The organism is Ferroplasma sp. Type II (assembly GCF_000496155.1).
The window spans coordinates 1-57671 of record NZ_KI542717.1 but is presented as its reverse complement, the minus strand read 5'-3'; the positions used below and the strand labels follow the sequence as shown (position 1 = coordinate 57671).

General features: G+C 36.9%; 58 protein-coding genes, 3 tRNA genes and 3 pseudogenes (1 of these 64 running past the window's edge). 35 read left to right on the top strand and 29 right to left on the bottom strand.

Translation table 11 applies throughout. The features are described from left to right. A protein-coding gene (locus tag AMDU4_RS06335) for a thioredoxin domain-containing protein (RefSeq protein ID WP_021787153.1) crosses the window boundary here: on the top strand, positions 1-1850 show its 3' portion. 67 nt of this gene lie to the left of the window's left edge; 1850 of the gene's 1917 nt are visible here — the last part of the coding sequence; the start codon falls outside the window, past its left edge; its stop codon occupies positions 1848-1850. Positions 1851-1951: 101 nt separating this feature from the next. Here the strand turns inward: AMDU4_RS06335 and AMDU4_RS06330 are convergent. From AMDU4_RS06330 to AMDU4_RS06310, 5 genes are all read right to left on the bottom strand, one after another. Beyond that, positions 1952-2040: transfer RNA gene (locus AMDU4_RS06330), tRNA-Met, on the bottom strand. An 11-nt stretch (positions 2041-2051) separates the two neighbouring features. After that, the gene (locus AMDU4_RS06325) at positions 2052-2684 is read right to left on the bottom strand and encodes a 30S ribosomal protein S3ae (RefSeq protein WP_021787152.1); all 633 of its coding nucleotides are present in this window, start codon (positions 2682-2684) and stop codon (positions 2052-2054) included. Positions 2685-2863: 179 nt separating this feature from the next. Then, the gene (locus tag AMDU4_RS06320) at positions 2864-4111 is read right to left on the bottom strand and encodes an arginine deiminase family protein (protein ID WP_290704386.1); all 1248 of its coding nucleotides are present in this window, start codon (positions 4109-4111) and stop codon (positions 2864-2866) included. A gap of 32 nt (positions 4112-4143) precedes the next feature. Then, the gene (locus AMDU4_RS06315) at positions 4144-5136 is read right to left on the bottom strand and encodes a 60S ribosomal export protein NMD3 (protein ID WP_021787150.1); all 993 of its coding nucleotides are present in this window, start codon (positions 5134-5136) and stop codon (positions 4144-4146) included. A 298-nt stretch (positions 5137-5434) separates the two neighbouring features. Further along, a complete protein-coding gene (locus tag AMDU4_RS06310; protein WP_021787149.1) occupies positions 5435-6289 on the bottom strand; it encodes a cation diffusion facilitator family transporter in 855 nt (284 codons plus the stop codon). A 46-nt stretch (positions 6290-6335) separates the two neighbouring features. On the opposite strand from AMDU4_RS06310, the gene AMDU4_RS06305 reads away from it, so the two are divergent. Then, positions 6336-6512 carry a hypothetical protein gene (locus AMDU4_RS06305; RefSeq protein WP_290704383.1) on the top strand — a complete coding sequence of 59 codons (177 nt, stop codon included), beginning with the start codon at positions 6336-6338 and terminating at the stop codon, positions 6510-6512. Positions 6513-6750: 238 nt separating this feature from the next. Here AMDU4_RS06305 and AMDU4_RS06300 read toward each other — a convergent pair. Then, a tRNA-Gly gene (locus AMDU4_RS06300) sits at positions 6751-6823 on the bottom strand. A gap of 31 nt (positions 6824-6854) precedes the next feature. Next, positions 6855-7346, bottom strand: coding sequence for a DUF2250 domain-containing protein (locus AMDU4_RS06295; protein ID WP_021787147.1), 492 nt, complete (start codon positions 7344-7346; stop codon positions 6855-6857). Between the two features lie 128 nt (positions 7347-7474). Between AMDU4_RS06295 and AMDU4_RS06290 the strand changes: the two are divergent. From AMDU4_RS06290 to AMDU4_RS06275, 3 genes and pseudogenes are all read left to right on the top strand, one after another. After that, a pseudogene (locus tag AMDU4_RS06290) lies at positions 7475-8724 on the top strand (Glu/Leu/Phe/Val dehydrogenase). Between the two features lie 60 nt (positions 8725-8784). Then, positions 8785-8958 (top strand): DNA polymerase sliding clamp, encoded by a 174-nt coding sequence (locus AMDU4_RS06280; RefSeq protein ID WP_021787144.1) that lies wholly within the window; start codon positions 8785-8787, stop codon positions 8956-8958. Continuing rightward, positions 8948-9526 carry a DNA polymerase sliding clamp gene (locus AMDU4_RS06275; protein WP_021787143.1) on the top strand — a complete coding sequence of 193 codons (579 nt, stop codon included), beginning with the start codon at positions 8948-8950 and terminating at the stop codon, positions 9524-9526. The genes AMDU4_RS06280 and AMDU4_RS06275 overlap by 11 nt, the downstream gene beginning before the upstream one ends. A gap of 2 nt (positions 9527-9528) precedes the next feature. On the opposite strand, the gene AMDU4_RS06270 is transcribed toward AMDU4_RS06275, so the two are convergent. The 5 genes and pseudogenes from AMDU4_RS06270 to AMDU4_RS06250 all read right to left on the bottom strand — a co-directional run bounded on the left by AMDU4_RS06270 (position 9529) and on the right by AMDU4_RS06250 (position 12341). Next, positions 9529-9603, bottom strand: a tRNA-Arg gene (locus AMDU4_RS06270). 97 nt (positions 9604-9700) lie between these two features. Further along, entirely contained in the window at positions 9701-10117 is a 417-nt protein-coding gene (gene ribH / locus AMDU4_RS06265; RefSeq protein WP_021787142.1) for a 6,7-dimethyl-8-ribityllumazine synthase, read from the bottom strand. A gap of 10 nt (positions 10118-10127) precedes the next feature. Further along, positions 10128-10620 (bottom strand): annotated as a pseudogene (gene ribC / locus AMDU4_RS06260) (riboflavin synthase). Next, positions 10617-11294: a 3,4-dihydroxy-2-butanone-4-phosphate synthase gene (ribB, locus tag AMDU4_RS06255; protein WP_021787140.1), complete on the bottom strand. Its 678-nt coding sequence runs from the start codon at positions 11292-11294 to the stop codon at positions 10617-10619. Before ribB ends, ribC begins: the two are co-directional and overlap by 4 nt. A 39-nt stretch (positions 11295-11333) precedes the next feature. Then, a complete protein-coding gene (locus AMDU4_RS06250; RefSeq protein WP_021787139.1) occupies positions 11334-12341 on the bottom strand; it encodes an amidohydrolase family protein in 1008 nt (335 codons plus the stop codon). A 178-nt stretch (positions 12342-12519) separates the two neighbouring features. Here AMDU4_RS06250 and AMDU4_RS06245 point away from each other — a divergent pair, with 178 nt between their 5' ends. From AMDU4_RS06245 to AMDU4_RS06225, 5 genes and pseudogenes are all read left to right on the top strand, one after another. Beyond that, a complete protein-coding gene (locus tag AMDU4_RS06245) occupies positions 12520-13092 on the top strand; it encodes a dihydrofolate reductase family protein (RefSeq protein ID WP_021787138.1) in 573 nt (190 codons plus the stop codon). Positions 13093-13097: 5 nt separating this feature from the next. Continuing rightward, positions 13098-14324, top strand: a complete 1227-nt coding sequence (locus AMDU4_RS06240) for an adenosylhomocysteinase (protein ID WP_021787137.1) — start codon at positions 13098-13100, stop codon at positions 14322-14324. 29 nt (positions 14325-14353) lie between these two features. Continuing rightward, positions 14354-15177, top strand: a pseudogene (locus AMDU4_RS06235) (fumarylacetoacetate hydrolase family protein). After that, positions 15158-15718 carry a 2'-5' RNA ligase family protein gene (locus AMDU4_RS06230; RefSeq protein WP_290704380.1) on the top strand — a complete coding sequence of 187 codons (561 nt, stop codon included), beginning with the start codon at positions 15158-15160 and terminating at the stop codon, positions 15716-15718. The pseudogene AMDU4_RS06235 and the gene AMDU4_RS06230 overlap by 20 nt, the downstream one beginning before the upstream one ends. Before the next feature lie 22 nt (positions 15719-15740). Then, positions 15741-16949 carry a 2,3-bisphosphoglycerate-independent phosphoglycerate mutase gene (locus AMDU4_RS06225; RefSeq protein WP_290704378.1) on the top strand — a complete coding sequence of 403 codons (1209 nt, stop codon included), beginning with the start codon at positions 15741-15743 and terminating at the stop codon, positions 16947-16949. Positions 16950-16954: 5 nt separating this feature from the next. Here AMDU4_RS06225 and rnz read toward each other — a convergent pair whose 3' ends face one another. Beyond that, positions 16955-17887 (bottom strand): ribonuclease Z, encoded by a 933-nt coding sequence (rnz, locus tag AMDU4_RS06220; protein WP_290704376.1) that lies wholly within the window; start codon positions 17885-17887, stop codon positions 16955-16957. A 67-nt stretch (positions 17888-17954) separates the two neighbouring features. On the opposite strand from rnz, the gene AMDU4_RS06215 reads away from it, so the two are divergent. Next, positions 17955-18242, top strand: a complete 288-nt coding sequence (locus AMDU4_RS06215) for a YunC family protein (RefSeq protein WP_021787131.1) — start codon at positions 17955-17957, stop codon at positions 18240-18242. Between the two features lie 59 nt (positions 18243-18301). Beyond that, positions 18302-18775 (top strand): hypothetical protein, encoded by a 474-nt coding sequence (locus tag AMDU4_RS06210; protein ID WP_021787130.1) that lies wholly within the window; start codon positions 18302-18304, stop codon positions 18773-18775. 20 nt (positions 18776-18795) lie between these two features. Here AMDU4_RS06210 and AMDU4_RS06205 read toward each other — a convergent pair whose 3' ends face one another. The 4 genes from AMDU4_RS06205 to ppcA form a co-directional block, all read right to left on the bottom strand. Beyond that, positions 18796-19341, bottom strand: a complete 546-nt coding sequence (locus AMDU4_RS06205) for a hypothetical protein (RefSeq protein WP_021787129.1) — start codon at positions 19339-19341, stop codon at positions 18796-18798. Positions 19342-20379: 1038 nt separating this feature from the next. Then, positions 20380-21045 carry a hypothetical protein gene (locus AMDU4_RS06200; RefSeq protein WP_021787127.1) on the bottom strand — a complete coding sequence of 222 codons (666 nt, stop codon included), beginning with the start codon at positions 21043-21045 and terminating at the stop codon, positions 20380-20382. A 368-nt stretch (positions 21046-21413) separates the two neighbouring features. Next, a complete protein-coding gene (locus AMDU4_RS06195) occupies positions 21414-21839 on the bottom strand; it encodes an NUDIX hydrolase (RefSeq protein WP_021787125.1) in 426 nt (141 codons plus the stop codon). A gap of 93 nt (positions 21840-21932) precedes the next feature. Beyond that, positions 21933-23459, bottom strand: coding sequence for a phosphoenolpyruvate carboxylase (ppcA, locus tag AMDU4_RS06190; RefSeq protein ID WP_290704374.1), 1527 nt, complete (start codon positions 23457-23459; stop codon positions 21933-21935). A gap of 360 nt (positions 23460-23819) precedes the next feature. Between ppcA and gcvPA the strand changes: the two genes are divergently transcribed. The 7 genes from gcvPA to AMDU4_RS06155 all read left to right on the top strand — a co-directional run bounded on the left by gcvPA (position 23820) and on the right by AMDU4_RS06155 (position 30383). Then, positions 23820-25109: an aminomethyl-transferring glycine dehydrogenase subunit GcvPA gene (gene gcvPA, locus AMDU4_RS06185; RefSeq protein ID WP_290704372.1), complete on the top strand. Its 1290-nt coding sequence runs from the start codon at positions 23820-23822 to the stop codon at positions 25107-25109. Position 25110: 1 nt separating this feature from the next. Continuing rightward, positions 25111-26544 (top strand): aminomethyl-transferring glycine dehydrogenase subunit GcvPB, encoded by a 1434-nt coding sequence (gene gcvPB, locus AMDU4_RS06180; RefSeq protein ID WP_021787122.1) that lies wholly within the window; start codon positions 25111-25113, stop codon positions 26542-26544. A gap of 315 nt (positions 26545-26859) precedes the next feature. Further along, positions 26860-27909, top strand: a complete 1050-nt coding sequence (locus AMDU4_RS06175; protein ID WP_021787121.1) for a hypothetical protein — start codon at positions 26860-26862, stop codon at positions 27907-27909. A gap of 8 nt (positions 27910-27917) precedes the next feature. Next, positions 27918-28805 carry a hypothetical protein gene (locus tag AMDU4_RS06170; protein ID WP_021787120.1) on the top strand — a complete coding sequence of 296 codons (888 nt, stop codon included), beginning with the start codon at positions 27918-27920 and terminating at the stop codon, positions 28803-28805. A gap of 43 nt (positions 28806-28848) precedes the next feature. Next, positions 28849-29457 carry a hypothetical protein gene (locus tag AMDU4_RS06165; protein ID WP_021787119.1) on the top strand — a complete coding sequence of 203 codons (609 nt, stop codon included), beginning with the start codon at positions 28849-28851 and terminating at the stop codon, positions 29455-29457. A 91-nt stretch (positions 29458-29548) separates the two neighbouring features. Next, entirely contained in the window at positions 29549-29881 is a 333-nt protein-coding gene (locus AMDU4_RS06160; protein WP_290704370.1) for an NfeD family protein, read from the top strand. Positions 29882-30083: 202 nt separating this feature from the next. Next, a complete protein-coding gene (locus AMDU4_RS06155) occupies positions 30084-30383 on the top strand; it encodes a DUF2175 family protein (protein WP_021787117.1) in 300 nt (99 codons plus the stop codon). 6 nt (positions 30384-30389) lie between these two features. Here AMDU4_RS06155 and AMDU4_RS06150 read toward each other — a convergent pair whose 3' ends face one another. From AMDU4_RS06150 to AMDU4_RS06130, 5 genes are read right to left on the bottom strand one after another with little or no spacing between them, the layout of a single operon-like run. Further along, the gene (locus tag AMDU4_RS06150; RefSeq protein ID WP_021787116.1) at positions 30390-30545 is read right to left on the bottom strand and encodes a 30S ribosomal protein S27ae; all 156 of its coding nucleotides are present in this window, start codon (positions 30543-30545) and stop codon (positions 30390-30392) included. After that, positions 30545-30862, bottom strand: coding sequence for a 30S ribosomal protein S24e (locus tag AMDU4_RS06145; protein ID WP_021787115.1), 318 nt, complete (start codon positions 30860-30862; stop codon positions 30545-30547). The genes AMDU4_RS06150 and AMDU4_RS06145 overlap by 1 nt, the downstream gene beginning before the upstream one ends. Next, positions 30852-31358 carry a GTP-dependent dephospho-CoA kinase family protein gene (locus AMDU4_RS06140; RefSeq protein WP_021787114.1) on the bottom strand — a complete coding sequence of 169 codons (507 nt, stop codon included), beginning with the start codon at positions 31356-31358 and terminating at the stop codon, positions 30852-30854. The genes AMDU4_RS06145 and AMDU4_RS06140 overlap by 11 nt, the downstream gene beginning before the upstream one ends. Then, positions 31336-31527, bottom strand: a complete 192-nt coding sequence (gene spt4 / locus AMDU4_RS06135; protein WP_021787113.1) for a transcription elongation factor subunit Spt4 — start codon at positions 31525-31527, stop codon at positions 31336-31338. The genes AMDU4_RS06140 and spt4 overlap by 23 nt, the downstream gene beginning before the upstream one ends. Positions 31528-31536: 9 nt before the next feature. Beyond that, on the bottom strand, positions 31537-32112 hold the full coding sequence (locus AMDU4_RS06130) for a DNA-directed RNA polymerase (RefSeq protein ID WP_021787112.1): 576 nt from the start codon (positions 32110-32112) through the stop codon (positions 31537-31539). A gap of 104 nt (positions 32113-32216) precedes the next feature. On the opposite strand from AMDU4_RS06130, the gene asnS reads away from it, so the two are divergent. The 4 genes from asnS to AMDU4_RS06110 all read left to right on the top strand — a co-directional run bounded on the left by asnS (position 32217) and on the right by AMDU4_RS06110 (position 36650). Beyond that, positions 32217-33506, top strand: coding sequence for an asparagine--tRNA ligase (gene asnS / locus AMDU4_RS06125; protein WP_021787111.1), 1290 nt, complete (start codon positions 32217-32219; stop codon positions 33504-33506). Continuing rightward, the gene (gene hemE / locus AMDU4_RS06120) at positions 33503-34510 is read left to right on the top strand and encodes a uroporphyrinogen decarboxylase (RefSeq protein WP_021787110.1); all 1008 of its coding nucleotides are present in this window, start codon (positions 33503-33505) and stop codon (positions 34508-34510) included. The genes asnS and hemE overlap by 4 nt, the downstream gene beginning before the upstream one ends. A 296-nt stretch (positions 34511-34806) precedes the next feature. After that, a complete protein-coding gene (locus AMDU4_RS06115) occupies positions 34807-35688 on the top strand; it encodes a ferrochelatase (protein WP_021787109.1) in 882 nt (293 codons plus the stop codon). A 62-nt stretch (positions 35689-35750) separates the two neighbouring features. Then, complete coding sequence (locus AMDU4_RS06110; RefSeq protein ID WP_021787108.1) at positions 35751-36650, top strand: EF-Tu/IF-2/RF-3 family GTPase; 900 nt, start codon at positions 35751-35753, stop codon at positions 36648-36650. Here the strand turns inward: AMDU4_RS06110 and purD are convergent. The 3 genes from purD to AMDU4_RS06095 all read right to left on the bottom strand — a co-directional run bounded on the left by purD (position 36640) and on the right by AMDU4_RS06095 (position 40238). Then, positions 36640-37917, bottom strand: a complete 1278-nt coding sequence (gene purD, locus AMDU4_RS06105) for a phosphoribosylamine--glycine ligase (RefSeq protein ID WP_021787107.1) — start codon at positions 37915-37917, stop codon at positions 36640-36642. The two genes, AMDU4_RS06110 and purD, sit on opposite strands and share 11 nt — an antisense overlap. Then, a complete protein-coding gene (locus AMDU4_RS06100; RefSeq protein ID WP_021787106.1) occupies positions 37914-38393 on the bottom strand; it encodes an SMC-Scp complex subunit ScpB in 480 nt (159 codons plus the stop codon). Before AMDU4_RS06100 ends, purD begins: the two co-directional genes overlap by 4 nt. A 477-nt stretch (positions 38394-38870) precedes the next feature. Next, positions 38871-40238, bottom strand: coding sequence for an APC family permease (locus AMDU4_RS06095; RefSeq protein WP_021787105.1), 1368 nt, complete (start codon positions 40236-40238; stop codon positions 38871-38873). Positions 40239-40376: 138 nt separating this feature from the next. Between AMDU4_RS06095 and AMDU4_RS06090 the strand changes: the two genes are divergently transcribed. The 8 genes from AMDU4_RS06090 to AMDU4_RS06055 all read left to right on the top strand — a co-directional run bounded on the left by AMDU4_RS06090 (position 40377) and on the right by AMDU4_RS06055 (position 51216). Next, on the top strand, positions 40377-40730 hold the full coding sequence (locus AMDU4_RS06090; protein WP_021787104.1) for a hypothetical protein: 354 nt from the start codon (positions 40377-40379) through the stop codon (positions 40728-40730). A gap of 115 nt (positions 40731-40845) precedes the next feature. Further along, on the top strand, positions 40846-41409 hold the full coding sequence (locus AMDU4_RS06085) for a DUF981 family protein (RefSeq protein WP_021787103.1): 564 nt from the start codon (positions 40846-40848) through the stop codon (positions 41407-41409). A 148-nt stretch (positions 41410-41557) separates the two neighbouring features. Next, positions 41558-41917 carry a Trm112 family protein gene (locus tag AMDU4_RS06080; RefSeq protein ID WP_021787101.1) on the top strand — a complete coding sequence of 120 codons (360 nt, stop codon included), beginning with the start codon at positions 41558-41560 and terminating at the stop codon, positions 41915-41917. Positions 41918-42013: 96 nt separating this feature from the next. After that, on the top strand, positions 42014-42700 hold the full coding sequence (locus AMDU4_RS06075; RefSeq protein WP_021787100.1) for a class I SAM-dependent methyltransferase: 687 nt from the start codon (positions 42014-42016) through the stop codon (positions 42698-42700). A gap of 132 nt (positions 42701-42832) precedes the next feature. Further along, positions 42833-44500, top strand: a complete 1668-nt coding sequence (locus AMDU4_RS06070; RefSeq protein WP_021787099.1) for a TIGR04190 family B12-binding domain/radical SAM domain protein — start codon at positions 42833-42835, stop codon at positions 44498-44500. Between the two features lie 134 nt (positions 44501-44634). Further along, positions 44635-46587: a formate dehydrogenase subunit alpha gene (gene fdhF / locus AMDU4_RS06065; protein ID WP_290704368.1), complete on the top strand. Its 1953-nt coding sequence runs from the start codon at positions 44635-44637 to the stop codon at positions 46585-46587. A 451-nt stretch (positions 46588-47038) separates the two neighbouring features. Then, positions 47039-50608 carry a hypothetical protein gene (locus AMDU4_RS06060; RefSeq protein ID WP_290704366.1) on the top strand — a complete coding sequence of 1190 codons (3570 nt, stop codon included), beginning with the start codon at positions 47039-47041 and terminating at the stop codon, positions 50606-50608. Then, entirely contained in the window at positions 50605-51216 is a 612-nt protein-coding gene (locus AMDU4_RS06055; RefSeq protein WP_290704364.1) for a peptidase, read from the top strand. Before AMDU4_RS06060 ends, AMDU4_RS06055 begins: the two co-directional genes overlap by 4 nt. Here AMDU4_RS06055 and AMDU4_RS06050 read toward each other — a convergent pair. Beyond that, a complete protein-coding gene (locus tag AMDU4_RS06050; protein WP_021787095.1) occupies positions 51213-51455 on the bottom strand; it encodes a hypothetical protein in 243 nt (80 codons plus the stop codon). The two genes, AMDU4_RS06055 and AMDU4_RS06050, sit on opposite strands and share 4 nt — an antisense overlap. Before the next feature lie 385 nt (positions 51456-51840). On the opposite strand from AMDU4_RS06050, the gene AMDU4_RS06045 reads away from it, so the two are divergent. From AMDU4_RS06045 to glmM, 4 genes are read left to right on the top strand one after another with little or no spacing between them, the layout of a single operon-like run. Then, the gene (locus AMDU4_RS06045) at positions 51841-52017 is read left to right on the top strand and encodes a zinc finger domain-containing protein (protein WP_290704363.1); all 177 of its coding nucleotides are present in this window, start codon (positions 51841-51843) and stop codon (positions 52015-52017) included. Next, positions 51944-52288, top strand: coding sequence for an elongation factor 1-beta (locus AMDU4_RS06040; protein ID WP_290704362.1), 345 nt, complete (start codon positions 51944-51946; stop codon positions 52286-52288). The genes AMDU4_RS06045 and AMDU4_RS06040 overlap by 74 nt, the downstream gene beginning before the upstream one ends. A 55-nt stretch (positions 52289-52343) precedes the next feature. Next, positions 52344-53372, top strand: coding sequence for a glycosyltransferase family 2 protein (locus tag AMDU4_RS06035; RefSeq protein ID WP_021787092.1), 1029 nt, complete (start codon positions 52344-52346; stop codon positions 53370-53372). A gap of 19 nt (positions 53373-53391) precedes the next feature. Then, positions 53392-54732, top strand: coding sequence for a phosphoglucosamine mutase (gene glmM, locus AMDU4_RS06030; protein ID WP_021787091.1), 1341 nt, complete (start codon positions 53392-53394; stop codon positions 54730-54732). Here glmM and AMDU4_RS06025 read toward each other — a convergent pair. The 3 genes from AMDU4_RS06025 to AMDU4_RS06015 all read right to left on the bottom strand — a co-directional run. Continuing rightward, a complete protein-coding gene (locus tag AMDU4_RS06025) occupies positions 54727-55332 on the bottom strand; it encodes a CDP-alcohol phosphatidyltransferase family protein (RefSeq protein ID WP_021787090.1) in 606 nt (201 codons plus the stop codon). The two genes, glmM and AMDU4_RS06025, sit on opposite strands and share 6 nt — an antisense overlap. A gap of 23 nt (positions 55333-55355) precedes the next feature. Beyond that, positions 55356-56573 carry a glycosyltransferase family 2 protein gene (locus AMDU4_RS06020; protein ID WP_021787089.1) on the bottom strand — a complete coding sequence of 406 codons (1218 nt, stop codon included), beginning with the start codon at positions 56571-56573 and terminating at the stop codon, positions 55356-55358. 294 nt (positions 56574-56867) lie between these two features. After that, the coding region (locus AMDU4_RS06015; protein WP_021787088.1) for a hypothetical protein at positions 56868-57671 on the bottom strand (804 nt) is incomplete at its 5' end.

Here is a 57671-nt window from a genome sequence, read left to right as displayed (position 1 = left end):
ATCCCTGGTCAGATGAGGCATTTGATCTTGCAAAGAAAGAGAATAAACCGGTTTTCCTGAGCATTGGTTATTCTAGCTGCCACTGGTGCCATGTTATGGAACAGGAAAGCTTCATGGATCCTGCTGTGGCAGAAAAGATGAACAGCACATTTGTATGTATTAAGGTAGACAGGGAAGAGCGGCCTGACATAGACAGCCTTTATATGACTTTAAGCCAGGTAATGACAGGTACGGGCGGATGGCCACTTAATGTAATACTGACACCGGATAGAAAACCTATTTTTGCATTCACCTATATACCACGGGTTTCAAGAAATAATATGATAGGCATAACTGACCTGTGCGACAATATTTCGTACCTCTGGAAAAATAAAAGAGAAGAAATGGAAAAAAACGGAGATGAGGCAATATCACGATTAAATAACGTGGAAAACAAAGCGGCAAAAACTACTTCCCTGGATTATAAAAATATTATAGAATCAACATATGAGTCCCTTAAAAAAAATTATGACAGCGAATACGGTGGATTTGGCAGTGCACCAAAATTTCCCTCATTTCAGCATATTATCTTCCTGTTAAATTACTATAAAAAATATACCTCAAAGGATGCGTTGGGAATGGCAGAATATTCGCTCCATATGATGTATATGGGTGGCATGTACGATCACGTTGGAGGGGGGTTCCACCGGTATTCTACCGACCCTTTCTTCAGAATACCTCATTTCGAAAAAATGGCATATGATCAGGCAATGGCAATAATGGCATATTCTTATGCCTATGATATCACTGGAGATACTTTCTATAAGAATGTAGTATATGAGATATACAAATTTCTGAAGGACGAAATGCTTTCAGGTGGATTTTATACGGCTGTTGATGCTGACTCTGAGAATGAGGAGGGGAAATTCTATACATGGGCATATTCAGAACTGGTAGAATCTGTAGGCAAAAAATTTGTTTCTGATTTCAATATAAATCCAGAGGGTAATTTCTACGATAACAATTCCAGGCAGTCTGGCAGGAATATACTCTACATGGATAGGAGGATTCAGGGTGATCCAACTTCCATGTACAGAAAAGAGCTTGAAACGTTGAAAAAAATCCGTGATAAGAGGACAAAGCCATTGATAGACGATAAGATACTGGCCGATGTAAACGGACTCTTGATAAAGGCCATTTCAATAGCATCCATGATTTTCAGTGATAATAATATGTTGCAAACTGCAGAAAATTCAGCAGATTTTATTATGAATTATATGTACACCAGTGCCAGGCTCATGCATTCATTCAGGAAAGGAAAGTCTTCAATTGAAGGCATATTTGATGATTATTCATTCATGGTTTCCGGCCTCCTATCCCTTTATGAGGCATCATTAAACGAAATATATCTTGATTATGCCAGGGAACTTCATAAACTCCTTATGGAAAAGTTTTATGATGAAACAAATGGTGGATTTTATAGCAACAGGGGAGACCTCCTGGTAAGGCTCAAGGAATCATATGACAATGCCATACCATCCGGTTTTTCCTTTGAAGTAGGAAATCTAGTGGTTTTCAATTATATTGATAACAAATATGCAGAAGAGCTTGAAAAATCAATCAAGGGAATAGCAAAGGACATTCAGGTGCAGCCTATTTTCTTTTCTTATACTGTCTCATACTTTTTCAATCTGCTTGAATTCTATAAAATAAGCACAGATTCAGGTGAAATACTGGATTACCTGCAACACCACTATCCCAGTGACTATTTCTTTATCAAATCCGGGAATAATGAAATCTCAGTGTGTGATACCAGTAAATGTTTTCTTATAAGAAACCTGCAAGAACTAAAAAATTTAATAGGGCATTGAGGCTATTATAAAAATAATGCTTTTCTGTCTTTAAAATTGCAGTATATTTAAATGATTATTTCCGGCAGTGTTAATGTTGGATAAATTAACCTTTAATATCATGCCGGGGTCGGGGATTGAACCCGAGGCCTTCGGATATCTCAGTTTTTCACTTATGAGTCCGACGCTCTACCAACTGAGCCACCCCGGCTTATAAAAATATCAGTTTGGAAGAGCCTCGACTGGCTCCTGTTCCATATTAGTAGGCATTTCATCACGCTTTCCAATTTCCGTCTTCCTTACCTCTATCTTTCTGATAGGATAAACATCCTTTATGGAATTTACAAGATCTCCATAGACATCGTCTCCTATTATGTAATTTGCAAATGCCCCAAGATCCATTTCTTTTGCTTTGTTAACAATGTAATCAACTACTGTGGCGCGTACCTCAGACCTTTTTGTGCCAGTAAGTTTCTGATCGGCTACCAGCACTAATTTAACCGCTATATTGTACAGGTCATTTGTTTTTACATCTGTGACTATATCCATTCTCTCTCTTCTTCTCCTGACCATTCTTCTTATGGTATCGTCACTGACTTCATGGCCAATAAATTTTGTAGTGCATCTTTTTCCCTCGCAATTATCTACCTGGAATAAAACCATTGAACTGGCCTTCTTAAAATTGCCTGTAAATGTAGATACAGGAACAGCTATAGTCCTGTTGATCATATATTTAGGGTCTGCACTTGGGCTTAACCCTATCTCCTTCTCACCGAAATATGACGGTGCAACAATTGTGTACCATGACTTCTCCTTCCATTTATCCTTTGTAGTTGATCTTCTTCTATCTGCCATTAAATCCCTCTTATTAATTGAGCTTAACTTAGTAGTGAAATACTTTATTGCTTATAAATTTATAATGTTTTCGAAATATCGAATTAATACCATCTCTCTGCCAAATAAAATCTATACTGGCTAAGGCTTTAATCTTCCTGATTTAAGGCAATTAACTGACAGGGGCAAAAATATGAAAATCATGTTCTACTGATAGCAGAAGTCATGCAGTGTGCTCCCCCATAGCCACCTGTTATTTCACTCAAATCAATTTTTATCACATCTATCCCGCTTCTCAGCATTGCATCACTTTCAGGGAACATTTTTCCTTTTCTCATTTCCATATCTTTCAGTATTTTATGGCGTGTGCCAGCATCGAAAACATCCTCTGCAAGAAGTTTGTGTATCACTTTAGAAGAATCTATAGCTATTATTTTCCCATCTGATAGTGTCAGGAAATTTGATGAATAAGAAAGTTGCTCACTTATTCCAAGATCTATGAATTCATAGCCCTCGCCCTTCATAAAATTATACAGTGTTGTGCTTGACTCCAGGGAATAATCTCCATTAGAATTTCTTGCATATATCCTTGACGTTGCAGATTTTGCCAGAACTACCGATGTAATTGCTATGCCCTTTGCCGGGATATTGAAATAGGTGTCCAGATGCATATTGACCATTATGTCATGGCCATCCATAAAATCATATAATGGATTAGAAACAATTACTATCCGTGGAAAATCAAAAACCCCGGAGTTAATGGCTTCCATTGCCCCTGTTTCATCCGTTCTGTTACCTGTGCCTATAAGGCAAAAGTCACCGGCCGGCATAAAATCACCTCCCTCAAAGAATCCCCTTATTATTTTCTTGGTTTTAATCCCGAGGATTTCCTGGAATACAAAGGATGTTATATCTGTCTCTTTTCTGCGCTGCTGCATTTTCATGTTGCCTATGAGCACACCGGAGGATATGGCCTGCTGATCCCTCATAAAATAGAGATTAGCCAGTGGAAGATTGGAATATACCCTTGGGTACTGTATTCCGGCCACATACTCTTTAAGATCTATTGAGGGCTCCATTATTAATGCCTGGAATAATGACAGAGAATCCACATATCTTATATTCTTAACCATATCATTTTTAGCAATTTCCACCGAGTCCTTTGTGCCGTAAAAACTTACCAGTGACATTATTTTCTCTTCCAGTTTTTTCCTGAACGACCTTTTGTTTTCAGCCTCATCAACAATTAAATTTTCCAGAAGATCAACATGCACACCATTTTCTTTCAGTACATTTTCCAGTGATTGATGTTCTTTACTTGCGATAGAATAGTTAAAGGGGCGCTCAAAAAGGAATGGTTTTGGAGCCAGCATTGCATAAGTTATTTCCGTGCCTGGTCTATGCATTATAACTTTGCTTAACCTCCCCCATTCTGATTTTATTTCCATATGAGCATATTGCAAAAGCTTTAAAATGTTTTTCACAGTGGATAGAAAACCCCATCATACCTGTAGAGATTTACCTCCTTTTCATGAAATGGTTTTCGGTATGTTATAATGTCAAAGGTTTTAGAATTCATAAGTTGTGTTTCTTCATCTGTACTTGATAAAACGATAAACTTTGTAACCTCCGGTTCTTTTATCACTATCCTGAAAGTTCCACGGAAAAATTCCTTAGAGCTTATGGTAATAGTGCCGCCTTTCTGGATATCCAGAAGCTCCATAGTATTTGGCCTGATGTTTTTGATCATATAATATTTCTTGTAATAAATTACTGACCCCTTGACAAGGTCAAGAATTCTGATGAGATGCGTGTATCTAAAAAGATCCTTGCTATCCTTTCTCCCTGCAAGTGATTTTGTAATTTTCATATTGCAAAAATAGTCCAGTTCCATAAGTTTGTCAATCTTGACTGCGTCCTCTTTCTTGCCAAGGTATATATCGAGCCCCTCCTTTAGTGTATCAATTCTGGAGATGAAAGAGTTAGGGTCATTCTTATTCATGTTTTTCATAAATTTTACTATTGTTTCTTTTACATCTTCGAGAATTTTTCCGTATTCAGTAGTGAACGTCCTTAACTGTATAACCGCTTCATAATAGGAACCCGTAACTTTGTTGCAAACAGGGCAGCTTTCTTTGTTTATCTTAAGATTAATTGCTATTTCTTTATTCACTTCACCGAGATTTCTGTCATCTACCGCAACCTCCATAAATATCTGGTTTTCATCTATTTTATAAGATCTTACACTGGAAATTTTGTCGGATTTATCCAGAATTATGTGAGAAACAGCATTTTTGACTATAAATTTTTCAGTGTCGTCATAATGCCATTTCTTGTTGAGTCTCACTGCACCGCATTTGGGGCATATGGTAAAATCCATGTTCTCTGATTTAAGGTGAATTTTGTCTGATAGGCAACTTTCACAGAGGCCAAACTTAAACGCCTCATTTTTCCCACATAGAATACATTTCATATTATTTAATATTACAACAGCTTATTTAACCTTCTGACATTCCCTCCTTACCTAAAGCATTGAAGGTTTTCACCTTTGCTTCGCCATCATTCCTCACGGCCTGGATGGGTCGCAAGAATCCATTACCAAGTCCTAATGCCGGTTACAGAGCTCCAGTTCCCTGTATCGCTGTCGACATACAATTAGAATATGCCATCATCTCTATTATTGTCTAACCGGAACACAGGGGAGCTCCCATCTTTTACAGAAAATTTATTGAAGAAATCCCCATCATGCCACTTTTCGAACTTATAAAACTCTAATGTTTCAATTCTGGAGAAGGTTCAAACTGCAGCGTGAGGTGATTGACTCCGTATTCTTTCAGGTAATCATCAATTTCCCTCCTCACAGGTTCCAGCTCCAGTAAACTGCTGTTATTGGCTGCATAGACATGGACGGTAGCCATCCTGTAATGCCTGCAGACATCCCAGATATGGAGGTGGTGAACCATTGGAAACCTTTGTTTAAGAGAAGACTCAATCTCAACAGTGTTTATGTCTGTGCCTTCCATGAGTAGGCGAATATTTCCCGTGATCAATCCCCAGTTCATGATAATGGATACTACAATTATCACAATGACGAACATGAAAAGAACAAATCCAGAGGGATATAATATAAGGATCAGAGAGCCGACAAGTGCAAGGGCAGTGGTAAATATATCCTGAAGGGTGTGGATGCCCATGGTCTTTGTTGTGAGATTTTCATCACCGTGGAGGAGCAGGGCAATTATTGGCAGAAGAAGCAGCGACAGTGCGGAGCTATAGACGGTGTACAGGGGCGAATGTATCCTTGAACTGTAAATCTCAGGTATAGAGATGATTGCTGTATAAAGCAGCAGTAAAATAAATGTCATAATAAGTAGCACACTGAAAATGCTCTCGAGCCTGTGAAAACCATAAGTAAACTTCCCAGTGGGCGGTAGCTGGACAATGCTGTATGAGGCCAGTGCAATTGTCATCCCCGCAGCATCCACTATTCGATCGGAGACGAGAGCCATTGATAAGGCATTCCTGCTGGAAATGAAACTTAGAAGGAATGCAAGAAAGAGGATCCAGTAAAGGGCATTTGCAATAGCTACACGTCCTCTCCTCCCGGCCGGGTTTCCCTTTTCCATATAACAACATTATAACATCAATAAAAATATTTGTTGAGAAATGAACATGGGAAAAAATGGCATTGTTTTAAAAAATTTTTATGAACTGGGTAAGTTAAGCAATGTATTTTCGCCAGAACTATATTCCAGATCCTTTATCTTTGACTCAGACAACAGAGTTATTGTTAAGAGTTACCCAACAGCAGACGGTTCAGATAAGACTGGAAAAAATCATGAATTCTGAAACAACTCCGACAATTGCAAGGGGAAGGAAGTTCCTAAAAACTCTTCCCTACTGCTGCAGAAGCACCACTTATAAATTCCCTGACATTTGCTGGACACACATAGAGAAAGTAGATGAAAATCAATTGTAGCTCATGCCCCTGTCCATATAAAACAATTTTTCTGGATATTATGAATTCCGGCAAAAAACTTTCACTGGATTTTCTATAATATTTACCAGCATTAAACCTTTATTACAATGCGATTGCCGGGATTTGGACCCGGGTTAGTGGCTTGGGAAGCCACTGTGATACCAGGCTACACCACAATCGCTTCTTTGGGTATTATTTTACAATATATAAATTTATAATATTCTTATTTGCCTTCTCCTGGCCAGATCAAGGACAGCAAAACCCATGTCAGTTGGTTCATAATTCTTGTCCATAAGCCCCATCTCATATAGCTTTTTGCATCTATCCGGGCAATCTTTCCTTATCCGTTTCAATGAAAGCAATTTTAGGCAATCTATTTCAATGTGTTTTATGTATTCTCTTTCTGTCATATCCTTGAGTATGTAATGGCCTTTATTTGTTATTTCATAATATGTGTGGTGCTTATGAACTTCATTAGTCTTCTTCAGCTTTGCCTGTGTTCTTTTGACTGAGGAACCACTATATTTTTCTATTAATCCCATGGAATAAAGCCTTTCTATATATATTTGGACATTTCCTTGAGGTATGCTGGTATAAATTTTTATATTTTTTGCGTAATCAAGTTTTGCCAGTTGAAAATGTTCTAGAACCATAAGCATTTCATGGTTCATTGCCAGCATTTTTTTTATTTCTTCACATTCCATATATCATTTCCAATGTTATTAAAATATAAAAATTTAATTTACTGCAGGATACGTGTTATCAATGGTCACTATATTGGTGTTAAAGCAAACCTTAAATTACCCGTTAGTGATTTCAAATTGGTGTTTATATGGAAAATTTAGATCCGTTTGATATTGCTCTCGAGCAGCTCAATAAGGCTGCAAAAGTTATGAAACTTGATAAGGCCAGTATAGAGCTTTTGAGCTCTCCTAAAGAGATCCTTCAGGTAAGCATACCTGTAAAGATGGATAATGGCGAAACACAGGTTTTTACAGGATTCAGGGTACATTACAATAATGCAAGAGGACCCATGAAGGGCGGAATAAGATATTATATTAAGGAAAATCTTTCGGAGGTAAAAGCCCTTTCTGCATGGATGACATGGAAAACAGCCCTTCTGGGTCTTCCTTTCGGTGGTGCAAAAGGCGGAATAATATGCGATCCGAAAAAAATGAGCAAGAGAGAACTTGAAAGATTAAGCAGGGGCTATATAGATGCAATAGCTAATTTCATAGGCCCTGAAATAGATGTTCCCGCTCCAGATGTTTACACCACACCACAGATAATGGGATGGATGATGGATGAATATGAGAAAATAGTAAGGCATTCAGCTCCTGGCGTTATTACAGGAAAACCATTGACAATTGGCGGATCCCTGGGAAGGGGCGATGCAACTGCCAAGGGAGGAATGTATGTATTAATGGAGGGTGCAAAATATAAGGGTGTCGATCTTTCCAAGGCAAAATTCGCAGTTCAGGGATTCGGAAATGCCGGTCAATTTGCAGTTAAATTTGTAAAAGAGATGTTTGGCGGAAAGGTTGTAGCAGTTTCCGATTCAAGTGGAGGAATCTACAAGGAAAGTGGAATAGATTACAATGAACTCCTTGCACACAAGGAAAAAACTGGGACAGTAGAAAATTTCCCTGGCTCAAAAAACATAACAAACGAGGAACTTCTTGAGTCGGATATTGATGTGCTTATACCTTCAGCAATAGAAGACCAGCTTACTGGCGAGAACGCATCTAAGGTAAAGGCAAAGATAGTACTTGAACTGGCAAACGGGCCATCAACCCCAGAGGCAGATGAGTATTCTATAAAAACAATGTACTGCTTCTGCCTGATTTCCTTTCAAATGCAGGAGGTGTAACAGTATCATACTTTGAATGGGTTCAGAACATAACCGGCGATTACTGGACAGAAGATACAGTTTACAATAAACTGAATCAGAAAATGACATTTGCCACCAAGGATGTCCTGGCAACTCATGAAAAATATAATACAGACCCAAGAACAGCGGCATATATAATAGCAATACAGAGAGTACTGGACGCAATGAAGGCCAGAGGACTCTTAAATTAATTTTTATTTTTGTTTTTCCAAAAAGAATATTTATAATATACCAATCCATGTCATGATTATATGACAAGAATGAACATTTCTGTAAAGAATCTTAAAGACGTAGTTGACATGCTGAGTACTGTTGTCACAGAAGCCAAATTCAAAATAAGCCAGCAGGGCATATCTGTAAATGCTGTAGATCCGGCTCACGTAGCCATGGTTTCTCTGGAAATTCCCAAAGGGTGTGCTTTCTGAATATGATATTGACAATGAGGAAGAGTTGTCCATGGATCTGGAAAAAGTAAAGGGGATTCTGAAACTTGCTTCTGGAAACGATTCCTTTATAATTACAAAGGATAAGGAAAAATTAAGATTCGAGATAGGCAACATTATCAAAAGCATTTCATTACTGGACAACAACCAGATAACTACACCCAGAGTTCCCCAGATTGTTGCAGAAGATTACATTGTGCTTAACAAAGGAGATCTTGAAAAGGGTTTAAGGGCAGCAGAGGATGTATCAGACGCCATAAGGCTTACTATGAACCCCGACAGTTTTTCGGCCAAATCAATGTCAGATGCAGATGAAAGCGAAATGATACTCCCAAAGGATATGCTTAAGGAAATTCAGTGCAAGGAGTCAATAAAATCATCATATCCGCTTGAATACCTGCTTAAGTTTATGAAATCTGTATCCCCAAACGAGGAAATAAAACTTTCATTCAAAAGTGATTATCCACTTACCATAGAATTCAATCTGGGAACAGAATCGCCAGAGAGAATAAAAGGAAGATTTCTGCTTGCACCAAGAATGGAATCATAAGGCGGGCACGAGGGGATTTGGACCCCTGATTTACAGCTTAGGAGGCTGTTGCCCTATCCATGCTAGGCCACGTGCCCATTTCATAGGTAATTAAACAAAGGCATTTAATTTTTTTTAATTATTATGTAAAAATAAATATTTACAGGAAGAATTTTACTGGGAAAATTATTTTATTCAAAGGGATCTTAAACTTTTAACCATTTTAACGCAGCTTTCAACAGCATCCTTTGCCATTTCTATTCTTGCCTCTGCCTGAAGCCTGGATTCTCCTGATCCCGATATTCCAAGAGCCACCGGTTTTTCGTATTCAAGGGACAAATCTGTTATTTTTCTGGCAGCATTGTCCATAATGACTTTATGGTGGTCTGTTTCTCCCTTAATCACCGCTCCCAGTGTGACAACCCCGTCAATGTCATCCATCTTCAGCAATTTCTTTATTGCCAGAGGCATATCAAAGGTTCCTGGCACCCTGAAAACCTTATGTACATCCACAGAGAGAAAATTCGCATATTCTGTTGCTCTCTGCAGCATCATCATTGTTATGTCATAGTTAAATTCCGATACAACTATTCCTATTCTAATTTTTTCCATATTTTATCACCTAATGTCTATGTGAATAGCCATTGCTATCCATTGCCGGGCCTTTGTCATCAAATCCCTGCCTTAACCCTGTCCCAGCATTTGCAGTTAATTTTTCCCGGATCAAAAAGCAGGTTATATGTATTTATGGCATGTTCCCTTGCTCTCCTGTCTGAAAGCCATGCCAGTTCTTTGTCATCCTTTGCCTCATCCTCATGAACAAAGACCTCTATAATATGCCTTTTTTCCTCTAGCTGAACTTCCATTATTCCTGTTGAGGCAATCTGTGCAGACATCTTATCCACCGGCATTCCCCCTGGCATGCCCAGTGCCATTATTATATCACATTCGCCATCTTCAAAAAGAATTTTACAGGCAACCGGTATATCCTTTATGCCGGGCACGGTGTAACGAACTACTGTAAAGCCTGTGCCCATACTGTAAAGTTCATCAATAGCAGATGAAGCCATGTCATATCTGGCAAACGTGGTATCAACTATGCCTATCTTTTTCAGTAGTAACCACCCCACTGATTAAGTATTTCTTTCCCGGTAACGAATCCATATCCATGTTCACTGGCATATTTCTCTGTTTTTTCTCTGCTCATTGACTTACCGTTATCATCCAGCATTTCCACTATAGTGGCACTTGGAATGAGATCTGCCTGATCCATTAAGTATGTACTGAGCTCGGTATGCCCTTTCCTTTTTGAAAAATACCCTTTAGTTGCTATCAGGAGGTGTATATGCCCCGGTGTTCTGAATTTATGCCCAAAGTCCTGTGAAGTTAACCCCTTCTTCCTGATATTTCCTACAAATTCAGCAAATTCCCTTACTGTTGCCGCACGGTCCTTATCAGAAATCCCTGTGAATGTGTTCCTTGAATTTATTGTAATAGAAAAAGTGCTGTTTTTGTCGTATTTCATATCTGTAGCATCCAGTACTGATTTATCCATGTCCAGGCATTTTCTATAGAGGTCTTCTATATAGGGAATGTTCAGCATATCTGCGTCTTCCTCTTTGATTGTTGTACAGATCAGCCCTCCACCATCTTTCCTCATAATTCGTATGAAATCCTTTGTAATGTACTCTGATGGAATAACTATATCTGTTTCTCCCTCTCTGTCGTCGGCATCAAAGATGAGAACAGGTTTTCCATTTTTTAATAAATCTATTGCCTCCGAATACATAGAGGCAGTATCACCGCAGATTATTTAATAGTTTGGTATTTACTCATATTTGGTTATATTAATCGGGTTAAAATAATGTTTCTTTGTAACTATCTGATATTCGTTTAAAAGTACATTTTTGAAAAATATGTATTTTTCATTATATGTCATTCCACTTTTTTCCATAAATTTCCTTGGGTTATCAATAGCGAACCTGAGTATTTCACTGGGGCTTATATAGGTATTAAATCTCTGATATCTGTAAAGAAAATCCATTTCGGCAAATAAATCGGGTTCCGTAATAAACACATTATCTGTGCCCATCATCAGTTCTATCCCGGCTAATGTAAATTTTCCATAATCTGGCCTTTTTCCAAAAAATATGTTGGATCGGGGTGTGATCACAATCGGTATATTTTTGGATTTAATTTTTTGAAGATCGCTTTCATGAGCCTCAATTCCATGTACCAGAAAGTCAGGGTTCAAATTTAATACCATGTCAATATCCTCCCTAACATTCTCACTGAAATGAAGGGCCATGATTTTATTGTTCTTTTTAGCAAGCATGCTGGCTTTAATCGCTTCCTCATATTCCATATCGGAGATTGAGCTCAAACCTATGCCATTGGCATTATCCAGTATTGCCTGTATACTCTCATTTTTGAAAGGCCTTCCAAGTACTACAGGCCTTATATATTCCCTATCCGTATGATTTATGAATTCAGCACCCTTGATCCCATTCTCTCTAAAGTCGAAGTATGACAGGATACCAGATTTTTCCATGAAGCTGGTTGAATTTTTTATTCCTTCCATTATAATGTCATCTGAGGAATTTTCCAGCTGCCTGTGTTTGAAACCCCCTGGCCCAACAATTTCTGGCAGCTCACCCCTGGGCTCGTCTCTGATAAAAGAATCACCGATATGTGTATGTGCGTTGACAGGCATCGGAATAAGGGTACCGTACATTCCATTATTTGCCACGCTGTCTGTAAAATTTGTTTCTTCTCCTACTGACAGTGTGCCTTTTCTCATCCTGCCATTATAATATATATTGCCTGTAAATATCATTTTGTATCACCGAATTCCCTTAAACAGGTATTATGTATATTTTTCACATATATAAGTAATTACTCTATTATTTTAATTTTAAAGTATGAAATAAGAATATTTACACACAGTATATTATTTTACTACTATATTATAAGTAATATCTCAAAATTGTTATAGTAGATTGTAATTTAGACTCATGTTGCCCTATATAATCATAAACGTTGCCATGTCACTTAACGGAAAAATCTCCTCTGGTGCAGGCCGGTACCCTATATCTGGAATAGCCGATATGGAAAGGGTTAAAATTCTTAGAGGTTCAGTTGATGCGGTGCTTGTAGGTGCAAATACAGTAATGATAGATGATCCGGTTATCCATGGGGCAGCAAATAGGATAGTTCTTGACGGGCAATTTAAACTTTCATCAGGCTACAGGATATTTGACCAGAGTGCCAGTACGTATATTTTCTCACTGAAGCAGAAGTATATTGAAAATGTAAAAACAGTTGTTATAGATAATACAGATATAAGTGGCATCATGGAAAAAGTATATGATTTAGGCATGAAAAGGGTTCTGGTTGAGGGCGGGTCTCAGGTTATTCTGCAATTCCTTAAGTCCAGAATTTTTGACGAATTTTATATATATGTGAATCCTGGAATATTGCTCTCAGGCACACCACTGTTTCCCAATATGGATATTAATAATATAGAATACACAGCTGAAATTTTCGGCAAGGGAATTCTTTTAAGCATAAAAAGTATACACATTTGATAATAATGGATAGCAACGGATTTTTAAGGTTAAAGTGGGCAAGGGACCATATGCCTGTTTCTGCCAGTATCAGAGAGAGATTTCTGAAGGAAAAGCCATTAAAAGGCATAAAAATAGCGATGGCTCTGCATGTTGAGGCAAAAACGGGAATATTCGCACTTTTGCTTACTGAAGGAGGTGCAGAGGTACGCCTGGCATCATGCAACCCACTGAGCTCAGATGACAGTGTTGTTCAGTCTTTAAAGGACGATTATAATTATATGGTATATGCAAAAAAGGGAGAAACAGAAAAGGAATATTATGATAACATAAAAAAAACTGTGGAAACTGCGCCTGATCTAATAATAGATGATGGGGGTGACCTTACAAATCTCGTTTCCTCACAGCCAGAGCTGGTAAAGCATGTTATGGGTGGAAATGAAGAAACAACTACCGGCGTGGTAAGGTTGAAGGCAATGGAACAGGCAGGAGCTTTAAAATTTCCCATGTTTGATGTCAACGACGCACAGATGAAGCATTTCTTTGATAATCGATACGGTTCAGGGCAGAGTGCACTGGATGGGTTTATGAATGCAACGAATATACTTATTGCCGGAAAAAATGCCCTGGTGGCCGGATACGGCTATGTCGGGAAAGGTGTTGCCATGAGATTAAAGGGCATGGGTGCCAGGGTTACTGTCACTGAGGTTGATCCGGTAAAAGCAATAGAAGCCGTTATGGATGGATTCAGTGTGGATAAAATGAACAGCGCAATAAGATACTGTGATCTGCTGTTCACTGCTACTGGCATGAAAAATGTGGTAAGTTATGATGACATGCTGGTTGCAAAGAAAGGCATAATAATGGGAAACGTGGGGCATTTTAACAATGAGATAGATTATGCATCCCTTGAGAAAAAGAATATAGGCAAAACACCGGTAAGAAACCTGGTTACAGAGTATAAACTGGAGAATGGAAATACTGTTGATTTAATCTCAGACGGCAGGCTTCTGAATCTTGCTGCTGGTCAGGGCCATCCCGTAGAAATAATGGATTTAAGCTTTGCCCTTCAGGCTCTTACCGCCGAGTATATAGTCAAAAATCATGAAAGCCTTTCAAACAGAGTTTACCCGGTTCCAGAGGAAATAGACCGGGAGGTAGCTAAAATAGCACTTGATTCCTTGAATTTTAAAATAGACAGTTATACCGAGGAGCAGATAAAATATTTGAACAGCTATCAGGAAGGCACATAGATTTTTATATAATTTTTTTATTATTGCCCATGAAATTAACGGCTGTCAAAATTGATGGTAAAAGGCATCTTGCATCATACAGGGACGGAAAACTGGCACTTCTTGATGATTTCCATATAAATGCCAGTTCCGTGGCCGATCTTTCAAGGGAAGACCTTGCTAGAATTGATGAAATAAACCAGTTTAAAAATTATAAATTTTCATATGATTCCATTATCGACCAAAAATCAACGCTGCTGTGTATAGGCCTCAACTACAAAAGCCATGTATCTGAGCACACTGGAGGGAAGGTACCGGAAACACCTATGGTTTTTTCCAAATCGAACAATGCCTTTGCCGGTAACGAATCAGTTGTTGAAACCGGGTCTGGAATGAATGTGGATTACGAGGGTGAACTATGCGTCATGATAGGGAGTAAAGCAAGAAACGTGGAGGAAAAAGACGCATTGAGCACGTACTTGGTTATTTCATTGGAAACGATGTAAGCTCAAGGCTGCTTCAGTACAGAACTTCACAGTTTTATCTGGGAAAAAGCTTTGACGGATTCTATCCCAATGGGCCATACATAGCCATAGATGAAATAAAGGACCCACACAATTTAAAAATACAGACAATGGTCAATGGAGACCTGAGGCAGGACTCCAACACGTCATATATGATATTCTCTATAAACAGGTTAATAAGTTACATTTCAAGATACATGACCCTGAGGCCTGGTGACTGTATTTCCACTGGAACACCGGCGGGAGTGATAATGGGAATGGCACCTGAAAGGCAAAAATGGCTGGGAAACGGGGATCAGGTGGAAGTTCAAATAGAGGGCCTGGGAAGGCTTGCCAGCACATTCAAATAAAATGCAGTACACAATTATACTGAAGCCCTGCCCGAAAACAAGGCGTAAAATCACAGCAGTTAAAAAACATTTGGAGGCATTATATGGCTATACAGGATCATTGAGCAACAAGGGAGTACATATAACCATGGCATACTTAAGAAATTCCCAGTTCCTTGATGTACCGTCGGTAAAAACCGTCTGTGAATCCACAAAGCCTTTTACATTTGAACTGGGCAGTACTGGATATTTTGAAAAAATCAGGAATAACAAAAAGTCCTATGTAGTTTTTTACAGGATAATTGCTTCTCCGGAAATGGAGGAATTCCACGAACGCCTTGTGAAAGCACTGGGGGATAACAGCAGTGACACGGGAAAATTTATTCCGCACATAACACTCATTCGGAAAAATGTGCATGAGGACAACCTCAGGGAAATACTGGATTTGACAGAAAATTCAAAAATCTCCAGTGAATTTTTATGCAAATACCTAATACTGGGAAAACGTTCATCACAAAATTCCCGATGGCATTTCGAACATCTAGATTTCCGCAAAACTTAAAAGGAATTTATAATAACAAACTATGAAACATGTTATCCTGATAATAATGGATGGACTTGGAGACCGCCCCAATGTGGAACTGGATGGTAAAACAGCGCTCCAGGCAGCCACAAAGCCTAATTTGGATTACCTTTCTTCACATGGAACAACGGGGCTGATGTCCCCCGTATCATTTGGGATAAGGGCAGGGTCTGATACTTCACATCTTTCCATTTTAGGATATGATCCACATAAATACTATACTGGCCGTGGCCCCTTTGAGGCCCTGGGATTGGGGATTCCGTTAAAGCCAGGGGACATAGCCTTCAGGGCAAATTATGCCTCAGTAATGAATGGAAAAATCATTGACCGGAGGGCTGGAAGGATACAGAACACTGAAGATCTTTCCAGAGAACTTGAAACAGAGATAGACGGCGTTAAATTTATAGTTAAATCAGGAGTTGAACATAGGGCCGCAGTTGTAATAAGAGGCAGTGGGCTCTCAGATATGATTTCTGACACAGATCCCCATTCTGTAAATTCACAGCCTGTAAATGCGAAAGCCCTATCTCCTGAAGCTGATTTTACAGCCAGCCTAATAAACAAATTTCTTGAAAGGTCCAGAAAAATACTTGCAAAACATCCATTAAACCAAAAATTGGTTTCTCAGGGGAAACTCCCTGCAAATGAAATAATGTTAAGGGGAGCCGGAAAAATTCCAAAACTTCCATCCTTCCATGAAAAATATGGCATGAATGGGGCATGTATTTCAGGAACTCCATTGATCCGGGGAATTGCAGGACTGGCAGGCTTTGATATTATCAGTGTTGAGGGAATGAATGGAAGGGTAGATACAAATTACAGCAACATAATTTCGGCTGCTATAAGATCACTTGAAAAATATGATTTCATACTTATAAACATAAAAGGCACAGACATTGCCGGGCATGATAAAAAACCACTATTAAAGAAAGAGGTGATAGAGAAGGTGGATTCAGTGATTTTACCGTTGCTTAAATTATTACCAGATACGCTTATTGTGGTCACCGGAGATCATAGCACACCATGCTCATTTGGAGACCATACTGGAGATCCGGTGCCAATACTATTCGCCACTGATGGCATTATAAACGATAATGTAAAAACCTTTGACGAGCTGAGCGTTTCAACAGGCTATTATAAGATAACAAGCAATGACATCATGCCCTTAATAATGTCCTATTCGGACAGATCAGAAAAATATGGTGCATGATATTTCTACGCTAGACTCAGGAGATTGCCATTTTTTTCCACATCGTACTGCTGTAATTCATGGCTCGGATAAGATTCCATAAAAACTTCCCTTGCATCCATGAGAAGTGTGTCAAGGTCATTGTACCTGGAACTGTAATGAAAGAGGAATAATTTTTTCACATTCCCTGCTGAGGCAATTTCGGCTGCCTGCCTTGCTGATGTGTGCCCGTATTCATTCACCATTGGCTCCATCGAGGAATCCATGGTAGTATCATGTATTAGAACATCGGCATTTCTGGCAAATTCTGGCATTTCAGCAACTGGCCTCGTATCACCTGTATATACTATTTTTCTGCCCTTTTTTATACCCAGTGCCATATCATCCAATCTGTATTCCTTTCCCTTAATTTTCACTACCCCATTTTTTCTAAGTTCTTCAAGCCTGTAAACGGGAAATCCTATTTGATCCACTTTTGCTTTGTCTATTTTTATGAGATCTTTCTCCTCAAGGGAATATGAAATAGATGGAACCGTATGGTTGTTTGCCATTGTCCTTACGGTGAATTTTCCAAAATCATAGGAAGTTCCCGGCACAACTTCGTAGACATTTATTACATAGTTTATTCTCTGATAGCCAAGGTGTATTGCATTGCGGATAAAGTTTACAGCCCCTACAGGCCCGAATATGTTTAGTTCCTCTGTACGCCCCAGAAAGGACAGGGAATTCAGAAGCCCCGGCAACCCGAGAAAATGATCGGCATGAAAATGTGATATGAATATATTTGAAAGGGACATAAACGATATTTTGCTCTTCATAAACTGTTTTTGTGTACCCTCTCCGCAGTCGAAAAGGTTCAGTATATCATCAACCTGAACGGCAACTGCAGGCAAACTCCTTCCTGGTTTTGGCATTGATCCTCCTGTTCCCAGAAAGGTGATTCTGATATTTGAAGCCATAATCATGTATTACTAGATAATATATTATTTTTGATAAATTAGTTATATATCAAAGGCATATAATATTATGATAAATCAGGAGATAGAAATAAAGGGCAGGAAATATCAGTACATCAACGAAAAGATAGGAAAAAAGGCACCATTGATAATTTTAAAGGGCGAAAATGGATATATAATGTGCGGGTATCTCAACATAGAGGCGGCCAATTCTCTTGGAGATGTGGCAGTCAGAGTGTCAGGTGTGAACGACATCAACGATGTTTTGAATACTAAGGTCAATGCCTGTACAGATAATGCAAAGAAACTTGGCATAAATACCGGTGACAATATAATAGATATTGTAGATAAATTATAAAGATATAATGGTAAACCGGTAAACCGGTAAACTTATATACCGGATTACTATATATAATTATGGCAGAAGAAAATAAAGAAAATGAAACAACAAGTGAAAATGAGGATGTAGTGAGGAAAACTATATCCATTAAAGGGGTTAGTGCAGATCTATATAGAAAGGTACAGAAGTTATCAAATGAGACGGGAAAAACAATAGGGCAGGTCACAGACGATGCCTACAGATCCTTTATGGGAACAGTAGAAAATGCAAAGCATATCTCAGAGGGGTTTGTAAGAGGTATGAAGGAAGGTTCTTCCCAATTCATAGAGAATATTAAGGAACTTGAAATCACTGGTGATGACCTTAAAGAAATTGGAAGGAAAATCATATTTAAAAATATAGAAAACCTCACCTTTAAGGATATAGACAATGAAACCTTTGACAAATATGTCAATGCCATTATATTGGTCAAAACCGTTACAATACCTAAAAATCTTAGCAAGGCAAAGATTCTGTTAAAGGGAAATTTTATTGATAAAATAATACAATAATTTTTTGAAAGAAGTTTATTTTAATTTTTCTGATCCTTGTAAAAAAAAGTACTCTCCACATCGGAAATTACAGCATCATACATATTTTTGTGTTCCTCAATATAATTATAAATGTCAGTGTGTAAAGGCAACCAGTACTTTTCAATATAATCTGGATTTACAGCCTGTATGAATTTATTGTTTACTCTGAAAATGCTGTCAGTAACTTCAGAATTAACCGTTTCAGGATCTTTCCAGTAACCTTTTAAATAAGAATTTACAACCGTTTCTATTATATCCATAATGTTTTTCTTTGTAATTTCCTCAGCATTATGAATTTCAAATAATTTGCCCCTGGACAGTTTCATGTATTTTTCATAGTTGATTTCTGGGAAATAAACATTGAACGATTCCTGTAACATTGTTATTTCTTTATGCTGATCCTTATCCTTTTCAAAATCCTCTCTGGAGGTGTATGTTACTATTAAGTTATCAACATTTAATTTATGGACATACCTGATAAAATCCTCATATTGGTATCCTATAGTATTTTCATGCATTTTCCTTAGAGTAGAGACAATTATCATAGGGATATATACCTTCGTTACATTTAAAATTAAGTTAAAATCAACCTAATCGAGTCGATAATTTAACATATAAGCGGGAAGTCCCATGCGTTAGCTTGGGGAGGATGTCACTGAAATATTGCACGCACTGATAAGAAAATATGTAATATTATATAAGTTATAAAAATAATATTTCCACCAGATCTAATTTTCTTTCTATAAACTAACAGCTCTGCAGGACTAAATTTATGCGTATATATCAATATGATATAACTAAGTGTGATCCATATCACTATCTGATCAGCTGATGTGGAAAGGAAATAAACTATAAAAAATATATAAGGAAAAATTAATAAAGCCAAATAAGAACTTCACATAAAAGTTAGAACATCAACCAAAATGTAACGAATAAATGGCTTGAATTTCTTTAATGTGACTAGGTTATCATTAATTGTCGCTTCTTCTTTTAGCAACCGTGGCAAAGCATTCATTTCATGAAATTAAAAGGCTAAATCAACAATTAATAGAACAATCAGCAGAATAGGAAAAATGAATGAAAAATCACTAATAAATGTCAATTAAATCACTAACAGCTCTTTAAAATATAACATGCACTACAACATATAAATATATTATGGAATAAGCAATCAAAACTATGATCGAAATACGATCAATTTTAGGTTTACGAGACCTTAATTCCGTAATGTTAAATTTATGTATATGTATTGACAATGAGTTGATAAAGTGAAACCATGCACTTATTTGTGGGAGTGTTGTAAAAAAGAAAATAATATAAAAAACTATTGAATAATTGAATATTAGTATAGCCGAAAAAGTATTTCCCAGATAAATTACAAATATTAATAAGGTAAAATAAATAATAGATTTAAAATTTTTGAACACTACAATATTATCACGAACCAGCGCATTTTTTTTTGTCATGCGCAGCAAAATTTTAAGTTCATAACATGTGAATATCAAAGAACTAAAAAATAAAATATAGAAAGTTAGTGAAATAATTACTAAAATAGTAAATAATAAGGTACCTGGCAATATTAATCACCAGGGTGGTTCATCAAACGGATTCCAAACACTGGAGTGCGGAAACATGGCAAGGATAGAGTTATACGATGCACCATTTCCTCCTGCTATTGCAAGTGGAACATATATGCCGCTGCTGTGAGACTGTGCTGTTCCTGTAAATGCTCCCTCTTCTCCATATACTCCCACCTGATAGAAGTTATACCATGCTGTGCCCCAGCTTGCGCCTGTGTCGAAATAAAATGTTGGGTCGTGATTAGCCAGTGCATATAGATACAATGCAACAAAATCAACCGCCAGAGCAGCAGCTACTGCCCCAAACGCAGCACTTGCACCTGCGGCAGCGGCGGCTGAAGCGTCACCTACTGCATCCCCAATTCCTGTAGAAACTACCTCTCCAAAGAATGCAACTATTCTAGCTTTAGTGAAGTCTGATGTTTCTATTACTGGTATCTTCATTACAACTAGCACTGCCTCATGGTTTTGTGGGTATTTATAATATGTACCTACACAATCACCTGGAACATGTGCATTGTTCTGGCGTATTATACTCATATTCAAGTATATTTTACTTCCTGATGAAAACACTGTTACTGTTCCAAAATGCCCTTTCTCGATTATAACCTGTTTAGCCGAGGAGCGGTTGACTGAAAATACCATATTTATATTCATCTTTCTTTCCATAACATTTACATTTCCATGATATTTATCTAATGTTAAGGATCCAGGAACATGTCTAGTCGGATACTTGATTAGAGGAGTGGAATGGGAAGCTGCAACAGTAGATTTATCAAAAGCATTCAGATGAAAAGTTATCAGTCACAGGAACAAAAGCCATCATTACAAATATTGCTGCCATTAACACACCTATTATTATCTTCTTTTTACTCATTATGATATAAACGTTTCAATATATATATATGTCGATAATAAAAGTAATAAATAGTTTAGCAATAAATTAAAGTATATTTCTAATTCCTATAAGTTGAAGGAACCACGGGTAGTGTGTACCTCATAAAGGAAACCACATGTGAAGGAGGAAGATCTGAACATTATGGGGAATGTGAAATTACTATATGTATCATATTCTCTGATTTCAACATTTTGTTGACAAATTCTATAGTGCTTTCATTTACCTCACTGCCTAAGGAGTTCATATCAAAATATTTAAGATCCACTGCATCAGACCCTGCGTTTTCAATTCCTGTCACTGGTATGCATCTATAATCCATAATTACGTAATGGAAATTATGTGTTATAATTTCAGAGATACCAATGAGTTTATCAACTTCTATAGTGAGGCCAGTTTCTTCTAACATTTCCCTTTTTAACCCATCTTCAAGTGTTTCATTCAATTCCAGCTTGCCACCTGGAATGGCCCATTTATTTCTGTCCGGTTCATCCCTCCTTTTTACAAGAAGTATTTCATTACCGTGGATTATCAAGCCCCCAATGGCAATTTTAGGATAGATTTTCATATGTTGTCATTAACTCAGAATATAAATAAATTCATAATTTAATTGAGTTAAAAATTAGGATTTATTATACACACATTTATTCCAACAAATCATTTAGCCTACGAATTTCCTGAGCACACCCATCTCATATATATAGTCCCGTACCTCATCGAATTTTCCATTTTTGAATGCCATAAGCAATAAAGTTGTGTATAAACCGTGTTTTTGTATATTATAGGGGTTATCGGTAGGCACACCTATATTTTCCTCTATGTATCTCATATCCTCCCTTATCATGCCTATTATTTTGTTATCCACTTTCCATATGTCCCTGAGATAATCAAGCGATTCATAAGTGAAATACCTGGCACTGGACTGGATATCATATTCCATATACCGGTATAAGCCCTTTAATAATGCATAATTATTTTCAGACATTCCAGATAACGAAGCAATTCCAAGTATTTCCGGAGGTATTCCCATTGAATAAAGTGCACCAACAAATGCTATTGCTCTTGGGAGTTTTGCATTTCCTGTACTCCTTGAGTATCCGAAGAGCCCAACATGCAATTTCCTCTGCCTCCTCTTTGGAAGATAAAGTGTCATATCATTAATTGGCTGTGCCAGCCCCTCGATAATTTTTTGAAACCTCACCGCATAGTTATCTACTAGGCTTTTCATTGCTTTCTCAGTTTCCAAATCTATAGGCACAGGTTTTCTGGGTATATGGTCATTAATCAACGAAATTGAATTTTTAACATCCACATCATTATAATCATATCTGAATGCGGATTGCACGGAGAAAGTGTAGTATGAATCATATTCATCTATGGCACGCTTTATATTCTGAGGTCCAAGGTTTCCCCTGAAGGGGGATGAACCTGCACCTATGATTGGATATATTTCCATTCCTATATCGTTGCTTATTTTATCCATTTTTGAAACGGCATACTTTGCCAGGAGTGTTGCCGGGATCATCCCATAATTCATTGCGGGGTCTGATCTTGCAATAAAGATTCTCATATACTCAGGCTTAACTGCATTGTGATACTTTGTTATTATAGATTCAATATTGAATATGGAGTCCTTATCTTCTATAAGAGGAATCAGGTTAATCTTTCTAGGCCGTACCTCTCCTGTTATATCCTTTGAGTACACATCCTCATAGAGATTTATGTCCTGTGAATCAACTATTCCCTTCTCATAAAATTTTACCACGTTGAGCATGCTTCTATAATCGGTGGTAAATGGAAGTATCACCTCGAATATAGGGGCTATGCCATTATTGAATATTCTATTGGCAACATCATAGTTTAATGGTATGCTATTTAGTGTCTCATTCAGAACTTTTCTTTCAGCTCCCTCTATTAGCGGGTTTGGAATCCTGTATGTCAGGAAAATATCCTGGCCAAGCCTGTTGTTTTCAAAAAATTTGCGGTCTTTTCCGAATAATTTCCGTATAACGTGGGTATCCACATCTTTTCCTTCTGCATCCCACATAACTTCCTTTATTCCCAATTTTTTGTATGCTATGTAAGCCTCTTCTATTTCATCCTCGTTTGTTATTATGCTTTTGCCCGTACTCCAGGTGGGCATCATTGCATTATCGGGATGCTGCGTTGACATAGTTTTTGGAATCATAATAGCATATTGAAACACAGTACAAATATAAATTGCAACAAAAAATGACATTTGTCTCATTTATGAGCTAATGGATAGATTTTAAAACCTCAATGTCATGATGTAAGGTTGTTATTTTTAACATATAAGCGGGAAGCCCCATGCGTTTTAGCTTGGGGAGGATGTCACCTACTTCATTCTAAAGTGTTGGGGTATAGATACACACTCTTCTCATTAATATAGAATTATACTTAATGGCGAGTGTCGAATCTTTCTACAGTTTCCACCTGATATCATGCGGAGTAGGTCTTCATGCCAATTTAAAATAATATTTCTTCGAATACTAGAATGTTTAAATATTGTTTATTAATGGTAGCCCAAATGACTGAAACCGATGAAATATTAAATTATCTTAATATCAAAAACGTTGATGAGCTATTTGATGATATCCCGGCAAAATTAAAAGTTTCCCTTGATCTCGGAAGTCCTGTGGATGAATTTTCCCTTATTAAGGCAATAGAAACAATAGGGAAAAAGAATATACAGGGAAATATGAATTTTCTGGGCAATGGCATATATGACAGATTTATCCCCCCGCTGGTGGATGAAATAATAGGCAGAAATGAATTTCTGACATCATATACCCCATATCAACCAGAAATATCACAGGGTATTCTTCATTCACTTTTTGAATACCAAAGCATCATATCAGACCTGACTGAAATGGATGTAACCAATTCCTCCATGTACGACGGTTTCACATCACTGGCTGAGGCAGTCAGGATGGCCTACAGGATTAATGGGAAAAATGAGGTTTTAATTCCAGAAAACATATACAAATCTCAGCTCAGCATAATACAAAATTATACGGCAGGACTTGACTTAAAATTTATCAGGTATAACTTTGGGCCGGATGGCATGATCAATATGGAGGACCTGAAAACCAAGGTTACGGACAAAACATCAGCCATAATAGTCGCAAATCCAAATCTGTTTGGGTTAATAGATGAAAATGCATTTCATGTCAGTGAGTTAAAAAAGGATTCAATTCTGATTACATATTATGACCCCATGTCACTTGGACTGATTATGCCTCCTGGTGAATATGGTACCGACATTGCCGTGGCAGAGGGGCAGCAGCTGGGAATTCATATGAACTATGGAGGGCCTCTTCTTGGACTGTTTTCATTCAGGAAAGAATATGTGCACAGGTCGCCCGGCAGGCTTATAGGGCTTTCAAAAGATTCTCAGGGAAGAAATGCCTTTGTGATGACTCTCCAGGCACGGGAACAGCACATAAGGCGTTCAAAGGCAATGAGTAATATATGTTCCAATCAGGCACTTCTGGCTGTAGCTTCTCTTGCCTATCTGTCCATAATGGGTTCAACTGGCCTCAAAAAAATTGCATTAATAACAATGAACAAAAGCAGCAAGCTCAAAAAAGCACTGGTTTCTGCAGGTGTTAATCCAGTCTTTAATGGAATAAATTTCTCAGATAATCTGTTTTATTTTGACAGGCCCGAAATACTGTCAAAGAATAATATATCGGGTGGAATAAAACTATCTGACTTATCAGAATATAATGGATATGAAAAATCATCATTTTTTTCCGTTACTGAGAAGACAAGCGATGAAAGCATAGTCCAGCTGGCAAAAATACTGGGTGATTGAAATGTACAGGCAGGCTCATTATGATGAAGATTTTTTGAACCAGTTTAATACTGGCAATGATTTCTATATGGATGATGTGGAAGATACCTATCCGGAACAGATAAAAAGGAAGTTCCTAAAACTTCCTGATGTTAGGAGTGTTGATGTGTCGAGGCATTTCACACGGCTATCTGAAATGAACTATTCTGTTGACCTTGGAATGTATCCGCTGGGTTCATGCACAATGAAATTCAATCCGAAGTATGCAGATTATGTAGCATCAATCCCTGAATTCCAGAATATCCATCCCCTGGAAGATGAATCAAGGATACAGGGGACTCTGGAGATAATGTATAAGCTCCAGCAGTTCCTCGTAAAAATTTCCGGGATGGATTATGCAACACTACAGCCATCGGCGGGTGCTCATGGAGAATTTACCGGAATTCTTATAGTAAGAAAATATTTTGAAACACGTGGTGAACTAGACAAAAGGAATGAAATCATAATTCCTGATTCTGCACATGGTACAAACCCCGCTTCAGCAGCTATGGCAGGATTCAAGGTTGTGGAGGTTCCATCTAACGGAGACGGGCTCGTTGACCTGGATGCACTGAAAGCTGCAGTAACTCCAAACACAGCAGCATTCATGATAACGAATCCGAACACACTGGGAATCTTTGATGACCAGATATCAGAAATTGCCAGCATCATACATGACAACGGTTCGTTGCTGTACTATGACGGCGCTAATTTTAATGCCATACTTGGAATAACAACTCCTGGAATAATGGGGTTTGATATAGTGCATTTCAACCTCCATAAGACATTTGCAACTCCGCATGGAGGAGGAGGCCCAGGTGCAGGGCCTGTGGCCGTAAAATCATACCTCAGGGACTTCCTGCCTGTTCCTATTGTTGTAAATGACAATGGCAGTTATTCACTCTTCTATGGACTAAAAAACACCATAGGAAAGATATCTTCATACAGTGGTTCATTCGGCGTCATATTGAGGGCGTTTTCATATGCATTGAAGAACGGAAACAATCTCAGTGCCAATGCGAAGAGAGCGGTAATGAATTCCAATTACATGGCCAGAAAACTCTCAAAATTTTATGAGATGCCCTATAAGCCACTGAAAAAGCATGAATTCGTCCTTTCAACTGGTAACACTGGGAGGCGTGCACTGGACATATCAAAATTCATACTGGATTATGGAATACATTCACCGACTACATATTTTCCCCTGATCGTGAAGGAAGCAATGATGATTGAGCCCACAGAATCAGTGACAAAGAAAGATATGGATTATTATATAGATGTCATGGAAAAAGCCCTTTCTGTACCTGAAGATCAGCTAAAGAACGCACCTGTAAATACATCTGTAAATAGAATAGATGAAATAGGCGCTGCAAGAAATCTCATACTAAAATGGCCGGATACAATGGAAAATGATTAAATAAACATAAGAGATATGAAATAATCAACTACCCTTCACTGAGGGGGGGTAGTTCCGTGAGGAACAGCGCAAGAGTTGATTATGGGACTTTAAAGACATGGTGAAAAGCACGAAAGAAAGGCAGAGATAAGAACGGAGAGATACATACACGCCTGCGGATGTTTCACATGGAAAATCAATCATTGCAGAAGGAGGAGAAAAGAAGATGAATATAAACATAAAAACGGTTAAACTGGTAAAATACGGTGGGGGATTGAGGTTCACTACACAATTCCTCGCCATGCTTCCGAATGGAATCTCATTGGAGGGTGTAAGATGAAAATTAATGAAATACAGGGAAATTTGAATAATATTGAAATCAAGGTTAAGATATTATCTGTTGATAAAAGGGAAATAAGTACATCCAAGGGTGATACAGTATATTATTACGGACTGGTTGGAGATGATACAGGAGTATTGCCATATACTGCATGGGAATTCCCGGCTCCCATAAAGGCAGGTGATGTTGTGCAGGTAAAATATGCAAAAACAAAGTTGTATAATGACCGGATAAGGCTTTATTTTGATTCAAAGACTGAACTGCTGCTAAAACCCGGTGAAGAGATGGATGTAAAAAATACATATAAAGAAGTCAAGCTTATGGATTTATCAACAAAGTCTCCATTTGTGGCTGTAACCGGCAAAATCAGCAATATGTCAGGAAAGGAGTATAATAAGGCCGGAAAAACTCTTACCATATATAACGGTTTTATCGAGGACGACACGTCAAAAGTCAGAATATCATCTTTCGGAAAACCGCTGGAAAATGGAAAGATATACAGGCTTGTTGGAGCCAAGGTATCAGAATTCAACAGACAGCTTGAAATTTCCATAGGGGATAAAACAGAAGTATTCATTGAAAATGAGGACATGGACTTTGAAAGGTATTATAAACTGTTTGAGGTAGACAATCCCGCAGGCGGCATTACCATTATAGGATTTATAATTACCCTTGGAACAAAAAGCGGCATTATCAAGCGCTGCAGTGAATGTAATAAGCCCTTAAGTACCGGAGTGTGCCCGGATCATCCTGACAAACCTACAAAACTGGATATATTTTCATATTTTACATTGGACGATGGCACAAAGTATATACAGTGCATAGCGGGGAAAAAGGCTATTATGCCATTTATCGGTGTAAAAGAGGAGGAATTGCCACGTTATGCCGGTGAGATATACAAAATGCTGGAGGACAAACTATACGGGCATGCGGTCAAGGTCAATGCAGATTTCATTAAAAACGATGGAGATCTTTCCCTGAGAGTCAATTCCATAGAGAACGTAGAAAAGGAAGACATCCGGAAGGATATAGAATTAAATCAATAGGTGAAAAAATGGAATATACTAAAAGAGAAAACTCATACTGGATATTTTCAAGAGAATTAAAGGATTCAAATAAGCTTGAAGGTGAGGAGAAAAGGCCATATGTTATAACACCGCTGGGTACCAGGCTTAAACGTATACTCATCACTGGGGTTATTACATACAAAAGTTCTGATGACCGCATGGTGAAAATGACAATCGCCGATTATATAGGTTCATTTTACCTCACAGCATTCAAGACAGGATTCAACAGTGAAATGGCTGATGAGATGGACAGGTACAATGTGAATGATACAGTAATTGTGATGGGAAAGGTAAGTTCATTTAAAACAGATGATGGAATATTTTATTTTTCCATAAATCCCGAACTTATAAAATCCATATCCGAAACGGAGCACTATTTCTGGGGTATACGGACTTCCTATGTAACAAAAAGAAAATTGCTTGCCATCACCGAAGCCATGAAAGACGATGCAGCTACTGCAGAAACACTGGTTAAGATTGGCTACTCGCATGAGGAAGCAGAGGATGCAATAAGAGCAAGAGAAAACTATGCAGATTACGATTTTACATCCTATACGAATGCAGTATCAGCAATCAATTTTGATTCGCCTGTTATGGCTGAAAGCATTTCACCAGGTGCCATTGATAATGTAGAAAACTCTGAAAATACTGAAAATACTGAAAATTCCAGTGCTCCCCAGACATTCAATGTTGAAACATTTGTGCTTGATTATATCAAAAGCAATGACAGTGGCCCGGGATGCAAATATGATGACATTGTTATTTCATGTACCAATGCAGGCATACCACGTGAAAGGGTAGATGAAATACTGAATTCTCTGGGGTCCAGCGGTGAAATTTATGAGGTCTCGCTAAAAAGATACAAAGCCTTATAATTTCAATAAAACAATTAAAATACTTTGTTTATATGTATTATTTATGGCAACTCTTGACGATATATTAAAATGGTTAAGTTCAGGATCAGACAAGGCAGGTTCATTAATAGACTTAAAATGGAACATTAAAAAAGCAGGAGATTACATAGCACTTCAAAATGATAAGATACCCTTTGATATATTTCTTTATGTGGGTGGCGAAAAGAAGAACCTTAATCTTATAGTCAGAACCGGCATTGAAACTGCCACAATAGAAAATCAGCCTCGCCTTACAATATACAGAACACTTCTGATTTTAAACGAAAAAATTGAGCTGGTTAAATTCATGCTTGACGGTATTAATGAGGAGGTTATAGCAAGGGAGGATTTTGACATATCAGCACTGACAAGGGATGTTCTCAACGCAGGACTGAATAGAATACTTGCTGCATTTTATCTTATGGTAAGGGCACTTAATCTGGAGGACGAGTTCAACTCCAGCATTATAGAAAGGACAACTATGATGATAAGGGAAATGGCAAAGGCTGGAAAAACAAGGGACGAAATCAAGAGCTATCTAATTTCCTCACTGGGGTTAAACGACAGAGATGCAGACAAGCTCATAGCCGAAGTTCTGGATGCCAATTTACCACCAAAGAATATGTATGAATAAGGTGAAAGAATCAGGTGTATAAAAATGAATTTAATAGAAATACTTTTTAGCAGGTAATATATATTAATTTATGTGGATTTATGGTATTCTAATGGATTATGCAGCTGCGCTGCCAGGGAGCCTTATACTTGCAGTAGTTCTGGTTTTAATCGTTCTTATCCTAATTATTACAGTAACGGTTTACTATCTTTATAAGATAATTTCTTCCCAGAGGGGTAGAAGGCACACAGGACCAGAAGCAGTGATAAATGCAATCGGCATAGCCACGAATAATATTGATAAGAATGCCAGTGGATTTATCACTATTGATAGTGTATCATGGGAAGCAATCAACAATGGGGAAGAACCCATAGAAAAATATGACAAAGTTGTTGTAACTGGAAGGATTGGCCTAAAACTCATGGTAAAAAAAATCAAGAAATGATTTTAAGAAGTCTGCATTATCTGAAATAATAATATTATTTTAGTTGCAATTTTGGCAGCCTCCCTATAAGGTTATATACAGTTATAGAAATAGTTATTTTTATTATAATTTAATGCTCAAAACACTGGGTTATTCATCTATCTGTATATAATTGACAAAATAGCCTCCGATAAATTTAACATCTTTTAAATTATTACGGTACATGGAATACGGATGTTATATTTGTAACAGAATAATAAAAACAGGAGAGAAATTTACCTTTACAAAGGAAGGGCCTGTGCATATGGACTGTTTTCTGGCTGCACAGAGGAAAAAGGTTCATGAAGACAAACAGGAATACTTGAGAAATCTCGCCATGGTTCTTGATTATGAGTTAACGTATCTGGTAAGTTTATTGGAGTTAAAAACGGATAATAAGGAATCATCAGAACTTATAAAGCGCAGAATAACAGCAATAGAAAAACAGGCTGGAGAGACTACCGGGTTAATTTATAATTTATAAAAAAAATTATTTTTTCTTCTTAAATTCAGTATATCCACATTTCCCACATGTGTAACGGTCAGCATGTTCTGCCAGGAATATGCCTGCACCACATCGGGGGCACGTCCTGTGCTTTCTAACTAACTTTTCTCCTTCAACAGCATATAATTCTCTTTTTTCCATTATTTACTCTCCTTTTCTTTTAATCCGTTTCTGATTAGCTCATAATCCGGTTCATACAACATTGCATGCTCTTTAGTGTCATAGATTTTCACATATCCCTTTAAGGAGTCTTTTCCAGTTTCCTGAATGTTCCGGTCAACAACTATAACATCTTCTTTTGCTTTATAATAATCCATAAGCAGTTTTTTTATTTCGTTCCTGCTAACAGTTTTTCCGGACTTAAAGTCCACCGTATATTTTATTTCCTTCCTGAATAGCAGTTTATTATCCCTCTCGGAATCCACTCTGAAGTTCTTGATTAACTTTTCATTGCTCATTCTTATACATCTCCATTATCATATTGTTTATTTCTTCTTTTATGTCATCATTGATTTTTATGTACGCCATACCAATGTCAGGTACGCCATAAACTATTACTGTATTCTTATCTGCATAAAAGATTATTGGTATAACTGCAAGATCCTCCTCACCATTGACCTCTATCCTGCCCTGGATGCCACTGTTAATAAATTCTCTGATCTTATCAATAAGTTCTACTGATATTATCCCAGGTGGATTTGAAACTATGGCTGAACCCTGTATATGCATAAATTTTTTCTTATCCCGTTTCGTCACAAGGTCTACTATCTGGAGTTCTATATTTACTCCTGCATTCTTTAGATTCTCTGTTGTGACATCACCTACGGAAATTATTTTATTTTCTAAGGAGAGTCTTTTTATGTCATCCACAGTACACAGGGAATACTTGAAATTTTTTATGTATTCTCTTCCCCTGGAATCTATTATAATATCATGATCTAACTTTAATGGCATATATACCGTTTTCTGTTATTCCCGCTTTTTTGGCTATCTGGGAATTTGCATCGTTTACTATCAAAAACCCAAACCAGTCTTCTTTTGTGCGTTCTTCTCCATGTACAGGGCATACGTCCTCAGTTGTCAGCCTTTTGCAAATTTTGCAGGCTTTATATGCTTTTTTCATATTTTTACCTCAGTTATTTACGTTTTCCTTTTTTGCCCATTCCTCTTTACCGAGGCCGGGTTGTTTGGCGGTAAACCCTATTTTGGTATCTGACAGGGAAGAAGAAGATAAGTTTAATGCCACAATCCTGACACGTATTTTATCTCCTACCTTCAGCTCCATTTTTGTATCTTTGCCGACTATTCTCTGATTCTCCATATCTATATTTATTGAATCATCCATAATCTGGCTGATATGCAGTAGCCCCTCAAATGGACCAAATTTAATGAAGGCACCGAACTTCTGCACCGCGACAACTATTCCATCAACAACTTCCTGCATCTTCGGAAAATATGCAAGGGCGCTGTATTTTATAGACTGGTATACTCCTCCATCCCCATGTACTATAGTTCCCTCCCCCTTCATTTCTATACTGTTTACAGAAACTATATAGGATTTGCCAATATTTTTTTGGCCTTCCTGAATGTCAACCAGCTTTCCCTCTAAAATTGATTTTGATGCTTCCGCAACAGCATCTGAATAATTATCATTCAGCAGTTCAGGCGGAATCCTAATCACGTATTCATCCTCAAGCAATATGTACATATTTATTCTCCTTTAAAATATTGTTAAAGAATTTAATAATGTTATAAATATTTATGTATTGTTAAAACCTAAAAAATATATGCATATTCAATATTCACTTTTCAATGGAAAAAATAAAGGAAATATTATCGGATGATTTTTCAGAAAAAATTGTCAGTATCAGGGGCTGGGTATATCGGATTAGAAGCTCCGGAAAAATAACGTTTATAGTGATGAGAGATTCCTCTGGCATAATACAGTGCGTTGCATCTTCTGACAATCTGGGAGAAGAGGAGATGAAGGAACTCTCCTCCCTCACAGTAGAAAGCAGTCTCGAACTGTCAGGCAGGTTATACCGGGAGTCCCGTGCAGTGACAGGTTATGAAATGTCAATAGAATCCTACAGGATATATGAAAGGAATGAAAATTTTCCCATTGCAAAGGATCTTGGAGAGGAATTTTTGCTGGATAACAGGCATTTATGGCTGCGCAGCAGGGAATTTACGGCCGTATTGAAAATACGATCAACTATTTTCAAGGCTTTTTCTGATTTCTTTTATAACAATAATTATTTTCAGGTTCAGGCACCTATGTTCGTCTCAACGGCTACTGAAGGCGGATCATCCCTGTTTAATGTGGATTATTTTGGAGAAAAAGTCAACCTGACACAGAGCACACAGTTTTACCTTGAAACATTGATATACAGCCTTGAAAAGGTATTCACAATAGCCCCAAGCTTCCGTGCTGAAAAATCAAGGACTAGGCGGCATCTAACAGAATACTGGCATGCAGAGGTAGAAGTGGCATGGTATAACAATGATGATATGATGGCCGATGAGGAAAAAATGATAAAGTTCATAATCGACGCAGTCTTGAAAAACAACGAAGAAGATCTTAAGACTATAAACAGGGATATTAACAGGCTCAAAAATATAAAAATCCCATTTGAAAGGATAAAATACCGTGACCTGATTGAAAAGTCAAGGGAGTTTGGCATGAATCTGAAATATGGTGATGACCTGGGGGCAGATGAGGAATACGGCCTAATGGTACACTTTGACAACCCTATATTTGTGACGGGCTATCCAGAATCCCTTAAAACCTTTTACCACAGACCGGACCCTGATCATCCTGGAGAAATACTGTGCCATGATTTGCTCGCACCAGAGGGTTATGGTGAAGTTGTGGGCGGAGGTGAAAGAATATATGACCTGCAGGAGCTGCTGAGAAGGATAAGGGACAATAACCTGAACCCCGAAGATTACTACTGGTATGTAGACCTGAGAAAATACGGAAGCATTCCCCATAGTGGTTTTGGACTCGGTTTAGACAGGCTTGTGATGTGGATATGCGGGCTATCCAATATCAGAGAGACCATCCCCTATCCCAGGACTATAAGGCGTGTAAAGCCATGAATAATTTTATTTCCGCATTGAAAGGAGAACCACATGACCACATACCCGTATGGTTCATGCGCCAGGCAGGAAGGTACATGAGTGAATACCAGGAATTGAGGAAATTATATAATATACGGGAAATGTGCATGAATCCGGAAATCACAGAAAAGATAACATATGCACCTGTAAAGTTGCTTGGAGTTGATGCTGCAATCATATTTGCAGATATAATACTTCCACTGGAGGCAATGGGGTATAAAATAGATTTTAACAGTCTCGGTCCTAAAATAGAAAATGGTTACAGATATAACAGGAATATGAAGGGAATACATGAATTTGATCCAGCTGAGTTGAAATACAGGACATATGATTCAATACGCCTATTCAGGCAGAATCACCCTGGCACACCGATAATAGGATTTTCTGGAGGAATAATAACAGTTATGTCCTATGTAATTTCCGGGATGTCCGATAATAACCTTTTATACACAAAACAGGTAATGTTGAATGATAATTACTTTGCCACTATGAAAAAAATGATCAAGAATATGATAATAGATTATGTTAAAATTCAGATAAATGCAGGTGTGGATGCCATACAGATATTTGATTCTTGGCTCGGGGCATTATCCCCTTACACATTCGAAAAACATCTTAAAAATGATGTTATAGAACTGGTAGAGGACATAAAGAGCAGGGTACCACTCATATATTTCTCAACAGGTACTACCGGCATGCTAGACCAGTTTAATGATATTAAGCCAGATATTCTGAGCGTGGACTGGCGTACAAAATTGGGCGATGCCAGAAAAATATTAAATCAGGGCATAGGGCTTCAGGGTAACTTAGATCCTTATCTTGTCCAGTACAGCGGTGATTATGCCATGGAAGAGGCACACAGTATTCTTTCTGGTGCCAGAGGAATGGATAACTATATATTTAATCTGGGCCACGGCGTATTGCCAGATACAAATCCTGAAATATTGAAAAATATAACTGATTTAGTACATTCATTTATTTAATATTATAATCACACGTTGCATTGTATAACTATAGATAATATGTCAATAATTATTTCTATAAATCTTCATTAATTTCAATAATATTTATCCTATTTAAAAACGGGTTAATTATTCCAGTTTCGTATGTGTATCTAATTTCATTATTTATTTTCCTGTTGTATAATTCTTTAATTTAATCCAGTATCTCAATTTAAATATGAATATATAGGTCAATATACATGGTTCTATTAAGATTAATTATGGAAAATATTACAAATTAAGGAAAATAATAAATTTAGGTGAAAAATAAACCCAGCATGAAGAAGGTTATACTTTTAAGTTATGGCAGTCCTGAAAAAACTGAGGATGTCCCTGAATACCTGTCTGGCATTTTTGAGGGCAAGCCTGTGCCAGAGAAAATATTAAATGAAAATATAAAGAAATATAAGATGGTCAATGGTAAATCTCCCTCAAACCAGATAATCAAAAACCTTATGAACAAACTAAGTAAATTACTCGGTAAATATGGGGATTTTGAAATAATAGATGCATATAAGCACTGGCATCCAGGCATAGAAGAGGTAGTATCCTCACTTGACCCGGATTACGAGGAAATAATAGCATTGCCACTTTTTGCATTTAAATCGAACAATATTAAAAAATCATATGAAATCCCACTTGAAAAGGGATTAAAGGGAAAGAATATCAAACTTAAATTTATAAATGGGCTGGATTATAGCATCCTGGCATCCATGTGGGTTTATGAAATCAGTAAATACGTTTATGATTTTGACAATTTCCTGTTTACAGCCCACAGCCTTCCATTAATAGATGATGAAAACGAATACAAAATTTCCCTAAGGAGAAACAGCAAAAGGATTTCAGACATGCTTGGTATTCAAAAATATTACACTGCATTTTATAGCCAGGGTCCCTATGGGAAATGGACAGAACCCTCCATTTATTCGCTGGTAGACCAGTTCAGGAGAAATAAAGTCACAAATATACTGGTGTCGCCCATCGGATTTCTTTACGAGCATCTCGAGATACTTTATGATCTTGATGTGAAATATAAAGAGTTCCTGGAATCGCAGGGTATAAAATATGCACGTGCAAGAACACCTTCTGATTCCGATGGTATGGCCATACTTCTTAAAAATGCGATAATGGACAACCTTAGAGATAATAAAAAACTGTAATAGTATGTTTATAGCTATTCTTGACACCTTAAATCTTTTTAAGCTTTAAAGCATAACTGACTATGGAATCATACAGCATTTTTTGCTATAACGCTTCTGACTATGTAAAAGAAATTGCGAAGGTAGGTACAAATAGCGATATACTCCTTTATCATAGAAAAGACGAAGACATCATAATGACTTTTATTGAACCTGTAAAGTATCCCGAAAAGGTATCATCTCTTACCGATTCAATATACCCATCGGACATTGCAATAGTAAAGGTAAGCACAATAAATAAGGATCTCGGTGAAGTAATAGTAGCACTTGACCTTATGGGCAAGACGAGGGGCTTTATAATAACCGGTGACGAACAGAAACCTGTTATAAAAAAAATCATAGAAAACACATCATTGAAAGATTACAAGTTCTTTAACGGAAAACCCATGGAGCTTATAGACGAAATTAAAGCAATGAAGATAAAAAGGGATGAGAACAATAGCATGACAGTTATTGACCACTTCTTCAAGGTCAAGGGGGTAGGTACTGTTGCCCTTGGGTTCGTGCTTTCAGGCACTATTTCTAAGCACCAGAAATTAATACTTTCAGATCTGGACAGGGAAGTAGAGGTCAGATCAATACAGATGAATGATGAGGATGTAGATACGGCCGCCGCCGGATCAAGGGTTGGTCTTGCACTAAAGAATATAGAGCCCTCAGACATGGAAAGAGGAATGTTTCTGTCTGATAAACCCTTTGAATACGCAGAAACCATAAATGGGAAAGTAATACCACAAAAAAGCTTGAAACTGGATCTTGGTGACAATTTTGAGGTTTTTGTATCAGATATTATGAGATTCCAGAGGGGAAAATTTGAAAATGACCATATACTGCTTGACAGAAAAATTCCCATAATAAAGAAGACTGTAGTACTTGCAAATAATAATATTGTTCCAAGAGTTTTTGGAACGGTCAATCTTTAATTTTTCCCTTCATCATAGCCTCTGTGCCTATATCATGCCTTATGTAGTAATCTCCATTTATGTATTTTAGATTATCCTCAACTATGTCTGAAGCCTCATAAATGGTGTCGCCTATGCCTATAAGAGCCAGAGCTCTTGATTTTGTTGTGATAACTTTGTTCAATGTTCCAGATACAGAGGAATAATAAATTTTGAAATTGTCCGTTTCAATCCGATCCTTTATCAAAAGCTCTGTTTCCCTGGGTTTTATACCATAGCCGGGGGGTACAATATATTTAAGCACGGTAGCCTTATTCATGAATTTTATATTGTTTTTCAGTGTTCCACTATATATATCCAGGAAAATATCCACAATATTTGACTTTAACAATGTCAGGACATTAATTCCCTCAGGGTCGGCAAATCTGGCATTTATTTCAATTACCCTAACACCATGATCCGTGTTCATGAACTGACCGTAGATCACACCCCTGAAGGGATTGCCTTCCTCCCTCATTGATTTCACTATGTGTTTAAGTATTTCCCTCGCTTCATTCACAACATCTATAGACAGAAATGGCAATATGAAATTTTTGTCCGATATTGATCCCATACCCCCTGTGTTTGGGCCGAGATCATCTTCATATAACCTTTTGTAATCCTGCACAACAGGCATGAACACCACAGTTTTGCTGTCAGTAAACGCCTGAATTGAGAACTCTTCCCCTATTTCCCTCTTCTCCATGAGCACCTTTCCATCCCTGTCTATAATCTCTGAAGCATAATTAATGGCTTCAGCTACATTGCTTAACTGAAGGCCCATTACCCGGACACCTTTTCCCCCTGTTAGCCCTATTGGTTTTACAGCGTATTCAGAATCATTGTTGTCAAAAAATTTTTTTAGTGTTTCTTTGTCAGATAGTATTGTATTTTCAATATCTCCCTTGATCCTGTACTTTCTCATCAGATTACGCATATACTCCTTTGAAGTTTCAATCATGGCAGCCTTTTTTCCCGGAGAAGCAACTGGAATATGGTTTTCCGAAAGTTTGTCCACCAGATCTGTATTAAGTATATCATCAGGGCTTACAAAAGCTATGTCTATTTTATTCTTTTTGGCAAAATCTATAATTTCTTGAGAATTTTTTTTATATTTTATCACATCACGGGATAATCCTATTATAGAAGGATTTTCATTGGTTACAACTGAATAAAGGTTGTCAGTTTCCCTTACCTTTCTTGCAATTGCATCTTCTCTTCCACCGCTGCCTACTAGCAAGACGTTCATTGTTCCTCTGCACGTAATGTCCTTTTGTTGATATTAAATTTACGGTTGAATTCAATAGTGACCTTATATTTGTGAGTATTTCTGTATTTTCTTGCTGAAACCATGCCACTTTTTTTTAATTTGTCGAGATCTTCCTTATAATTGTATCCAAAATTATCTCGAAGATTTCCTGATATGGCTTCTCCTGACATCTTATAAATATAGGAAAGCATTGCAAGTTGTTTTTCGGTAAACTCCTTTTCTATAAATGGCTCAACAACAGGCACCAATTCTTCTCTGAGTTTAATCTTGTACTGGTTTCCAAACTGGCCTATCTTTAATGAACTATTGATATTTTCATAATTTCTGGATATTTCATTTACAGCTTTTATGACCTCTCCATTAGTTATATTCAGGTATTCTGCTATTTCTGATGCTTTTAATGGTTCTTTAGAGGAATACAGTATTGCTTCTATTTTTCTGGAAATATCATTCATTATAATGTTATATCAAAAGTGTAATTTAAATTTATTGTATGTTAAGGAATATGACAAGTACACACATTAGGTTTCAGAGGATTATGAATTGAGTATATTGCCGCAGTAGTTTGCCTATTTTAGGTATTGCAACAGTTTTTTTGTACATTCAATGTTTAACGTGATATCCTCTGTTGACTAAAAAAGTGAGTTTTCCATCTCAACGGTGGGAGTTGCCATCTATTGTAGAGTTCCAATATTCACAGGTTTACATTTGAGAGTTTCGCTCTCTAATTTTATCCATCCGGCATTCTGGATGTTTATTGACATATTGAGATCATGATAAGACACAAAACCTCCGGATATCCTGTGTGTAAAATCATTCATGTGTTCCTGGGAATTCCTGAGATTCTGCACTTTATCTTCCTAATGATGCTAAAAAATAAAAGAAATATTGTACTCTTATCAAATACTTAAGCATGAAGTTGCAGAATCCTATTATTGACTCCTGTAATCAACGTTTTTCTTTTTGCCACTAAAAATTATATCCATGACTACTGCAAAAATTATGTAAAGCCCCATTACTATAAGTGCGTAAGTAAATGGAAATGACAGTCCAGATATTGCATAGTAGATGGCTATAAGAATTATAACTGTAGAAATAGATGGAACCAATATGTCGAAGGTGAAATTTTTGTGAACTTTAGTAAGGCCAGAATTTATTATTATATGTATTATGAGAGTCGAAAGGGTGCTTATAGTTGCATAAAATATAAACTGGTACAGGAATCCCCCTACATTGAAGGAACCATAGAACATATATGTGGATATTATTCCAACAGATATGAAAATCCCGAGCAGGAGAAAAAGGGCATTTTGAGGAGCGCTGTGTTTATTCAATTTTGAAAATGTGGATGGCAAGTATCCGTCCCTTGCCATGGAATAGATATTCCTTGTTATAGCTGTGCCTATTGTATTGAACAATGTATATATAATAAAGAAATTAAATGCCAGAAAAAACATTGAGGCATAAAGGCCTATATGGGTTTTTATTACTATAAATGCAGGAATTACAGTGTCTGAAAAACTGCCCATATTACTGACACCGAATCCAATAACCAGTGCATATGAAATTAGAAGGTCGAGTACACCTATAATCAGGAGCATTGCTACAATTGAGAACCCTATGTTCCTTTTTGGTGCCTGTGCCTCCTCCCCAAGTGATACTATAGAACCATACCCGGTATATGCAAGGAAACTTCCTGTTATGAAACCCAGGAACAGGTTTTTGTATCCTGATATGGGTGTAAATACCGCAAGGGTATTGTCGCTTGAACTTGATATAATTATAACAGATATGGCCACAACAAATATGATTTCTATGATATTAATTGTTATCTGGGATTTGAACGATGGCACTATTCCTCTGTAGATTGCATAGAACGATGGTATGCTTATTGCCATAATCAGAATAATTCCATAATAGTAAGGTACGTTTATCCGTGTCAGATACAATATTGCAGGATTGAATATCATGATGAAGAAGGAAAGGATAAAAATAAGGTTAGCCATCTGGTATATAAGGTATAAATATCCGGTTATGAAACCAGCATGCTTTCCAAAGGCATATCCAGAATATCCATAATACCCCCTTGCACTTGCTGTCCTTTTTGAAAACTGATACAGTGTGTTCCCGGTCAAAAGTGATGCTATCAGTCCTACAAGAAAAGCCAGTGGACTTGCCCCCTGAGCAAAGGCCGCAACACTGATGATGCCATCAAAGGTAAATAAAGGTGATAATTGTCCCATCCCCTGGAATATTAATCCATGGAATGATATGGCATTTGATTTTAACTGGTTTTCCATACCACTTAATTGCTTTTTAATATATAACGGTAAGCGAAAGTATACATTATAGTATATTATATATGTTTAAATATAGGATATGGGTAAATTAACAAATAAAAGAAAGCATTTAATATTCAGATTTGTTTACATCATTAAATGGATATAAAAAAAATAGATATAAAAAAATTAAACAGGCTAAAGAACAGTATTGAAACAGTAATCGGTATAATTATTGGATTTCTATTTGGTGCCAGGTTCATAACATTTTTACTTCCATTTTTGGCCCATTATTCATCCTCCGGCATAGCCGCGTCGACAAGCGTTTATGCACCTTTAATAGCTATAGTTACCGGCGTACTGCTATTCTTTGGAATTAGGACGCTGGCATATCTTATTTCAGCCATGTTTCTGGGCGCAGGTATAGGCATAGCATTGTTTGAACTGACCGGTTTTGAGTTCTTCCCCAAGCTCATAGAAATATCTCATGCCATGATAATTTTATTAATATGATTTTTTCACTAACTAACTATAATTATTATCGACTCATTTATTGGTATAATATGAACATGTTCAGTAAATAGTAAGTGCGTAAATACTCCAGTAAGATAATAGCATGAGGATTTATATGGGATTTATTGATCCGTTGGCTGTAATGCTATTGAGCTTAGGAATAAGCTTGGCTTTGATTTCTGCTTTCTTTTATATGGCTGCAAATGGTAAAGACCTGAAAGAGTTGACAATACCTAGTTTTGCGTTTGGGTTTTTAGATTTCCTGTCAGGATTTTTGATGTCAAGATATTGGCCATTGCCTGGGGCATATAATATGCTGTTTGGAGACCCACTTCTAATACTTGGGTTGTTGTTAATGGCTGGTTCTATTATGATATACAAACAACAGAGCCTTAGAACGCTTTCAATTCCAGGACTTATGTTGGGCATCTATCTTTTCGTTGAAAGTGCTGCTATTGTGAATTTTAAACTTGAAGGAGGAAGTCACCTATTACCCGCCATGGCATTATATGTTATGAGTGGGATATCTGCAGTATATTCGACCGTTTTATTTATTAAACCGGAAGATAACAGAAAGTATCTTTATTATATTGCATTCATACTTCTGGCTATTACCGCATTTATAGCGCTATTTCTGGGTTATGGAGCAATATACGGCCATCTACAGGCACCGCCTTAATTACAGATGGATAAGCAAAAAATCCATCCTGTATCATTGTGTAAAGGATGTCTATAGACATTACAATTTATAATATTTTTATATTTTTATTTTTGTCAAGGTGCTAAAACATATATACGGATTTATGGTTAAGATGCTTAGTGGTTAAATGGAATATAATTTAATTGAGTTAATAGCATGTCCCATGTGCAAAAACACCTCTTTTTCTTTAACAACAATTTCACGAAGTGATATCTCCTCTTATGAAGTAAGGCCAGTCATGGAAAAATCAGGAAAAGAAACATATAATACAACGATAGAAGAAAATTATTACAAGGATATTATTGACGGTGTTTTGCTATGTGATTCCTGTGGCAGATGGTATCCCATAGTGAATAGTATCTATGTGTTGCTGCCTGACATTTTCAGGGATGAGAAAGTAAACATAGAATTCTTGACAAAATATAAAACTCAGTTGCCTGAGACTATAGTCAATAATGGAAAACCATTTAATCTTGGAACAATTTAAAACATTTCAAGCCTGTAAACACATTTCATTTAGTAGCATTCCCAAAACTAAAATATAGATTATGAGTATGCTAAGATATGGGGGAGGAAAGTCTAATTGACTAAAAACAGTTTTATTGCAGATGATGGAAATTTACGGGATATATATAATAAAATCCCAAAATCATATGACAGAGCCAATGCATTGATATCATTTTTTCAGGATATAAAATGGAGAACAAGGCTTATTAGCAATGTAATGGAAATTTCAGAGCCAGAAACAATTCTAGATGTTGCCTGTGGGAAAGGTGAGTTAACATATCTTATAAAGCATCTGAAGAAAACGTATGTGGTAATGACAGATTATTCGGAAAATATGCTCAACATGGCAATAGTGGATGGAATAAAGGTTCTAGCATCATTTAATAATTTGCCTTTCCGGGATAACAGTTTTGATTCTGTTATGTCCACATTTGCATTACACGCGGCAGATAATATAGAAGATGTGATTAAGGAAATGGTACGTGTTTCTAATGGCACAATAGGAGTTATTGCTATGGGAAAATCGGATAACCATTTTTACAGATTTATCTCTGGACTTTATTTAAAATATGTTCAGCCATATATTGCGATGCTTACAGGCGAGAAATCGAAAAATTACAGATTTATTTATTATATATACAAAAGGCTTCCGCTTAATTCAACAATTAGGGATATAGCAAACAAATACATGGATATCAGCTTATTCGAGGAGAAGGCTTTCGGGTCAGTCTATATGTTTGTGGGAACTAAAAAATTACAGTAGAATTTAATATTTATAACTAAATATATATTTATAAAATGGTTAAAATGCTTATTACATTATAATTGGAATATATTATTAGGAGCAACTATTTGATATGCATTAGCTTAAATATATCATTAGATTATTAATAACATGGATGCTGATATAGCACTTGTACACGCCCCGAGCATATACGATTTCAGAAAACGTGATATTAAGTTAGGCCCTATAAGTGACGTTATCCCTTCTACCCCCGTATTTGAAATGTATCCAATTGGATTTATTAGCATGCTTAATTCTCTCATAAATGCAGGTTACAATGCAAGAATATGTAATGTAGCAAGTATGATGGTTTCTTCAGAGTCATTTGACCCTGTAAACTATCTGAAAGAAGTCAAATCAGATATATATGGAATTGACCTCCACTGGCTACCTCATACAAATGGAGCCCTGAAAATTGCCAGGATAATAAAGGAACTACATCCAAGTTCAAAGGTATTGTTAGGTGGTTTCTCTGCAAGTTATTTTGCTGATGACATAATGGCTAATTATGGCTACATAGATTACATCTTGAAAGGCGACCTCCAGGAATCCAATGTTGTAAAACTTGCTGATGCAGGAGATAATTTTTCCAACCTTGAACATGTCCCTAACCTAATTTATAGAAAGGAAGGAAAAATAATTCATAATAATATTGAATATTCATCCATAGACAATGTATTTCTAAACTATGGCCTCCTCATGAAAAATGCAATAAAATATCATGACATCAAGGGGCACCTTCCATACGCCTCATGGCTTGATAACACAGAAGCTATGACGGTAATAGAACACGGTTGCAGTTTCAACTGCGCATTCTGTGGTGGCTCTAATTTTGCCTATAAGAATAACTATAACAATATTGCACCTGTATATAGAAAACCCTCAGTTATAGCAGAGGAAATATCCCTCGTGGATGAGATGCTAGGAGCCCCTGTATTCATTACAGGTGACATAAACCAGGCAGGGAAAAAATTTTATTCATCGCTTTTCAGGGAATTAAAAGAGAGAAAAGTTGACTTGCCACTATTGACAGAATATTTTATTCCACCAGGAAAAGAATATCTTAATAGCCTTAGCAAGCAATTCTCGGATTTCACGGTTGAAATATCTCCAGAATCGTCCAATGAAGAAATAAGGAACATAAATGGAAGATCATATACCAATAAAAGCCTTGAAGATTTTCTCCAAAATGCAATAGCCGCAGGGTCAAAAAAGGTGGACGTTTATTTCTCAATAGGATTGAGCGGGCAAACACTTGATGACGTCGACAGGGATATTGATTATAGTGAAAAATTGATGAAAAAGTTCACTACAGAAAAGGAAAAACTCTATACCTTCATATCGCCCATAACCCCATTTATTGACCCTGGTTCGCTCATATATGAACATCCAGAAGATTATGGATTCACAATTACTGCCAGAACCATAGGGGATTATTTTAACCTTCTGGAAAACGGAAAGGTCTGGACAGATTTCTTAAATTATTATACTAAATGGATGTCTGTTGACCAGATTGCTAGGGCAACTTATGAATCAGAAATACGTATGATAAAAATTCGCCAGTCCCTTGGATTGCTGAAAGACCAAAACGCTGAACATATAGTAAAAAATATAACAGCTTATATGCACGGAGATGCATACATATCCAATGAAAATAAAAGCAGTCACCTGTCCTACATAGAGAAAGATGTTGAATGGTCATACAGGCATAAACTTACAAGTGAATCGTTCCTGATATCCTTATATAAGGAATATAATGATTTAAAGAAGAGGATTTGATTTATTGATATGGGGCAATAAATATGTATCAGCAAGAGTCAATAGTTACTGTTTTTTCATATATTTAAATATATTTCGTCTCTAAAAATATGACAAATATAAATGTTAATATACTCTCTCGGACTAATATTATTATGAAATCAATATGCCCCTTTTGCGGTGTCGGATGCGGACTTGAGTTAATGACAGCAAATAATGTGGTGGTAAGTGTCAAACCTGATCCTGAACATGTGGTAAGCAGGGGGCATATATGTGGAAAGGGAAGTGTTGCACATGAGGCATTGACTGCCTGGGACCGCCTGTATTATCCATTAAAGAAAGTTAAGGGGCAACTGGAAAGAACTTCATGGGATGATTCTATAAAATATACGATAGAATCAATTAAAAACATACAGAAAAAATATGGAAACGATTCCGTGGCATTTTACGGGGGTTGTCAGAATTCCCTGGAGGAAGGCTATCTTTTCCAGAAACTGGCGAGGGCACTGGGAACAAATAATGTTGATTCATGTGCAAGGGTTTGCCATGACCCATCTGCAAAGGCACTTAAGGAAATTGTTGGAATTGGAGCCGGCTCCAACTCTGCAACAGAAATACCGAAGGCAAAAGTTGTTGTGGTAGCTGGAGAATCTATAACCGATAGCCATCCTGTGCTGATACAGTATTTCCTTGAAGCAAAGAAAAATGGGGCAAAAATAATTTTAATAGATCCCAGAACCACAAGGCTGGCTGGCTTTGCTGACCTTCATTTAAAGGTAAAGCCCATGAGCGACATATTCCTGTTCAACGCGGTTGGCAATTATCTTATACAGCACAGTATGATTAAACAGGATTTCATTGACTCAAGGACAGAGGGGTATGAAGAATATAAAGAAAATGTTTCAAAATATACCATTGAACTTGCGGCGGAACAAACTGGACTTGCTGAAAAAGATATCATAGCCTTTGCAAAATACGTATCTGAGGATCGGGTTATATTTTCATGGGGACTCGGGTTGACACAATCTACCGGCACCAAGGGCATTAAATCTTATCTCTCGCTTCCACTTCTGACAGGAAACTTTGGGAAAGAGGGGGCAGGTGCTATTGTTTATAGAGGGCAAACCAATGTGCAGGGTTCTGGTGACCTTATAAAGCCAGATGTGTTTCCCAATGGAGAAATGAACGATGCAAACAGTGAGGCTTTGTCTCGTATATGGGGATTTAAGCCCCCTATTTGCAAGGGATCCTCCATACCGGAAACCTTTTATGGATCTAAAAAAATAAAAGCGCTTTTTATTATGGGATACAATCCTGTGAGAACACTTCCAGACAGGGATAAAGTTAAGGAATTTTTAGGTTCTCTAGAATTCCTGGTTGTTCAGGATATATTTATGACAGATACTGCAGGCTACGCTGATGTTGTTCTGCCAGCTGCAGCATGGGCTGAAAAAGAGGGCTCTGTATCAAGCCTTGACAGGCTTGTAAAATGGAGATTTAAAGCAGTGGATCCACCGGGAATAGCCAGGCCGGATTATGAGATACTTTCTGATCTGGCAAAGGCTGCAGGATATAACTTCAGCGCTAATCCAAAGGAACTGTTCGAAGAAATGAAAAAGGTTGCCACAGTGTATTCTCACCTTAACATTGAAGATGTAATGGATTATACAAAGGATTCTAGATATCCAAATGGGGAACTTCACCTCTATGAAGAGAAATTTGCCACAAAGTCAGGGAAAGCTAAGTTTGTTCCTGTTGATGCCGAGAAGCACAATGATGGATTAATACTGGTTACGGGTAGAACAGTAACAAGATACAACAGTGATGAAGTTGTAAATAGAATACCTGGAATGCAGGGATATAACCTAAAATTATGGATAAATCCTGCTGATGCAAAAAATATTGGAATAGAAGATGGAACAATGGTAAAACTCAAGTCGAAGAGTGGGGAAATGGACATTACGGCAAAAATTACAGATGATGTTATTCCTGGAGTGGTATTTACCTACATGCACAACCCCAGAATAAATGATATTGTATCACCTGAATTTGATGATGAGACTCATACACCGAAATATAAATACACACCGGTAACAGTAACAAAATAAAATCAGAACTCTCATTAACTATTCTTACAATATTTTCTGAATAATCATTTTTTATTCTAAAAATATTTTATTTTTCAGCAAATGGCGTATTTGTTATCTTTTTGCGATTATCCAGGCAGGAAAACTTTGTTTAGGGAGGAGATAAATTAGTGGAGTATATATAACATCAGCAGGATGTTTGGAATACATATGTATTCTGGATGACATAATGCAGATAAAGAGATAAAGCTGTAACCGGCAGTGCACTTAATACCCAGCAATTGGTTCCTGTAAAACTATGAGAACAGTGAGGAATGGGAGTGAAAGTGGTTAGATAGCATACTGCTTTATTGGTGCCGTATTCGTAAAGTCAGATGGCTTAGCATGAAGGATAGATCACTTCTGGCCGATGGGAATTCAACCCACGATGATTCCACTGGAAACCCTTGAGGTGGGGAGCTCCCTGTGAAAGTTGGGAGAGAAGGTAACGGACAACCATAAACTAATATACCATAGTGAAACTACACTATTGATGATCGCCGTAGAGCATCTAATGGTAAGGAAGAAAATGAAAGCCTTGCTTAAGAAGGCTACTGAGAAAAATGATATGAGCATTTTCACTGATTATATTATTAAAGAAAAAGATGCCATTAAAGAAATTTATGATCCACAAATTTCAGAAATGCTATACAGTGCATTAAAGTTTAAGGAAATATCGGATGAACTGTATGAGGCTCTTGCCTATATAGATGCAAGAAGCCTGCTTGTAATGAAATATCAGGCTTTGAGGTTTTATGCTGAAGGAAAAATAGATAATTTCACCCAGTTAATCGCAACAAATAAGAATTTGATGATTTTTGATGATGTGAAAGAATCCTTTGAAAATTTGATAAGCCACTCTGAACAAACTCAATCGGTGGAATATCTTGCAAACACCGGGTTATACATGGAGGACGCATTCAGAAATTATTTCAGGATTGGCCACAGTGATGATGAAATCCGGAGACTGTTCACCATTTTTAAGGAAAATGGTAGCATTTCAGATCTTGAAAAGATACTTTCTACCTGTATTTCTGAAACGTCCAGCACTGCATGTTATACCTGCCTTGCAGATCTTTATATGGAAATTAACCAGAAGGACAAACTTAGAGAATTGCTTAATAATATAGTAGAGAATAAAATAAAATACAACTATGTAGATATGGAGAGATACTATTCGTACCTCGAGGATTATAAAATGGTAGTAGAATTTTCTGACCAGAATGTACCTGACGATATTCTGTTGGCGGATGCCTATTATCATCTGGGATATTATGAAAAATCATTGAAAATTTATAAGTATATTTATTATAACAGAAATAAAAACGTTCTTGGCAGGATAGTGGAAATCAACTACGCAATAACAGATTATTACTCACTTATTAATTACATCGGTTCTATAGAAAAAACTGAAAAGGCAAATAGAAAATTCTTGCTTTATAAAATTGAGGCTGAGATAGCATTGGACCTCTATAATGAAGCCGAATCGGATATAGTAAATTACCGATTAATTTATGGAGAGGATGTCGATGTATTGGAACTTCTAATAAAATATTACAGGGCAACAGACAATCATGAAATGTCCTATAAAACGGCACTGAATTTGATAGAGAAAGGATCTAAGGGAATAGCCAATTACAAAATTGTAGTTGATTATCTCTATGGAAACGGGGAATATGGGGAAGTATTATCATATATAGAAAAAAAGGACCTAATCAATGAATTCAAGCCTCAGTATTGCAGTTCACTTGTATATTATGGTAAGATGGCGGAGGCCGTTGAATATATTTCAAAAGATAAATCGCTCATGAATTCAGGAATGGTAGTGGATAGCATTTTTGCCATAGCCAAGAATAACGAAAATCTAGAAAAATTAAACGCCATCAGCGAACCGGGGACCCTTCTGGATATGGTAATTTTATATATACATGGAAGAAAACATATAGATTATATGAAATTTATTGAAAATGTAATGAATGGGAAATCACTGGCTGGCATATATATAATTGCAACTTCAGCAGACAGTAATATATCATTCAACCGAAGCTATGTAAGGAATCTCCTTGGAATTGACAGGTATCAGATAATAGCATCTGTGCTGTCAACCATATCTTCAATCAATAACGGGGAAACTGTAGAGGGTCTTAATGATTCAAGATACTTCATGTACCCTATTACCAGAACACTAATAGGAAAAAAAAGGGACAGAGAAGCATCTGCAATTCTTGATTCCCTTTATGGCAAGGCTCCTGATGCATTTTATTACTATTTTAGGTCATGTATAGAGTTCCACAACTCAAATTTTGCGGATGCGGTAAAACATATTGATGAGGCTATGTCTATTTTGGATAACGTAGATTTTATTGCACTGAGGATTAATATTGGATTGTCAAAAAATGAGAATCCTGACACTTATATTAAGGCTGCAGTAGATTTAGGGTTTACTGATATTTTTGGAATAGTTGACAGTTTCGTGGAAAACCACAAAATAGAGGTAAATACAGAGTTCTGTGAATTTTTACAAAACCTTGACATCAATGACCTGGATTTATACAGATTGAAGAGTTATTGCCTTGAAAATTATTTGTACAAATTAAAATTTTCTGCGCTTTCCCTGTTATACGGCGGAAATTCAGAGGATATAATAAAACATCATTCCATATTAAAAATGAGAAGTGAACAGATATCCATAAACTTTCTGGAATCTTACAAAAATAAATACTACACCAGTTATATAATCCTGTCCAGCTACTATTACAGCAAAAGAATAATGAAAAAGGCTCTAGAATATTTTAATCTGGCATATATAAGAAATAATATGGCTGTCAAAAACCCTCTTTTCAAGAATCTTTTCATGGGTAATATCATATCAGATGCTGTTATCAGGGCTATGGAAACCCAGAAGGAATGGTTCCATCTGATCCTTTATTACTATCACAGAAGGGAATATGAGAAGGTCAGGGAGATAGCTGGATCTCACTATGACAACAGGAAAATCGTGGAATTCCTTATAACCCATGCATGGGAAAATATGTCCTTAAAGGCCTTTATGGTTGATGTTTTCGAAAAAAGCCAGGACAAAATACTTGGGGAATTGCTTGCAGCTAAATTTGACGAATTGGAACTCTATGAAAATGAAATACGCATATTGAAAACCCTTGTTAGATATTATCCCGATGAAAGCATAATTTTTGACAGGCTTGTGAATGCACTGATTCAAAACGGGGAACCAGACAGGGCTCTCGAGGCCACATATAAACGCTTTTTCGATAAAAAAGACTTGTCGTCATTCAACCGGATAGTTCAGGTTTCCTATAATATGAAAGATTACGGATCTCTTGTTAATATATTCAACAATAACAGTGAATTCTTAAATGGCCAAAATATCAAATATCTGATATATTCCCAGATTAAATTATTCAATTATACAGGAGCCCGTGCCATAATGCATGATTATGGTTCAGTAATCACGGATGATGTTCGGGCCAGTGTCAATTCAAAGCTGAAATCGTCATATAGAATTAGGATAGTTATAGATTTTGCCAGAAAAATATTTGAAAATGAATATAAGGAAAACAGAACTTCAAACTTTGATGAAATTTATGCCCAGGTACCGGACTATCTTGCAAATGATGTCTATGAATTCATTACAAACAATGAGGCGTACTCACACATAGATGCCGTAGAATACAATAAACAATCCATAAATATTATTGGGTGGCTTGCTAAAATTGGAATCACGGATATCAGAAATATAAAAATATACCATATTTACAGGGTAACTGGAGATGCAGTGAAATCTAAAAACTTCTATGTTTTTATAAGACGCTGCATGGATGGATATTACAGAATGGAAGAATTTTCGGGAGGCTGGCATTTAATTTCCGGTGAAAATTTCCACGAATTGCCAGGAATCATAGAAATAATAATAAAATACAACTTAGGGCTTATGGATGCAATATACATTGCGGGAAAAATAAAAAAAGGGATGTTAAATCAATGATGTACAGTAGAAATAACGAATCAAATGATATTATTATAGCCGTAATAGTTTTAACTATAGCATTTACCCTGATGATAAATCACGGTCTCAGGGCAGTAAGCCCAAAAACTTTTGAACTGAATGTGCTTATAGGATTTTCAGTAACAGTAACCGCTTTCCTTATGCATGAGATGGCACACAGGACGGTAGCAAGACGGCTTGGAGCTGTAGCATTTTTTAAATTATGGCCAGCCGGCATCCTACTTGCACTCATTACTTCAATGTTTGGTTTCATTTTTGCTGCTCCTGGAGCAGTTCAGTTTGCAGGGTTATACGACAGAGAAAGTGAGGGAAAAATAGCAGTTGCAGGTCCAGGGACAAATGTACTGATAGGAGTTATTGCTTTTCTGGCATATACACTGGTACATGTGGGAATTGTTGTATCTACAATATTGCTCTGGGTAGCATGGCTAAACCTCTGGTTTGCCCTCTTTAACTTAATACCATTCCCACCACTTGACGGCAGTAAGGTATTTTACTGGAACAGCAAATTATTCGCTGCGATATTTATACTGGTAATAGTGCTGAATATTCTGGATGGATTCATTCCTCTAATATTCGGGTTTTAATCTTTAGATTCCGGTGTAACAAAAAATATGCTGTTTTCTCCAACATCAATCCTGTATGGTATTGAATATTTTTCGGTACTATTGTTAAAAATACATAATATACTATTTGCCTTAACCATATAACTCCACAGGTCAGAGGATGGGTTTATTATCAGGCCATAGTAAAGTGGTTCTGAAGAGGCCACAAAATACTCCTTTTCCACAAGATTGATCTTCTTATTCCCATATAATACTTCCATGGAGGATAATAAATTACTATTAGATTAGCTTATGCCCACTATTACACATCAATGTAAAAGAAAGCCACTGACTTTCTGATGTGGATGAATTTCTGGAAAGAATATGCAGGTACCATTATTATATAATTATGCTAATAAAAATAATAACAGAAGTACTTGAATATGTTTTCAACTCTTATGGAAAAGTACCTGTGGAAGGCAAGGAATCAGGCTCGATAGGGATGAAACCTCTACACTCAAAGGATTAAATATAAGTCCATATGTAACCAGGTTCTGTCAGTGAAACAGGAAATCTCTATGCTTTAGCATGAAGTAGCTCACTTATCTGTATCAGAGCAATAGATATATAAAAGTTAAATAGGTTTATTTAATAAAGATTCAGAGAGTGGTCAAAATTAACACAAAGGAAACATGTACTTCATGCGGCATTGGCCTCGTAGAAGTAGGATATTCAATATTTGAGTGCCCCAATTGTGGGGAAGAAATGATTGGAAGATGTAAGCAGTGCAGAGAGCATTCAACACAATATGAGTGCCAGAAATGTGGTTTTAAGGGGCCGTGATAATATGGGAGACGTAATGGTTCAGTTAAGGGTGCTTCCCGAATCTATTGATGTGGATTTGAAGAAATTGAAGCAAGCTATTTCAGAGAAAATTGAAAAGCTATGCAAGATTAATGAAGTCAAGGAAGAGGAAATAGGATTTGGCCTCAGTGCACTTTTATTCACTGTTATAATACCTGATGAAGAGGGAAAAATAGACTCGGTTGAAACTGCCATATCCTCTGTGAAGGATGTAAGCCAGGTTGACACAAGGGATGTTACATTAATATAAAATGGTAATTTTTCTCATTTTACTGGTTTTTTATACCCTATTGCTTTTCCTTATAATGGCTGGGTTTATTTATATTGAACTTCATAAGTATAGTAGTGAACATATAGTCAATAATTATCGGCCAAAAACACTTGTTATAATGCCTGTAAAAGGCGTTGATTATTCTATTGAAAAAAATTTAATGTCCGTTAAAAATCAGAAATACCAGAATTTCAAATTTTTGTGTGTTGTAGATTCTGAGGAAGAAGAAGCACTGTCAGTAATTAAAAAACTCGGGATAGATTACATAACAAGTTCATACAGATGCAAGAAATGCAGTGGGAAGGTAAGGGCTATAAGCACTGCAATTGACCAGTTCATGGATTATGAAGTTTATTTGCTTGCCGATTCCGATATTGAGGTTGATGAAAATTGGCTTTTGAATATGGTAATGCCTCTTGCAAACAATGATGCTGGCCTTTCCACAACCTTCCCATATTTTTACCCCATGGGGGGATTTTGGTCGCAGGTTAAGGAAATATGGGGATTTGTTGGCATGGGGCTCATGGAATCAAAGCTTACCCGGTTCGGTTGGGGAGGGTCACTTGCATTTAAACGTGGTCTCATAGATGATTCTCTCGTATTTTTCAGTGAGCATATATCTGACGATACCGCATTGACGAAGATGTGCAAGCAGAAAGGAAAGAAAATTTATTATGTGGATTCCGCAAAGCCGAACATTAATTCACCCGATAATTTTCATGTGTTCTTTGAGTGGGCCAACAGGCAAACTGCCCTCTCAATATCTGCTTCCCCAAATGTATATTATTACGGAATGTTATTTTACGGATCCTATCTATTTTTATTTTTTTCGGCAATTTTTATGGGGATATTTTATAATCCATTCTATTTCCTTTTTCTAATTCCAGCTGCTATGTACATATATAACATGATTAAACGCCTAAGGCATATTAAACCAGTAAATATAATAGGGGCCATAATACTCCCATTTATTTATATGGCAAATCTGGCAATCGCAAAAAGAATGAAAAATATATCATGGCGTGGAAACACATATGATATACAGGATAAAAACTTATTATAATAAAATGTTATTATAACCAATGAAACAGCCACAGTTATTTGGCACAAATGGCATCAGGGGAATTCCCAACGAGGATTTGACAACTGATCTGGCCATGGGGATCGGAAAGGCAATTGGGACTTTTTTTGATGCTAAAAAAATTGCCATAGCCAAGGACACAAGAATAAGCGGAGACATGTTCATGCTTTCCGTGGCATCTGCTGCCATGTCAACGGGTGCTAATATTGTATATGTAGGTGAATTGCCCACTCCGGGCCTGCAGTACTACTGCAAGGTGAATGGCATTCCCGGAATCATGATTACAGCCTCGCATAACCCACCTCAGTATAATGGCATAAAGGCCATAGATAGTGATGGAACTGAAATTGATGAGGAAACGGAAATAAAAATAGAGGAAATATACGAAAAAAAGCTGTATAAAAAGGCTCCATGGGATAAAATTGGAATTTATAGCTATGACAGTACTGCAATAAAAATTTATATGGAAAGCATTATAGAATCGGTTAATAGTGAAGCCATCAGAGAAAGGCATTTGAATGTGGCAATTGATACAGGAAATGGTGCATCATATTACACAAGCCCGGCAATATTGTCAGAGTTGAATTGCCATGTTGTTTCATTGAATGCAAATCCGGATGGTAAATTTTCGTCTAGAAATTCTGAACCAAAACCTGAAAATCTCAGTGACCTGATTTCAGTAATGAAAACCGGGAAGTTCAATATAGGTATAGCTCATGATGGGGACGCGGATAGATGTGTATTCATAGATGAGAAGGGAAATTACATAGATGGGGACAGAAGCCTGGCATTAATAGTGAAACATACAATAAGGAAGGGAGATATAGTTGTAACTCCTGTAAGCAGTTCCGATGCACTTGGCGCTATTTGCAGTGAAAAGGGTGCAAAACTTATATCAACAAGAGTGGGAGCACCTATTGTTGCACGTGCCATGATAGACAACAGGGCAGTCATAGGGGGAGAGGAAAATGGTGGCATTATCTACGGAAAACATCAGTTCTGCAGGGATGGTGCAATGACAATGGCACTGATGCTGAATCTACTTACACAGGAAAATAAGCCTGTATCGGAGCTTCTCCATGATATACCTGACTATTCAATGGTTAAATCATCGGTTGTCAGGAAAATGAACTGGGACGATATCAGAAAATTAATAACTGAAAAATACTCGGGCAAAAAAATGGATTTCACTGACGGTGTAAAAATTTTTGATGATGATGGATGGACATTGATCCGGCCATCTGGAACTGAGAGAATTATAAGAGTATTTTCTGAATCCATTCATAAAAACCTTGCCGAAGAGTATAACAGGGAATATACCAATTTCCTGAATAATTTATAAATTTTTATACATATCAATAAATCTTGTAATTGCATTTATATTTCCTGCTAATCCGAACCATATTAACAGCAGGCCTGTGGCATAGATATCCACGGTATAGACCTTAAAATGGGACGTAATGAAAAACTGCACCAGAGAAAATATTATGATCAGAACGAGTCTGTCAGCCCTTCCGGCAATTCCCGAATAATTTCTTTTTAATCCAAGTGCCTGTGACTGTGTGCCCATATAACTTGTAAGTAGGATTCCGATAATGGCAAATAATCCAAGGTATACATTACCATAAATTGAAAATGCCATCCCAAGTACGATAAAGATATCCGAGTACCGGTCAAATACATGGTCCAGCATATCACCCTTTTTGGAAGAAATATTCTTTAACCTGGCAATTTTCCCGTCAAGTGCATCGAACAGGGCAGATAAAATAATAAACACAAAGGCGAGCAGGAGAAAAGAATGGCTGAGATAGTAGAATATACCACCCAGAGCGGCAAAGGCTAGTGATAGTACAGAAACAGTGTTGGGGTTTATTCCAGAGAATTTTTCTGTAATGGGATTTAAGAATTTGTCTGCATTTTTCCTGTATGAGTCCAGTACCATGGTTGTATATAAAAAAGTAATTATTAAAGTGTTGTCTTGCCCGTTTTCTTTACCTTATGCCATACACGCTTTGCACCTGTAACTTCCAGAAACAGCGTGTATATTGAAATCAGTGAATTCAATGTTAAATATATGTATATCAATGGTAAGTAAATCAGATTTTGCCGTTTCTTTATCAGAACCAGTATAAGGGCGACAGCATAAATTATCAGTGATATCAGGATTAAGGAAATGAAATAGGTTCTCATTGAGTGAACAAAAGGATTATAAAAATTTAGGAGTGATATATAGAGCCATCCGAAGAAAAGTATACCTGAAAACGTAGGCGCAAGAACGATCATAAGTGCATCAAAATCAGTAAGTTTGCTAAATTTTTTCTTTGAATGGAGAAATACCTGGTGATACCCACGCAGCCATCTAGTTCTCTGCCTAAAATATTCTGTATAAGATGCAGGAGTTTCCTGCAATACCTTTGCACTGCTGAGGTATGCAGATTTATACCTGGCATTTGAAATTCTCAGTGAGATTTCTAAGTCCTCGGTAAGGAATTGTTCGTCCCATCCGCCTATATTCTCTATTACCTTTCTTTTGAAATACTGGTTTGAGCCTGCTACTGGCACAAATAAATTGAAATGTGTCCTTCCTATAAGTGTAGCCTTTACCAATATTTCATCTATAACGGCAAGCCTTGTAAATATATTTTCTTCTCTGTTAATGTATGAATTATAGCCCTGCAAAACATCCACATTGAAATAGTTCATTCCATATACTGCGTTTTCAAGCGTGTTAGGCAAAAGCATTGTATCTGCATCATATGTGGCTATTATGTCCCCCTTTGTTTTTTTAAAGCAGAAATTCAGAGCCGATGCCTTGCTTTTACCATCGGGCCTGTTGAATACTTTAATCCTTTTATCCTTAATTTCATATTCTCTTGCAATTTTATATGTATTATCAGTGGAATTGTCCACAACAATGAATAGTTCAAAATTCTGGTATGTTTGATTCAGGATTGATTCTATTGTCCTTGCTATTACAGTTTCCTCGTCCTTAGCAGGAACTATAATGCTGACCATTGGCTTATACATTTTTAAGCCTGCAAACTGTTTTTCATCTAGTTTGGAAAAATCTATATCATATTTTGTGAAATCCTTGTACCCGTACAACAATATTGGGAACTGGTAAATCACGTAAACTAACCCTATGGCTATTAAAGCCAGGCCAATTGCCTGTAAAATATCCATCTCCCTATAGTATCGATACGATATATTTAAATTCTTTTTATTATTAAACACGGAACACTGTTATGAAATCTGCCCATATTGAACAGGTTTTGCCACAGGCCGGTGCAGAACATGGTTTCATCTATTCCCTCATCCCTTCTTAGGATGTTCCGGCCATATTTTTTGCCGGGGATGCTGTTAATCTCTACCAGCCTATACTGAATACCATTAATGGTAATCTTCCCCATAGTATATATAAAACGTGTATACATTCCCTATGTTGCACAAAAAGTTAGTATTGATCAGGAGAATATTTTATTCATAGTAACCTAAAACTATCTGAAAATATAAAAACATTGATACAACCATGCCTAATGCAAGTACAAACCATGAGAAGCCAAATGGACGAAATATAATAAATGGTTCAATTATGCTGGCAGTTGATATAGCGATAACAACCCCCGTATATGATATTAATCTTCTGTTTTTCTCTGTTAAACTCTTCCTATGTGTGTAAACATAGCGTACCAGGCTATACAGAACTAAAAACATTATTACTGAATAAGCAACAAGTAATGGAATTTCCATATAACCACTGAGCATGGCTGGATCTGCCACCTGCATAATAAGCAAGAGTAAACCAATAAAACGTTCAGTGCCATTAAGGTTTGTAATGATAAAAAAAATCATTTCCGTTACCATTGGGATTAAAAATAGAATATACGTAATCGAAGCACCAAAATATGAAAAATAATTTATTATTAAATTATGATTAAATATCCCATTCAATGCAAGTGATTTTAGAAATAAGGCCATCGAAATTTCAGACCATGTAATTAGGGCAGTGGTATTAATAATTGTTTTCGATGAAAATTTTACGGATTTTGATTTTGCTATTTTTATAAAGGCGTAGAACAAAACTAAAGTTGTTGGATCCATGACTATATTTAATGCTATAATTGCACTAAAAAATGATTTGTTACTAATATAATAAAAAAGTAAGGCATCTAGCATGCTGCCCATCATTACAAGGAAAATCAATGAAATTATATATGAGGTAATTGTGAAATGTTTTTCTCTTTTTTTAATGTAATCCACTATCCAGATGATCAGAGGGGT

Coding starts and splice junctions, on each gene's coding strand:
- AMDU4_RS06325 (WP_021787152.1), bottom strand. CDS start 2,684: ATGGCAGATAGAAGAAGATCAACTACAAAGGATAAATGGAAGGAGAAG.
- AMDU4_RS06320 (WP_290704386.1), bottom strand. CDS start 4,111: ATGGAAATAAAATCAGAATGGGGGAGGTTAAGCAAAGTTATAATGCAT.
- AMDU4_RS06315 (WP_021787150.1), bottom strand. CDS start 5,136: ATGAAATGTATTCTATGTGGGAAAAATGAGGCGTTTAAGTTTGGCCTC.
- AMDU4_RS06310 (WP_021787149.1), bottom strand. CDS start 6,289: ATGGAAAAGGGAAACCCGGCCGGGAGGAGAGGACGTGTAGCTATTGCA.
- AMDU4_RS06305 (WP_290704383.1), top strand. CDS start 6,336: ATGGGAAAAAATGGCATTGTTTTAAAAAATTTTTATGAACTGGGTAAG.
- AMDU4_RS06295 (WP_021787147.1), bottom strand. CDS start 7,346: ATGGAATGTGAAGAAATAAAAAAAATGCTGGCAATGAACCATGAAATG.
- AMDU4_RS06280 (WP_021787144.1), top strand. CDS start 8,785: ATGACAAGAATGAACATTTCTGTAAAGAATCTTAAAGACGTAGTTGAC.
- ribH (WP_021787142.1), bottom strand. CDS start 10,117: ATGGAAAAAATTAGAATAGGAATAGTTGTATCGGAATTTAACTATGAC.
- ribB (WP_021787140.1), bottom strand. CDS start 11,294: ATGTATTCGGAGGCAATAGATTTATTAAAAAATGGAAAACCTGTTCTC.
- AMDU4_RS06250 (WP_021787139.1), bottom strand. CDS start 12,341: ATGATATTTACAGGCAATATATATTATAATGGCAGGATGAGAAAAGGC.
- AMDU4_RS06245 (WP_021787138.1), top strand. CDS start 12,520: ATGTTGCCCTATATAATCATAAACGTTGCCATGTCACTTAACGGAAAA.
- AMDU4_RS06240 (WP_021787137.1), top strand. CDS start 13,098: ATGGATAGCAACGGATTTTTAAGGTTAAAGTGGGCAAGGGACCATATG.
- AMDU4_RS06225 (WP_290704378.1), top strand. CDS start 15,741: ATGAAACATGTTATCCTGATAATAATGGATGGACTTGGAGACCGCCCC.
- rnz (WP_290704376.1), bottom strand. CDS start 17,887: ATGGCTTCAAATATCAGAATCACCTTTCTGGGAACAGGAGGATCAATG.
- AMDU4_RS06215 (WP_021787131.1), top strand. CDS start 17,955: ATGATAAATCAGGAGATAGAAATAAAGGGCAGGAAATATCAGTACATC.
- AMDU4_RS06210 (WP_021787130.1), top strand. CDS start 18,302: ATGGCAGAAGAAAATAAAGAAAATGAAACAACAAGTGAAAATGAGGAT.
- AMDU4_RS06205 (WP_021787129.1), bottom strand. CDS start 19,341: ATGATAATTGTCTCTACTCTAAGGAAAATGCATGAAAATACTATAGGA.
- AMDU4_RS06200 (WP_021787127.1), bottom strand. CDS start 21,045: ATGGAAAGAAAGATGAATATAAATATGGTATTTTCAGTCAACCGCTCC.
- AMDU4_RS06195 (WP_021787125.1), bottom strand. CDS start 21,839: ATGAAAATCTATCCTAAAATTGCCATTGGGGGCTTGATAATCCACGGT.
- ppcA (WP_290704374.1), bottom strand. CDS start 23,459: ATGATTCCAAAAACTATGTCAACGCAGCATCCCGATAATGCAATGATG.
- gcvPA (WP_290704372.1), top strand. CDS start 23,820: ATGACTGAAACCGATGAAATATTAAATTATCTTAATATCAAAAACGTT.
- gcvPB (WP_021787122.1), top strand. CDS start 25,111: ATGTACAGGCAGGCTCATTATGATGAAGATTTTTTGAACCAGTTTAAT.
- AMDU4_RS06175 (WP_021787121.1), top strand. CDS start 26,860: ATGAAAATTAATGAAATACAGGGAAATTTGAATAATATTGAAATCAAG.
- AMDU4_RS06170 (WP_021787120.1), top strand. CDS start 27,918: ATGGAATATACTAAAAGAGAAAACTCATACTGGATATTTTCAAGAGAA.
- AMDU4_RS06165 (WP_021787119.1), top strand. CDS start 28,849: ATGGCAACTCTTGACGATATATTAAAATGGTTAAGTTCAGGATCAGAC.
- AMDU4_RS06160 (WP_290704370.1), top strand. CDS start 29,549: ATGGATTATGCAGCTGCGCTGCCAGGGAGCCTTATACTTGCAGTAGTT.
- AMDU4_RS06155 (WP_021787117.1), top strand. CDS start 30,084: ATGGAATACGGATGTTATATTTGTAACAGAATAATAAAAACAGGAGAG.
- AMDU4_RS06150 (WP_021787116.1), bottom strand. CDS start 30,545: ATGGAAAAAAGAGAATTATATGCTGTTGAAGGAGAAAAGTTAGTTAGA.
- AMDU4_RS06145 (WP_021787115.1), bottom strand. CDS start 30,862: ATGAGCAATGAAAAGTTAATCAAGAACTTCAGAGTGGATTCCGAGAGG.
- AMDU4_RS06140 (WP_021787114.1), bottom strand. CDS start 31,358: ATGCCATTAAAGTTAGATCATGATATTATAATAGATTCCAGGGGAAGA.
- spt4 (WP_021787113.1), bottom strand. CDS start 31,527: ATGAAAAAAGCATATAAAGCCTGCAAAATTTGCAAAAGGCTGACAACT.
- AMDU4_RS06130 (WP_021787112.1), bottom strand. CDS start 32,112: ATGTACATATTGCTTGAGGATGAATACGTGATTAGGATTCCGCCTGAA.
- asnS (WP_021787111.1), top strand. CDS start 32,217: ATGGAAAAAATAAAGGAAATATTATCGGATGATTTTTCAGAAAAAATT.
- hemE (WP_021787110.1), top strand. CDS start 33,503: ATGAATAATTTTATTTCCGCATTGAAAGGAGAACCACATGACCACATA.
- AMDU4_RS06115 (WP_021787109.1), top strand. CDS start 34,807: ATGAAGAAGGTTATACTTTTAAGTTATGGCAGTCCTGAAAAAACTGAG.
- AMDU4_RS06110 (WP_021787108.1), top strand. CDS start 35,751: ATGGAATCATACAGCATTTTTTGCTATAACGCTTCTGACTATGTAAAA.
- purD (WP_021787107.1), bottom strand. CDS start 37,917: ATGAACGTCTTGCTAGTAGGCAGCGGTGGAAGAGAAGATGCAATTGCA.
- AMDU4_RS06100 (WP_021787106.1), bottom strand. CDS start 38,393: ATGAATGATATTTCCAGAAAAATAGAAGCAATACTGTATTCCTCTAAA.
- AMDU4_RS06095 (WP_021787105.1), bottom strand. CDS start 40,238: ATGGAAAACCAGTTAAAATCAAATGCCATATCATTCCATGGATTAATA.
- AMDU4_RS06090 (WP_021787104.1), top strand. CDS start 40,377: ATGGATATAAAAAAAATAGATATAAAAAAATTAAACAGGCTAAAGAAC.
- AMDU4_RS06085 (WP_021787103.1), top strand. CDS start 40,846: ATGGGATTTATTGATCCGTTGGCTGTAATGCTATTGAGCTTAGGAATA.
- AMDU4_RS06080 (WP_021787101.1), top strand. CDS start 41,558: ATGGAATATAATTTAATTGAGTTAATAGCATGTCCCATGTGCAAAAAC.
- AMDU4_RS06070 (WP_021787099.1), top strand. CDS start 42,833: ATGGATGCTGATATAGCACTTGTACACGCCCCGAGCATATACGATTTC.
- fdhF (WP_290704368.1), top strand. CDS start 44,635: ATGAAATCAATATGCCCCTTTTGCGGTGTCGGATGCGGACTTGAGTTA.
- AMDU4_RS06055 (WP_290704364.1), top strand. CDS start 50,605: ATGATGTACAGTAGAAATAACGAATCAAATGATATTATTATAGCCGTA.
- AMDU4_RS06050 (WP_021787095.1), bottom strand. CDS start 51,455: ATGGAAGTATTATATGGGAATAAGAAGATCAATCTTGTGGAAAAGGAG.
- AMDU4_RS06035 (WP_021787092.1), top strand. CDS start 52,344: ATGGCTGGGTTTATTTATATTGAACTTCATAAGTATAGTAGTGAACAT.
- glmM (WP_021787091.1), top strand. CDS start 53,392: ATGAAACAGCCACAGTTATTTGGCACAAATGGCATCAGGGGAATTCCC.
- AMDU4_RS06025 (WP_021787090.1), bottom strand. CDS start 55,332: ATGGTACTGGACTCATACAGGAAAAATGCAGACAAATTCTTAAATCCC.
- AMDU4_RS06020 (WP_021787089.1), bottom strand. CDS start 56,573: ATGGATATTTTACAGGCAATTGGCCTGGCTTTAATAGCCATAGGGTTA.